Origin of the sequence: Hymenobacter mucosus (assembly GCF_900188255.1) — a bacterium.
Lineage (GTDB): Bacteria > Bacteroidota > Bacteroidia > Cytophagales > Hymenobacteraceae > Hymenobacter > Hymenobacter mucosus.
Genome location: NZ_FZNS01000011.1, coordinates 1 through 53,527, shown reverse-complemented (window position 1 = coordinate 53,527; position 53,527 = coordinate 1). Strand labels below are relative to the sequence as shown.

67 protein-coding genes (1 of these 67 cut by a window edge) are annotated in these 53,527 nt (G+C 55.6%); 25 read left to right on the top strand and 42 right to left on the bottom strand.

The window, feature by feature from the left end:
* The 16 genes from CHB83_RS19635 to CHB83_RS19570 all read right to left on the bottom strand — a co-directional run.
* Positions 1-666, bottom strand: partial view of a phage portal protein gene (locus CHB83_RS19635; protein WP_179225576.1) — the 5' end (the start) only. 741 nt of this gene lie to the left of the window's left edge; the window shows 666 of its 1,407 coding nt (coding positions 1-666); the start codon lies at positions 664-666; its stop codon lies beyond the left edge, outside the window.
* A 1-nt stretch (position 667) separates the two neighbouring features.
* Positions 668-2,134, bottom strand: coding sequence for a hypothetical protein (locus CHB83_RS19630; RefSeq protein WP_089333903.1), 1,467 nt, complete (start codon positions 2,132-2,134; stop codon positions 668-670).
* A complete protein-coding gene (locus CHB83_RS19625; protein WP_143437215.1) occupies positions 2,131-2,655 on the bottom strand; it encodes a hypothetical protein in 525 nt (174 codons plus the stop codon). The genes CHB83_RS19630 and CHB83_RS19625 overlap by 4 nt, the downstream gene beginning before the upstream one ends.
* 562 nt (positions 2,656-3,217) lie before the next feature.
* Positions 3,218-3,733, bottom strand: a complete 516-nt coding sequence (locus tag CHB83_RS23625) for a hypothetical protein (protein WP_143437214.1) — start codon at positions 3,731-3,733, stop codon at positions 3,218-3,220.
* Positions 3,730-4,011 carry a hypothetical protein gene (locus tag CHB83_RS19615; protein WP_089333900.1) on the bottom strand — a complete coding sequence of 94 codons (282 nt, stop codon included), beginning with the start codon at positions 4,009-4,011 and terminating at the stop codon, positions 3,730-3,732. The genes CHB83_RS23625 and CHB83_RS19615 overlap by 4 nt, the downstream gene beginning before the upstream one ends.
* On the bottom strand, positions 4,001-4,192 hold the full coding sequence (locus CHB83_RS19610) for a DUF7167 family protein (RefSeq protein WP_089333899.1): 192 nt from the start codon (positions 4,190-4,192) through the stop codon (positions 4,001-4,003). The genes CHB83_RS19615 and CHB83_RS19610 overlap by 11 nt, the downstream gene beginning before the upstream one ends.
* Positions 4,193-4,204: 12 nt before the next feature.
* Positions 4,205-4,531 carry a hypothetical protein gene (locus CHB83_RS19605; RefSeq protein ID WP_089333898.1) on the bottom strand — a complete coding sequence of 109 codons (327 nt, stop codon included), beginning with the start codon at positions 4,529-4,531 and terminating at the stop codon, positions 4,205-4,207.
* Between the two features lie 66 nt (positions 4,532-4,597).
* Entirely contained in the window at positions 4,598-5,347 is a 750-nt protein-coding gene (locus CHB83_RS19600; protein WP_089333897.1) for a hypothetical protein, read from the bottom strand.
* 43 nt (positions 5,348-5,390) lie between these two features.
* Entirely contained in the window at positions 5,391-5,639 is a 249-nt protein-coding gene (locus CHB83_RS19595; protein WP_089333896.1) for a hypothetical protein, read from the bottom strand.
* 134 nt (positions 5,640-5,773) lie between these two features.
* Complete coding sequence (locus CHB83_RS23915; RefSeq protein ID WP_179225575.1) at positions 5,774-5,941, bottom strand: hypothetical protein; 168 nt, start codon at positions 5,939-5,941, stop codon at positions 5,774-5,776.
* Positions 5,938-6,114: a hypothetical protein gene (locus CHB83_RS23910; RefSeq protein WP_179225574.1), complete on the bottom strand. Its 177-nt coding sequence runs from the start codon at positions 6,112-6,114 to the stop codon at positions 5,938-5,940. The genes CHB83_RS23915 and CHB83_RS23910 overlap by 4 nt, the downstream gene beginning before the upstream one ends.
* 3 nt (positions 6,115-6,117) lie before the next feature.
* Positions 6,118-6,444 (bottom strand): hypothetical protein, encoded by a 327-nt coding sequence (locus tag CHB83_RS19590; protein ID WP_089333895.1) that lies wholly within the window; start codon positions 6,442-6,444, stop codon positions 6,118-6,120.
* Positions 6,445-6,493: 49 nt separating this feature from the next.
* Complete coding sequence (locus CHB83_RS19585; RefSeq protein ID WP_089333894.1) at positions 6,494-6,736, bottom strand: RAD52 family DNA repair protein; 243 nt, start codon at positions 6,734-6,736, stop codon at positions 6,494-6,496.
* Between the two features lie 2 nt (positions 6,737-6,738).
* Complete coding sequence (locus CHB83_RS19580) at positions 6,739-7,803, bottom strand: AAA family ATPase (RefSeq protein WP_089333893.1); 1,065 nt, start codon at positions 7,801-7,803, stop codon at positions 6,739-6,741.
* Positions 7,796-8,197, bottom strand: coding sequence for a hypothetical protein (locus tag CHB83_RS19575; protein ID WP_089333892.1), 402 nt, complete (start codon positions 8,195-8,197; stop codon positions 7,796-7,798). Before CHB83_RS19575 ends, CHB83_RS19580 begins: the two co-directional genes overlap by 8 nt.
* Positions 8,194-9,168, bottom strand: coding sequence for a hypothetical protein (locus CHB83_RS19570; protein WP_089333891.1), 975 nt, complete (start codon positions 9,166-9,168; stop codon positions 8,194-8,196). The genes CHB83_RS19575 and CHB83_RS19570 overlap by 4 nt, the downstream gene beginning before the upstream one ends.
* A 238-nt stretch (positions 9,169-9,406) precedes the next feature.
* On the opposite strand from CHB83_RS19570, the gene CHB83_RS19565 reads away from it, so the two are divergent.
* Positions 9,407-9,592 (top strand): hypothetical protein, encoded by a 186-nt coding sequence (locus tag CHB83_RS19565; RefSeq protein WP_089333890.1) that lies wholly within the window; start codon positions 9,407-9,409, stop codon positions 9,590-9,592.
* A gap of 11 nt (positions 9,593-9,603) precedes the next feature.
* Here CHB83_RS19565 and CHB83_RS19560 read toward each other — a convergent pair whose 3' ends face one another.
* The 23 genes from CHB83_RS19560 to CHB83_RS19455 form a co-directional block, all read right to left on the bottom strand.
* Entirely contained in the window at positions 9,604-9,879 is a 276-nt protein-coding gene (locus CHB83_RS19560) for a hypothetical protein (RefSeq protein ID WP_143437213.1), read from the bottom strand.
* A gap of 162 nt (positions 9,880-10,041) precedes the next feature.
* Positions 10,042-10,662, bottom strand: a complete 621-nt coding sequence (locus CHB83_RS19555; RefSeq protein WP_089333888.1) for a nucleoside triphosphate pyrophosphohydrolase family protein — start codon at positions 10,660-10,662, stop codon at positions 10,042-10,044.
* Between the two features lie 3 nt (positions 10,663-10,665).
* Positions 10,666-10,914, bottom strand: a complete 249-nt coding sequence (locus CHB83_RS19550; protein ID WP_089333887.1) for a hypothetical protein — start codon at positions 10,912-10,914, stop codon at positions 10,666-10,668.
* Between the two features lie 2 nt (positions 10,915-10,916).
* Positions 10,917-11,360, bottom strand: coding sequence for a hypothetical protein (locus tag CHB83_RS19545; protein ID WP_089333886.1), 444 nt, complete (start codon positions 11,358-11,360; stop codon positions 10,917-10,919).
* Positions 11,357-11,614 carry a hypothetical protein gene (locus CHB83_RS19540; RefSeq protein ID WP_089333885.1) on the bottom strand — a complete coding sequence of 86 codons (258 nt, stop codon included), beginning with the start codon at positions 11,612-11,614 and terminating at the stop codon, positions 11,357-11,359. The genes CHB83_RS19545 and CHB83_RS19540 overlap by 4 nt, the downstream gene beginning before the upstream one ends.
* Positions 11,614-11,817 carry a hypothetical protein gene (locus tag CHB83_RS19535; RefSeq protein WP_089333884.1) on the bottom strand — a complete coding sequence of 68 codons (204 nt, stop codon included), beginning with the start codon at positions 11,815-11,817 and terminating at the stop codon, positions 11,614-11,616. Before CHB83_RS19535 ends, CHB83_RS19540 begins: the two co-directional genes overlap by 1 nt.
* A gap of 360 nt (positions 11,818-12,177) precedes the next feature.
* The gene (locus CHB83_RS19530) at positions 12,178-12,816 is read right to left on the bottom strand and encodes a DNA cytosine methyltransferase (RefSeq protein WP_089333883.1); all 639 of its coding nucleotides are present in this window, start codon (positions 12,814-12,816) and stop codon (positions 12,178-12,180) included.
* Positions 12,813-12,968, bottom strand: coding sequence for a hypothetical protein (locus tag CHB83_RS23905; RefSeq protein ID WP_179225573.1), 156 nt, complete (start codon positions 12,966-12,968; stop codon positions 12,813-12,815). The genes CHB83_RS19530 and CHB83_RS23905 overlap by 4 nt, the downstream gene beginning before the upstream one ends.
* A gap of 194 nt (positions 12,969-13,162) precedes the next feature.
* Positions 13,163-13,651, bottom strand: a complete 489-nt coding sequence (locus tag CHB83_RS19520; protein WP_089333881.1) for a hypothetical protein — start codon at positions 13,649-13,651, stop codon at positions 13,163-13,165.
* 64 nt (positions 13,652-13,715) lie between these two features.
* Entirely contained in the window at positions 13,716-14,078 is a 363-nt protein-coding gene (locus tag CHB83_RS19515) for a hypothetical protein (protein WP_089333880.1), read from the bottom strand.
* Positions 14,075-14,335 carry a hypothetical protein gene (locus CHB83_RS19510; protein ID WP_089333879.1) on the bottom strand — a complete coding sequence of 87 codons (261 nt, stop codon included), beginning with the start codon at positions 14,333-14,335 and terminating at the stop codon, positions 14,075-14,077. Before CHB83_RS19510 ends, CHB83_RS19515 begins: the two co-directional genes overlap by 4 nt.
* 12 nt (positions 14,336-14,347) lie before the next feature.
* Positions 14,348-14,740, bottom strand: a complete 393-nt coding sequence (locus CHB83_RS19505; protein ID WP_089333878.1) for a hypothetical protein — start codon at positions 14,738-14,740, stop codon at positions 14,348-14,350.
* A 4-nt stretch (positions 14,741-14,744) separates the two neighbouring features.
* Entirely contained in the window at positions 14,745-15,215 is a 471-nt protein-coding gene (locus CHB83_RS19500; RefSeq protein WP_089333877.1) for a hypothetical protein, read from the bottom strand.
* 12 nt (positions 15,216-15,227) lie between these two features.
* Positions 15,228-15,485, bottom strand: a complete 258-nt coding sequence (locus CHB83_RS19495) for a hypothetical protein (protein WP_089333876.1) — start codon at positions 15,483-15,485, stop codon at positions 15,228-15,230.
* A 72-nt stretch (positions 15,486-15,557) separates the two neighbouring features.
* Complete coding sequence (locus tag CHB83_RS19490) at positions 15,558-15,821, bottom strand: hypothetical protein (RefSeq protein ID WP_089333875.1); 264 nt, start codon at positions 15,819-15,821, stop codon at positions 15,558-15,560.
* Positions 15,821-15,985, bottom strand: a complete 165-nt coding sequence (locus tag CHB83_RS23900) for a hypothetical protein (RefSeq protein ID WP_179225572.1) — start codon at positions 15,983-15,985, stop codon at positions 15,821-15,823. Before CHB83_RS23900 ends, CHB83_RS19490 begins: the two co-directional genes overlap by 1 nt.
* Before the next feature lie 56 nt (positions 15,986-16,041).
* Complete coding sequence (locus tag CHB83_RS19485) at positions 16,042-16,254, bottom strand: hypothetical protein (protein ID WP_089333874.1); 213 nt, start codon at positions 16,252-16,254, stop codon at positions 16,042-16,044.
* A gap of 56 nt (positions 16,255-16,310) precedes the next feature.
* Positions 16,311-16,496 carry a hypothetical protein gene (locus CHB83_RS19480; protein ID WP_089333873.1) on the bottom strand — a complete coding sequence of 62 codons (186 nt, stop codon included), beginning with the start codon at positions 16,494-16,496 and terminating at the stop codon, positions 16,311-16,313.
* Complete coding sequence (locus CHB83_RS19475) at positions 16,496-16,696, bottom strand: hypothetical protein (protein WP_089333872.1); 201 nt, start codon at positions 16,694-16,696, stop codon at positions 16,496-16,498. The genes CHB83_RS19480 and CHB83_RS19475 overlap by 1 nt, the downstream gene beginning before the upstream one ends.
* A 114-nt stretch (positions 16,697-16,810) precedes the next feature.
* Positions 16,811-17,566 (bottom strand): KilA-N domain-containing protein, encoded by a 756-nt coding sequence (locus CHB83_RS19470; protein ID WP_089333871.1) that lies wholly within the window; start codon positions 17,564-17,566, stop codon positions 16,811-16,813.
* A 4-nt stretch (positions 17,567-17,570) separates the two neighbouring features.
* Positions 17,571-17,987 carry a hypothetical protein gene (locus CHB83_RS19465; protein WP_089333870.1) on the bottom strand — a complete coding sequence of 139 codons (417 nt, stop codon included), beginning with the start codon at positions 17,985-17,987 and terminating at the stop codon, positions 17,571-17,573.
* A complete protein-coding gene (locus tag CHB83_RS19460; protein WP_143437212.1) occupies positions 17,980-18,303 on the bottom strand; it encodes a hypothetical protein in 324 nt (107 codons plus the stop codon). The genes CHB83_RS19465 and CHB83_RS19460 overlap by 8 nt, the downstream gene beginning before the upstream one ends.
* Before the next feature lie 130 nt (positions 18,304-18,433).
* Positions 18,434-18,661 carry a hypothetical protein gene (locus tag CHB83_RS19455; protein ID WP_089333868.1) on the bottom strand — a complete coding sequence of 76 codons (228 nt, stop codon included), beginning with the start codon at positions 18,659-18,661 and terminating at the stop codon, positions 18,434-18,436.
* A 130-nt stretch (positions 18,662-18,791) separates the two neighbouring features.
* Between CHB83_RS19455 and CHB83_RS19450 the strand changes: the two genes are divergently transcribed.
* The 10 genes from CHB83_RS19450 to CHB83_RS19405 all read left to right on the top strand — a co-directional run bounded on the left by CHB83_RS19450 (position 18,792) and on the right by CHB83_RS19405 (position 33,329).
* The gene (locus CHB83_RS19450; RefSeq protein ID WP_089333867.1) at positions 18,792-19,451 is read left to right on the top strand and encodes a helix-turn-helix domain-containing protein; all 660 of its coding nucleotides are present in this window, start codon (positions 18,792-18,794) and stop codon (positions 19,449-19,451) included.
* Between the two features lie 672 nt (positions 19,452-20,123).
* Positions 20,124-21,083, top strand: a complete 960-nt coding sequence (locus tag CHB83_RS19445) for a hypothetical protein (protein WP_143437211.1) — start codon at positions 20,124-20,126, stop codon at positions 21,081-21,083.
* 253 nt (positions 21,084-21,336) lie between these two features.
* Positions 21,337-21,846: a hypothetical protein gene (locus tag CHB83_RS19440; protein ID WP_089333865.1), complete on the top strand. Its 510-nt coding sequence runs from the start codon at positions 21,337-21,339 to the stop codon at positions 21,844-21,846.
* A gap of 38 nt (positions 21,847-21,884) precedes the next feature.
* Positions 21,885-22,724 carry a hypothetical protein gene (locus tag CHB83_RS19435; RefSeq protein WP_089333864.1) on the top strand — a complete coding sequence of 280 codons (840 nt, stop codon included), beginning with the start codon at positions 21,885-21,887 and terminating at the stop codon, positions 22,722-22,724.
* A gap of 43 nt (positions 22,725-22,767) precedes the next feature.
* Entirely contained in the window at positions 22,768-23,784 is a 1,017-nt protein-coding gene (locus tag CHB83_RS19430) for a sensor histidine kinase (RefSeq protein ID WP_089333863.1), read from the top strand.
* 319 nt (positions 23,785-24,103) lie between these two features.
* Positions 24,104-25,087 (top strand): YitT family protein, encoded by a 984-nt coding sequence (locus CHB83_RS19425; protein ID WP_082455341.1) that lies wholly within the window; start codon positions 24,104-24,106, stop codon positions 25,085-25,087.
* A gap of 69 nt (positions 25,088-25,156) precedes the next feature.
* Entirely contained in the window at positions 25,157-28,183 is a 3,027-nt protein-coding gene (locus CHB83_RS19420; RefSeq protein WP_089333862.1) for a cyclic nucleotide-binding domain-containing protein, read from the top strand.
* Positions 28,184-28,431: 248 nt separating this feature from the next.
* Entirely contained in the window at positions 28,432-29,901 is a 1,470-nt protein-coding gene (locus CHB83_RS19415; RefSeq protein ID WP_089333861.1) for a sensor histidine kinase, read from the top strand.
* A gap of 412 nt (positions 29,902-30,313) precedes the next feature.
* Positions 30,314-30,796 (top strand): fasciclin domain-containing protein, encoded by a 483-nt coding sequence (locus CHB83_RS19410; RefSeq protein ID WP_245855389.1) that lies wholly within the window; start codon positions 30,314-30,316, stop codon positions 30,794-30,796.
* A gap of 208 nt (positions 30,797-31,004) precedes the next feature.
* Positions 31,005-33,329 carry an endonuclease gene (locus CHB83_RS19405; protein ID WP_089333859.1) on the top strand — a complete coding sequence of 775 codons (2,325 nt, stop codon included), beginning with the start codon at positions 31,005-31,007 and terminating at the stop codon, positions 33,327-33,329.
* Between the two features lie 105 nt (positions 33,330-33,434).
* On the opposite strand, the gene CHB83_RS23895 is transcribed toward CHB83_RS19405, so the two are convergent.
* A complete protein-coding gene (locus CHB83_RS23895; protein WP_045687758.1) occupies positions 33,435-33,722 on the bottom strand; it encodes a GNAT family N-acetyltransferase in 288 nt (95 codons plus the stop codon).
* Positions 33,723-33,880: 158 nt separating this feature from the next.
* Between CHB83_RS23895 and CHB83_RS23620 the strand changes: the two genes are divergently transcribed.
* The 3 genes from CHB83_RS23620 (at position 33,881) to CHB83_RS19385 (ending at position 35,771) form a co-directional block, all read left to right on the top strand.
* Positions 33,881-34,381, top strand: coding sequence for a hypothetical protein (locus CHB83_RS23620; RefSeq protein ID WP_143437210.1), 501 nt, complete (start codon positions 33,881-33,883; stop codon positions 34,379-34,381).
* 36 nt (positions 34,382-34,417) lie between these two features.
* Positions 34,418-34,687 (top strand): hypothetical protein, encoded by a 270-nt coding sequence (locus CHB83_RS19390; protein WP_045687760.1) that lies wholly within the window; start codon positions 34,418-34,420, stop codon positions 34,685-34,687.
* Positions 34,688-34,952: 265 nt separating this feature from the next.
* Positions 34,953-35,771, top strand: coding sequence for a universal stress protein (locus CHB83_RS19385; protein WP_089333857.1), 819 nt, complete (start codon positions 34,953-34,955; stop codon positions 35,769-35,771).
* A gap of 66 nt (positions 35,772-35,837) precedes the next feature.
* Here the strand turns inward: CHB83_RS19385 and CHB83_RS19380 are convergent, their stop codons facing one another.
* The gene (locus CHB83_RS19380; RefSeq protein WP_089333856.1) at positions 35,838-37,967 is read right to left on the bottom strand and encodes a TonB-dependent receptor family protein; all 2,130 of its coding nucleotides are present in this window, start codon (positions 37,965-37,967) and stop codon (positions 35,838-35,840) included.
* Positions 37,968-38,532: 565 nt separating this feature from the next.
* Here CHB83_RS19380 and CHB83_RS19375 point away from each other — a divergent pair.
* From CHB83_RS19375 to CHB83_RS19325, 11 genes are all read left to right on the top strand, one after another.
* Entirely contained in the window at positions 38,533-40,599 is a 2,067-nt protein-coding gene (locus CHB83_RS19375) for a GAF domain-containing hybrid sensor histidine kinase/response regulator (protein ID WP_089333855.1), read from the top strand.
* An 869-nt stretch (positions 40,600-41,468) separates the two neighbouring features.
* Positions 41,469-42,359, top strand: a complete 891-nt coding sequence (locus tag CHB83_RS19370; protein WP_052695064.1) for a sugar transferase — start codon at positions 41,469-41,471, stop codon at positions 42,357-42,359.
* Between the two features lie 241 nt (positions 42,360-42,600).
* A complete protein-coding gene (locus tag CHB83_RS19365; RefSeq protein ID WP_089333854.1) occupies positions 42,601-43,830 on the top strand; it encodes a PQQ-dependent sugar dehydrogenase in 1,230 nt (409 codons plus the stop codon).
* Positions 43,831-43,987: 157 nt separating this feature from the next.
* A complete protein-coding gene (locus CHB83_RS19360; RefSeq protein WP_089333853.1) occupies positions 43,988-44,536 on the top strand; it encodes a hypothetical protein in 549 nt (182 codons plus the stop codon).
* Positions 44,537-44,720: 184 nt separating this feature from the next.
* Complete coding sequence (locus CHB83_RS19355; protein ID WP_045687764.1) at positions 44,721-45,035, top strand: hypothetical protein; 315 nt, start codon at positions 44,721-44,723, stop codon at positions 45,033-45,035.
* 247 nt (positions 45,036-45,282) lie between these two features.
* On the top strand, positions 45,283-46,218 hold the full coding sequence (locus tag CHB83_RS19350) for an alpha/beta fold hydrolase (protein ID WP_089333852.1): 936 nt from the start codon (positions 45,283-45,285) through the stop codon (positions 46,216-46,218).
* A gap of 110 nt (positions 46,219-46,328) precedes the next feature.
* The gene (locus CHB83_RS19345; RefSeq protein WP_045687789.1) at positions 46,329-46,904 is read left to right on the top strand and encodes a DUF7010 family protein; all 576 of its coding nucleotides are present in this window, start codon (positions 46,329-46,331) and stop codon (positions 46,902-46,904) included.
* 35 nt (positions 46,905-46,939) lie between these two features.
* Entirely contained in the window at positions 46,940-48,055 is a 1,116-nt protein-coding gene (locus CHB83_RS19340) for a sensor histidine kinase (protein ID WP_089333851.1), read from the top strand.
* 14 nt (positions 48,056-48,069) lie between these two features.
* Complete coding sequence (locus CHB83_RS19335) at positions 48,070-48,819, top strand: LytR/AlgR family response regulator transcription factor (RefSeq protein ID WP_045687766.1); 750 nt, start codon at positions 48,070-48,072, stop codon at positions 48,817-48,819.
* A gap of 113 nt (positions 48,820-48,932) precedes the next feature.
* Entirely contained in the window at positions 48,933-49,190 is a 258-nt protein-coding gene (locus tag CHB83_RS19330) for a hypothetical protein (protein WP_089333850.1), read from the top strand.
* Between the two features lie 254 nt (positions 49,191-49,444).
* Complete coding sequence (locus tag CHB83_RS19325; RefSeq protein ID WP_179225571.1) at positions 49,445-52,222, top strand: S8 family peptidase; 2,778 nt, start codon at positions 49,445-49,447, stop codon at positions 52,220-52,222.
* Positions 52,223-52,246: 24 nt separating this feature from the next.
* Here the strand turns inward: CHB83_RS19325 and CHB83_RS19320 are convergent, their stop codons facing one another.
* The gene (locus CHB83_RS19320) at positions 52,247-53,431 is read right to left on the bottom strand and encodes a Y-family DNA polymerase (RefSeq protein ID WP_394340163.1); all 1,185 of its coding nucleotides are present in this window, start codon (positions 53,429-53,431) and stop codon (positions 52,247-52,249) included.
* Positions 53,432-53,527 lie beyond the last annotated feature (96 nt).

The window sequence follows — 53,527 nt, the reverse complement described above, 5'->3', positions numbered from 1 at the left end:
TTGCGCGGTACTGGTCCCCCTGGCTTCTCCTGGCAGGGCGCCGTTCTTTAGAAACAACAACTCCGACGGGTCCAAGTCAATATACTCATTGGGCTTGGCGGGGTCAGGGGTATAGCGGTACGACGTAACCGGTTCCATGTATCCCCCTCCCATTGGTTTGACACACGGAGGAGGCAGTATCCAGAGTTCCTGGGGTCTGCCTTTGTTGGGACCGGAATCCAGTCGGTTAGCCCAAATGGGAACGGTACCTTCCCCGTGCCAGAACGAGCTTATCTGCCACATGAACGTGCTGTAGCTCGTCATGGGGTTGGGTTGCCACAACAAGTCCAACAGAGGGGCGTCATACGGCTCCTGCTTGGGCTTGCCATCCGTTCCACGAGTCCACAGGTTCAAAGGCAGGGAGGCAGCCTTAGTAGCGAAGTAGGAATTAGCCCTGCCGAACTGTCCTACGAGTCGCTGGCGTAGCTTCTGCTGTTCAGGAGAGAGGTAGGTAGCATCATTACCCACCATCTGATACAGCGGATTGGTGCGGCCGATGGAATCGAATCCGACCAACGCCTTCTCCCCCATAACCTGTTGCAAGAAGTTCTGATCGTACTTGGTGAGTCCGCTAGAGCCCAGCCCAAACGTCTGTAGTGCGGCGTTGACAATATCGGGTAGTTTCATATCAGAGGGATTGGGCTTCGCGGGTTTTGCGGGTTGGCGTGATGTGCCGACGGATGGCTTGCCCAAGCAAGTCCACGCTTTCGTCGTGGGCGGCATTGGGGAAGGTGCTCACTTCATCCAGCCAGGGTTCACACCAACTGCCATCAATGAGCACCACGCGCAACGACTCGCAGAAAGGGGCTATGCTGTTAGCGCGGGTAACTTTATCATCGGTAGGAGGGGGCGCTTCTACCACATTGAGCTTGGTGTTTTCCCGAATGGTTTGCACGGTGCTGATGCCGTTAGCCTTGGGCTCGATGTAGAGCATACTCCCAGCGCCATAGCCGTTCCCCTGGACGAACTCAGGAATATGACGGCACAGCGGGCCCATTTCCAGACGGACCCATTCAAACTTGCGGATATAGAGCGTATTACCAACGAAAGCGGATGCTTGCAGCCCTGTTGGGTCGTTTTTCTGCTTCTTGGTTAGTGCCGTATCAGCATCAAACTCCCACACCACCGGCTGTCCTTTGGTCAACACGAGGAAGTCCGGCCAGCTGATGCGACCAAACCACGCTTTCTTGAGCTTGCCTCCGCCTTCCGGACTCGGACGTTGGGCGAACTGGCCCGCGTACCCGTAGCTCCCCAAATCCTGCTTGGCTTTGAGGATAGCTTCTTGATCTAGGCGGTTGACATCCAAGAGACCCTCCACGTAGTACTGCACCGCTTCGGGTGGGCGGATATCCGCGCTGGCTTCGGCCGGTAGGCAGATGTGCCGCAGTACGGGTTTCTTGCTTATCCACTCCCCGGCGGGGTCAAGCTCGTGCAGGCGCTGCATGACCATGATGGTCACGGTCCGCTTCTTGTTGGTCTTGCGGGTGGAGAGGGTTTTGCTAACGAAGCGGTTGGCCCGGATACGGGTAGTCTCCGACTCGGCTTCTTCGGGGTTAATCGGGTCGTCTACGATGATAAAGTCCCCGTGCATACCCGTTACCCGCCCACCCGTGGAGGTGGTGAAGCGTTGTCCCATCTTGGTATTGCGGTAGGCTGTTTTCCCCCCTTCATCACTCTTTATCTCAATCAAGCCCGGAAACACCCGCTGAAACTTGTCGGAGGTGATGCAGTCGCGGGTTTTGACCGCGTGGGCGGTACTCAGGTCTGCCGCGTAGGACGAGCTAATGGTGCGGATAGCGGCGTTCTTCACCCACAGCCACGCGGGAAACAACTGGGTAACGGTGGTGCTCTTGCTGCTGCCAGGAGGGACGTTAATCAGTACGTCGGGCTGGGATTCCTTGCGCTCCCACGTTTCGTACACCTGCTGTAACTGGTCGCAGATGTACTCGATATGCCAGTTGGGGACTAGCTCAGTCGCTTCAATGGTCTCCCAAAACTCCAGGAAGAAGTCGTAGAAGCGCTCACGACACAAGTCGGCAAGCAACTCCTCTTCCGTGGGGATGTCGTGCAGAATATCTTCAGCAACCAGCATCATTCGCTGTCGCCCTCCTTCGGCTGCAACTTGCGACGGATAGCCAGCAAGGCTAGCTTGTCTTCTCGACTAAGTTTAGTGAGGTCGGTGGCTGGTGGCACCAACGGAGCCCCGTCCTTACCAGTAACCTCCTTGCGGTCTTTGTACTTATCGGGCCGGTGGGCTTTGAGCAGAGTAATGAGTACGGTATCACTGCCTACATGCTCGTAGTAGGGCTCACCAGTAATGGGATGCAGAATCGGTTCGCCGGTCTTCGTAAACTTGTACTGTACATCGGCAAAATTGGCGCGGGTCCAAGCGCGCTCTTCCAACTTGTCGGTTGCCTCTTCTAAGGCGTTGTCCCATTCCTCAGCAAAAGAGGGGTCATTGGCGCGGCACTCATAGCAATACTGCCGGTTCACCTCCGCGGCGCGCGCCGCCTTGCTGACATTGGCGCAGTCAGCAAGTACGGCCAGAAAGGCTCTACGCCAAACAGCGAGGGGCTTGTGCGCGTGCGTTGAAGTGTCGGGTTTTGTCGGGTCCACAGACGAAACTACCCGCCCCGGCAGGCAGGCAGGGGCCAAGACCCGCGAAAGTTGTCGAACGGATCGGGCGGGCAAGAGGCAAGACCTGCTAAAGGGGTATTTTGCCTCGCTTTTTGTGTACGTAAGCTAGCTGCTGCTGTCGATAGCATATAAGGCACCGACGATACCCCTTCGGATATTTACTGGTCTTAGCCTGAACGATATTATCATAAGTCAAAGCGTGTCCTTGGGGACAGTGCGTTTTGCGTTGCTGGTAGCCAGTCCCTTGCCGTGCAAGATCAGCCAAGTGGAAATGCTTTGTATTTAAAATAGATAAGTGGTCAGGGTGAATACAACGTGGGTTGCCGCACGTGGTTTGATACTTATCCCCCTTGGCTGAGACGAACGTGAAATAGGAAGTCTTGCGAGCGGAAAACAACATGTAATTGTACCGGAAAACAGGCACTCCGTTCTGCATCCACCCCTTCCATACCCAACACCCCGCTTCTTGGATAATATTTCTGAGGAAGGCGGTTAAAAACGCTCGGTCTATTAACCCATACGATACCCTGTTCTTCATAACCTACATAGCAACCAGTGCGAAGTACCCAGGAACTACTTGTTCTCCCAAGCGAAAGGAGAGGCGGGAGCGCATCTGGTGAGGTTGTCCGATTGCCATTGGGCGGGAGAAGTGTCCTGGGGCTAGGTGGTGGGAGGTGGCAAACTCATACCGACTGCCCGGTGTTTTCGGGAGCCGACGCCCCGCGGTGGCCCGCACATCCAAGTACCATACGCCGCTGAGGTTGCGGGCGGCGGGGACAAGCTCCACAGGACTAGCTAATCCAAAGCGGGTACGCTGATTCTGCAAGGTCTCCCCAGGTCCACGCAGGGCGTCGTTCACCTGCTTGACCAGCTCCGCCGATAAGGTCACGCGGTTGGGGAGGCGGACAGATAATAAGGGTTCTGTCAGGTGGGTGCGTTTCGGTGGGGTGGTCGTTGCAGGTGGGCCAACCTGTACTACCCGAGCCGGTGTAGCAGCGGGCCGACCCGTCACCGGCGGGGTGCCGTGGAAGGCCTGTATTCCGTGGGGTGGTTTCATACGTCAATATCCATCAAGTGAATGTTGCTGTGGTACCGGTGGGGTTCTAGCACGACCAGTCGGTAAGAGACCTTCACGGCATCTAACTTCTTGCGAAGGGTGGCTAATCCCGCTGGGGTGTTCTCCACATTATAGAGGGTGATGCGGGCATTTTCGGGGTCGTGGCTACCGAGCTTGTAGCCACCGGGCTTACTGTGGTCTTCGTATTCCTCATGTAGATCGAGGCAGACTTGCAACAGCTTATCATAGTTGCTCGTGCGGGGTGGTTTACTGGTCATGGAGGGTAAAATTGTATCCTGAATCCATGTTAGACCCTAGCCATTGGTTGTATTCATCTTCTAGGTATTCAAACTGTTCTGTTTGAGTCCAGTCAGCAAATTCATCTGGTACTTCTACTTCAACATCTTCATCAACTGAAGCTGTGTTGAGGGCTACATGGCAATGCAGTGTTATCAGCATATCTCGTTTCTGTTAGTTCTGTTCCAATACCCCTATTCCCAAAGCAGCTGTTCGTAGGTGCTGTACTTGCTCATCGGTGAGGCCCCATAGTACCATGCGTAGACCGGGGTAGCCCGCGTGGGTGGCTATCTGAAACCGGGGGCGAAGGGTGGGTAACTCCTGACCAGTGGTTTTACCCTTGTTTTTCACCCCTTCCTGCCCTCCTACGGGTGTAAGTGGTGGGATTGGGCTACCTGGCGGTAGCGAGGGCGCTACGGGGCTGTTTCCGCGCTTGAGTGGTTGCAGGGTGCCGGGGTCTACTCCCTGGGCTCGCAGTTGGGCGGCAATGCGGGCGTTCATGGCTTGCGCTTGGTGCGGTGCGAATCGCTGTAAAGAAACCAGAGCGCGAAGGCCAGAATTATGAGACTAACCATTCTCCTTCCCTCCTTCCTGCGTCCCTGGCGAGGGTGGCTGAAATCCAAACTGCTTCACAATGGCTTTTGCCACTTCATTTTGGTTTCTAAAGCCATTAGGGCGCGGTTCCCAGGTGTTGTCATCTAAGATGTAATCCAACTCCAGCGCATCTATGGCTTTTAATGCCTGTGCAATGCGAGTCTCATACTTGCCTAATGGGGCATCCTTCTTCCATAGCGCACGTTGCAGCCTGCTGTTCCACGCCCGCATCCCCGCTACCTCTGCCTGTGCGGCGTGGAGCTGTTCAACCACAGTGCGGGCTAACTCAGGTGAGCAATATGGGGCAGTTAAACACTGCTCGCTGCATTTCTCTACTTGGGCACATGGGCCGCCCACACAGTCAGCGCATACATCCTCAAAGGGTCCAGTTGGGAAGCCAAGCACGGGGCCAAGAATGTCACACAACTCATGTTCGTGCTTGGCCCCTGCATTTAGCAACCTCGTTATCTCTACTTGAGAAGCCTGTAACTGTTCTAGGAGGTAGGCTATATCGGTGGGGGCATTGAGGATAAGCGCATGGTCATACTCGCCATACTCTTCCCCTCGTTCCACACACCAGCCATTGCCGTACACTTGGCAGATAGGCTCACCATCGGGGGAATCTACCATGTAGGCTCCTTCGCCTCCGGTCTTACCATCCCATTTCCACGGCCCTGGGGTGGCGGCCTGTAGTCTCTCGCGTATCTCGTCTAGTCGGTTCATATCGGGTAGGGTTGTAGTGGCGCTAGGCCGTGTGGAATGGGGACTATGATTGCCTTAGCGCTTCTGCCTCTTGCTGGGTGAAATAGCAACCCTCCTCATCAGTCACATAGTCGTCATCTTCAAACACTGGAAGGCCCGAATACTCATACCAGCCAATCACTTCTTGATCGTTAATGGAGGTGATGCTATACCCTGGGTGATCCTTTCGGAACTGCTCAATTGCTTCTGCTTTGTTGTTGAACTTACCCACTGCGATTAGGGTGTCTTGCCCTGTGATTTCAAACTCTTCCATGTGATTGCGAGATGTTGGGGGTTGAGTAGTAGGACATGGATTGCTGTGTACAAAAGCTTTTGTGAGGTCTCTCATAGCGCTGGGGTATCTCGTAATAGGGGGTTAGCTCCGTTGTGGACTGTGAGAGGTGGGAGCTAAATGTGGAGCAGGTCGCGCAATGCATGATAAAGCAGCGCAATGCAGGACACAGGCCAGAGGATGCCCCAAAACAGGGCGGCTCCAACGCTACTATCTACCATGCGGGCTAGGATGTACAGGGGCACAATGGGCAGCAAGTAGAGGATGATGAATAGGGTGGTCATATCGCTTCGTTATGCGTTTCAATCCAGCTGATGAACTTGTCTTCGCCCACATTCTCAATCAGGGCCGAAATACAGGCGAACACCTGTGCATTGGCTTCTAGCTCGCGTTTGGTGTGCCGGCTAGGGCTGCGAAACTCGCCTTGCCCTAGCTTCTTTCTCAATCGTTTCTTCATCACTTAGGCAGCGTCAATCTTTTCAATCCGCCCAACCTCCCACAGCAGCAAGGGCGCACCGGCACCTTTGCCACGGACCACAGGCTGCAACTGCGCATGGCCTGTGGCGCTTAGTTGCACCTGGTAGGTAATGCTTGGCTTTTCCTGGGTTCGCACGAAGTCGCCAATCCACACCCCATCAGTATGCAGTTCACGGGCAGATTGACAGAGGGCTTGTTCCAGTCGCAGGGCGTCGTACTTCTTCTTTGCCTCTAGCACAGGGATGGCTAAATGATGCAGGCGTGTAGAGAGTTCAGCGGTCGTCTTGTCTTTCAGTTCGTCTAGTGTCATGGTTACGCAGCGTTATCGTTCACAATCTTCCTGGGTGGCAGGGGGTGGGCTAGCCGAACAGGTTGCCGAACTGCTCCATCACGCGCTTTAGCTCGGCCTCCGTAGTTTCCTTGCGGTCTTTATTCTCGCAGGACTCAATCACAACTTTGGTCTTGCCTGTGATAAAGGCCATTGCTTTGATCTTGGCTTCATCTTCACTGGCGGCGGGTATCTCCATGCGAATAGTGCCAGTTTTGATCGGCTGCACTTTGGAGGGAAATTCGATGTGCGAGGTAATGATGTAGGTAGGCATGGCTAGAAGGGAGCTGGTTCGTTGTTGACTGTGACAGAGGGCCGGTCAAACTCCGACGGCGGGAAGTGTTGAACAGAGGGTGGCGTACCCGGGGCATTGAATTGACAGGCCTCTAAGGGGTGCTGCATGTCGCCTATTTGTGGGAAGTAGCGGGCCTTCTTCACATCATAGAGCAGGTCGAGCTGCCCTGGCTTACCGACGCGGCCCCGCTTCTTGATTTTGTGAATCCATAGCTCGACATCGGATTCAGGGAAGTTGGGGCGGAACACGGCTAGCACGTTATCAAACTTGTTGGCCCACATCTTCCCGCCGCTGATGCTGTAGGCGTTAGGCACCTGCAGCTTGCCGTTCTTGTCTTTCACGTCGCCGCCCGGGTGGGCGGTGATGATCACGGCCATGTTGTGCTTGATGGCAAACCGCTTGAGCAGACTGAACTGAGTAGACAAGTAGAGGTCTTCGCGGCTCTGAAATTCGTGGGTTAGCTGATTCCACGGGTCAATCAGCAAGCCATCAAAGGGCGTTTCCGCGTGTAGCTCGGCAAAACGGTCCAGTAGCTGAGCGGGCGTTGCCCCCTCCGGAGTGGTTACGACGCGAAAGTGGTCATAGAGCCAGCGGATAGCCTGCTGCAGTTGGTCCAGGCTCATGCGGTTGTTGGAGAACTTGACGTTGGAGGTCATGCCCACCAAGATTTCCGCCATTTCCACGTAGAAGTCGTCTTCGTTTTCAGGTATGCACACCACGAACTTCCAATCACTAAACACGGCCTTGAGCAGCATTACCGACATTATCCAGCGGCTTTTGCCTTGGTTGGCGTAGCCTGTAATGGCGGTTATCTCTTTCCGGAGCCACGTCCAGAACTCATCTAGGCAAGGCCAGTGCGTGGTTTCACCGTTGCCCGTGCCATGCAGGTAGAAGTCCGTAGCGGCGGCTAGGATGTCCTCCAGGGTTTGGATGGGCAGCGGTACCGTCGTCGGCGCCGTCGGCGTGGGCCGCACAGTGCGCCCGGGTAGCGGGGCCGGGTCCAGCGCCGCCAACGGGTTGGGGTTGTAGCGGTGGCGGTTAGACATCGGTCGGAACGGTAGTGGTGAAACGGCCCTGTAGCAGCTTGAACAGGTCTTGCTCTTGGTAGAAGCGGGCGGTAGCGGATTGGGCTTCGCGCTGGAAGAAATCACGTTCTAGGCCCATTTGGGTGTACTTGAACTGGGCGTCGGCCATTTCCAAGTTCATTTCCTCTTCGCGCTGGTCAAGTAGTTCAAGCAGGGTCGCGTTGGAGGTCAGGAAGAATTCCAGGGCGCGCAGGAAGGCCAGGTTGCGGTCGTAGCGGGCGCGGGCAGTCGGCGTGTCGGCGGGTTGAGCTTGCAGCGACTCGCGCATCGAGGCGACGAACTCAGCTACCTTCCGGCCGGCAAACTCCTGCTGCCAGCGGGCATCTTCCAGTTCTTTGGGGTCGGGTAAGTTCATGGCTTGTTCTGGTAGGGCTTTTGGGGGTAGGCCAGCGACACGACGACGGCAGCGGGGAAGTGACTCAGGTAGGAGGCGGCTTTCATCCGGTCCATGTTCTGATCCCCGGGTACGCCGTCGATGTAGATGATTTGCCCGGGCTTCTCCTGGCCTGGCTTGGGCAGCTGGTCTTTCGGCGTTGGCTGCGAGGGCAGTGTTTGGCCGGAGGTAGGTTTAAGCAGGGGGCCGGCTTTCAGGCGGTACTCGAAAAAGTTGCGCACCCAACTGTTCCACTGGGCAATCGTGCGGCTGATGTTGTTATCTTCCGCCGCAATCAGGGCTTGTCGACGGTAGTACTCGAAATCGATGTCGAGAAAGCCGAGCCGTTCGCAGATAGCTTGGAAGGCTCTAGGCTTGGTAAGCGGGCCTTCGCTCCAGTGCTGTTCGTCGGCGGGGTCGGTCAGCGCCACCGCAACTTGCTTGGCTGGGTCGGGGCTTTTAGAAGGTTGGGCGGCTAGTTGGGCTTTCAGTTGAAGAATTTCCTTTTGGAGATTTTCAATGACGACGCCCTTTTCTTCGCCTTCGTCCTTTAACCTTTTAACCTCTTTTATAATGTGCTCAGCAGATGTATCAGCAGATGCGCAGCTAGCGTATCGGTAGATGTCAACCAGATGCTCAGCAGATGCGCAAAATTTGACATGTACTATAGGTGCTTTTAAGCCATTCGCGCCCGGGGTGTACTCGACAAAGCCCCAGGTTTCCAATTCCCGCAAGGCGGTTAGATAGGTGTTGCGAGAGCCAATATTACTGGCTTGCATCCCGTCGGTGTAAGGCAAGTTAAACCGCTGGGTGCCACCGCGGCGCTTACACATCTGCACCAGTGCATAATACAAGGCATGATGGATAGGGCGTACTAGTGGCTCACTGTAAGCAAACGCCTGCCAGTGTTCTATAATATCATAGATGGGAAAGAGTGGGCGTTTCTGTTCCATTGTTGCCGGTAAATGAGAATGCCCCGGCCAACCTCCATCATGGTTGGCGCGGGGCACCTCGGATAGAGCGTCGGCAAACGCTTTGAGGGGGTGCGGGCTGTGATGGCAGCCGGTAATCAAAAGACCCTTGCCGGGGTACTATCTGATTTGCTTACTATAAAGGTATTACCTTTGCAGTAAACTACAAACCTTTACAGTGAATAATTTACTTTCGCGGGTCAGTCACGTATTCGACCCTATGCCACTCATCGACACCGACCGATTGCAGCTCATTTCCACCTATGCTCGTTCCTATGTAAAGCGGAGCGGAGCAGTGGGCGTAGGCGTGGGCTATATCTATCAGTTGATAGACGCGGGTAAGCTGGAGCACATCACGATTGATGGAGTTACTTTCATCGTCCTCCCCCTCCCCGAGAAGACCTAGTAAGGGAGGGGCTAGAGAAGGGGTAGACGGTGATGCGAGTTCCAGGCTTTTGGCTTGTTGCCTACCCAGATGGTGAAGCAGAACAGCAACTCCCTACCTGCAAACCGGGCCTCAAGCGGCTCTTTCACAAAGCGATTGTTGGGTACATCCTCTCGCCATCCTTTCGCTAGGAACTTGGCGGCTAAGCGTTGACGCATTCGCCGTTGCCAGTCCATAAGCGCCACTTGCTCTCGTTGCTGCATGTACCACTCAGGACGCGTATCAAAAGATAAGGCTAGCTGATTCATTGCTTTCGGTTCAATCGGTTCTTCACTTGCTCCCAGTTGCGCCGCGCTACCGCTGGCTAGTGGCGACGGAAGCAGCAGCGTACCCTGGCATCAGACCGGGGATAGAGCAGCTTCACGTACACCCGCACCGGACGGGCGGTGCGGGTGTGACGAAGGAGGGGTTTAGTAGGCCTTGCCATGACGGACGGGCCGGGTGGCGTTATAGCGCATCTTCAGGTCAATGTGGGTGGCTAGGTCAATGCCTTCACGGGTGGCTAGTTGCTCCATGCCATGAAAGGCCATTGCTGCCATTGCTATGCTTTCGTCAAGCTCTTCCTCTTCTACCGCCTCGTACATACTTATAAGAGCGCTGGTAATCTGCAGCAAGGCTCCCCCGAAGTTGGCTGGTAACTCGTCCGCGAAATCAGGCATAACTCGTACGCGTGTGAGCAAGCCAACTATCTGTTCTACAGGACCATTGTAGCCCTGTAATAAGTCGCACAGACGTATATAAGCATCAGCTATCTCATCACCAACTGTATCCTTTACAAAAGCTTCAAATACATCAGCCCTGAACTCCCGAACTCCGACTCCTAAGCTGTTGAGGTTGTCTGTGCTGGTTCTATAATCTACTATGCAGCTTGGCTTGTTACGGCCCTTGCGGTGGCCTTCTAGTGCCTCACTCAGCTCTGATATAACCAGCATCATCATTTGGCCGCCATCTGGCATTACATCCCAAAAGCCTTTCGCTTTAGCCGCTTCGTGGGCACGGGGCATAAGAGTTACTAGGTCGATGGTCTGCATGGCTTACTTAGCGGCTAGGAGTTCTTTTACATTCTTCGGGGCACTACCAGGGGCACTACCAGGCTGCGAGAGACGTAGGTACTTCTGGCGTAGCTCGTGCTTAAAGGGTAGGGCTTTCAGGAACTCGTCCAAGCGGCCGTTCTGGTTCGGTAGATTCGCTTTCTTGCCTGCGTTGTTGATGACTAAGGCAGGGTTCGTGTTACCGGAGCTGAGGCGCTTCTGACGGCGGGCGGTATCGTTTAGAGTAGGCATGGTTAGTCTTCTGAATAAGTGCCAGCCAGTTGGGCCAGCTGAATAAGGAGTTGAGACAAGCGCTGCGTTTTGATGGGATTACCGTCAATAGCCAGGGCCAGAATACTAATGGTGGCTCCCTCACTCAGGCCGATGATGTTGTTGAGCCAGTCCACCTCTTCGGCGCCATTGCGCTTGTAGTAGCGCTCGTATAGCTCCCCAATGCGGTGGCCGAGCGCGTTCACTAGCTTGTCTTCTTTGGAAGGCCATACCCCCTCGTCTAGGAGCCGCTGGGTATTGCTTTCGAGGTGAGTTATGAGCAGCTGATTGAGCAGTAACCGGCGGCCTTGGGTCTCACTCAGAGTATCCACCCGTTGTGGTTTGATCTGCGGGGCGGGAGTTGTGGTGCAGGCAAACCGTGGGGCCACCGTCGTAAGCGGTTTGCTGCTAGTAGAGAGCATGTTCATGTGTCTTTCAGTTTCTTGGCTTTGAAATCCCACTGCGGGGCCGCCTCGCACAAAGCGGTGTAGAAGCTGGCCTTGGTTTGGGTAGCAGCACAGTAGTGGGTGCCGCGCTTGTACTGGTCCGTAGAGAGGGTGTAGGCGGCGCTGTCAATCAGGACTACCCACAGGTCGGCATCCTTATGAATCCAGATGCCGGCCGTGGACAGAGCGGTTTGAAAGCCGAGTGTATGGAGTTCGGCTGGCGTAGGCAGGTACATTAGCCGTGCGCTGCTCGCAGCTTTTTGCGCAGTTTGCTGAGTTCACCAACGGTGGCGACACCCGCCGCCCACCAGTCGTAATCGTGGGTGTTTTTGACATCTTCTTTCACGCGGGCTAGGATGCGGTCAAGCAAGGGCCGCTCAGGGGTCGGAAACCGCCGGGTGCTATGACGGATGGAGCTGGAATAGCGGGGCTGTTTCATGGCTCCTTAGTGCTGTATCCAACGAAAGGCCGAGTAGTGGGGCTCCGGCGGGGTGGCCGGGCGGTCAAATAGGACGTAGCCTAGAAGAAACCAGACCAGGACACTATAGAGGGTCCATTTAAAGACGCACCAGCGGTCATAGCCTGGGCCGCCAGGGGCAATGCGAAATGCCAGCTTTTTCATTTGATAGCCTGTTGAATCGTGGGAACTAACTGGGCAAGCGTGGTAGCGATAGAGATGCGGGGTACTTTCATGGCTAGTCCTGCTTGGGTATGAATTGTGAGGGCTCCGATTTAGCCCGGTGGCCCGTGCTGCCGAATGGGTTGCGTGTCCCACCCGGCAGGCCATAGTAGTTGCGGCTCATGCGGCGAAGAGTTGTTGTTGTCTGCCCAACCGGGCTAATCGTTCCGGGTCGCCCCACTGGGCAGCCATTGCAGCAGCTATACCAGGGAAGAATTTGGAGCGTGTTTTCCAATCGGTAGCTGTTTCCACAAAGTGCCGGGCCTTCACCTTGCCGCTTATCTTCCTATGCTGTGTAAGCACTGGAGGCGGGGGTAACAAATTCTCAGTTGACTCAAGCAAGGGCAACCCCTTTAGCCACAGCCCTATCCGCTTGCGAACCGGCTCCCCGAACTGAAAGGGGTTGATGTATTGATCTGGTGGCCGAAACGCTCTGCCTAAGTGGCCTTTAGGGTTCTCCATTGCCACGTATTGAATCGGAGCATTGTAAAGTTCCATAGCAAATTCTACTGCCAGATTCCTCTTCTCGGCGCGTCCTGGAGCGTGCCAGTGTCGGGTGCCCGCATGGCTTAAGTACTGGCAGGGTGGGTGGCACACCATCAAGTCCCATCCATCGTGCAGCACATCAAGCGCGTTTCCTTGATAATGAGGACCAGGTGACTCAGTGGGCAGTAGGTCGCAGCTCATAGCCTCATGGCCGGCGGCGGTAAACGCATCCCGGACAATGCCGGAATACTCACAGGCTACCAATACTCTCATGGCTGGCGGTGCTTACAGGTGGGACAGGCGGTGCAAACAGTCGGGGGTGTGGGCTGCAGCAGTGGGGGTTGGCCCGTCACGGCCCGGATGCGGTCCCACGCCTGCACATGCTCGGGCTTGGGTGCTATGAATTCACTGCGGGGCTTACACATGGTCGGTGGTGGTTACAGGTGCAGTGCGTAATATTTCCAGCGAGCCAACAGGGTCTTGCGCTATGATGTGCAGCAATTCACAGAGGGCGTGATACTCAGCAGGGGTCGCGTTAGGCAGATACACCCTTCTGTTGCGGACTTTGAACTCAGTCTTAATCTTCAGCGTGACGTCCGTTATGCTGTTGAAACCTGCTTCAGCCATTGTTCTCCCCTCCTTTCTGCTGTGGTGCAGTGGGTTCCAAGGCCAGGCCAACGAACTGCACTTCCATCATGCGGGCAGCGGCAACCTTAGATTCTTCTGAATCTTCCTGTGCCTGCTTGTAGTCCCGCATGGCTTCGCCCTTGCGGCTGTCAACTACTTCCTGTACAGCCTGTAACCGCTTCACCAATACCTGATTGGTTTGCAGGCTGCTTTCGTGGTTGCCAAGTAGTGCTTCTAGTTGCCGAATGCGGGCAATGGCAGCGGGTACGAACGTGCGGGCGGCGGCAATGAAGGCGCTATCAGCAATATCCTTATCTGGTCGCCCATGCCTATCAAATCGGCAAACAGGAGCACCAATCTCTACGGAAATTATGGGCGCCCACGGCCCATTGCCATGCTGCCAACGACCTATGCCCCACGGGCCAGGCGTAGCAGCATCTACTAGCGCCTGCATGTCGTTTAATTCCTGTTCTTGTAGCATCTTTGTAACTAGTAAGTACTCGTTTGTAAATAGCCGCAGGATTCCGCCCTGCGGCTGTTTTCGTTTAAAAGGGTTGCGTGGGCGGGGCGGCTCCTAGCGCGAGGTGGCGCTGCTTACCCGCCGCTACTATGTCTCGCAGGCTGGGTACTGCGTAGTCGGGATGCGGCTTGGGCGGATTGGCGGGGCACTGACGCTGGGTAGTGGTGCGTGCGGCGGCGGCACAAGAGCAGGCAATACACTGGCTACTCATTCCATCATGCGCCGTGAAGTAGGTATAGAAGTACTGCGTCGTGCGGGGCAGTACGTGGCGGCACCCACCACAGAACTTCTTGCCCTCGTTGAGGTAGCCTGCATACTCTTCGGGGCTAATTCCTAGACGAGTGGCGGCTGTCCGTACCCACCGCAAGCCGGCATGGTAGGTGCTCATGCTGATAGCTCCACGTGAAACACCTCCCCTACTACTGCATAGGTAAGAGCCTCTTCGTCGGTGAGCACTGGCAAGGCCCGCGTACGGAACCCATCACATTCGGCATTCCAGGCCGTGCGGTACGCATTCCAGGATTCCGTAGCTAGCGTTCGGAGCTTGGCGGCTATTGCAGCGTTACCGGTACCAATAACTAGGCTGTATGCTGCCTCATAGGCTTCATACTGAGCGTAGTGGGCTTGAGAAGTTGTGATAAGCATAGTGGTGGGAGGTTAAGCAGCGAGAGAAGAAGTATCAGTAAGGGGCTTCATGGCTTCGGCCCGGCGGCGACCTTCCAAGGCGATGCGCGTTTCTCCCCACAGGGCGAGTAAGGCGTCAGGCGTGAAGGTTTCTTGGGCCTTAACCCAGCCCCGGCGGGTTTCGCCAGCGGTGAGCAGGCCGTCGCGGTGAGCCGATTGCACCAGACCTTCCAGGAGGTCCCGGCCTGCTTTGAGGTAGTCCCCTGGCTCGGGATGGAAGTACTCTACCCTATCGCGCAGAATGGCAGCAAGCAGGGAGGCGACCATCTTGCGGGTAGCGGGGCCTGGGATGATTTGGAAGTCTAGCCAGTCCCGTTCCTGCTGTTTTAGCTCGGGGTGGCGGCGCAACTCGTCTAGGGCATCCATCGGGCTAGGCCTTTACAAACAGGGCCTTGGAAGCGGTAGCCGTGGCGAGGTCGATGCTGTGAATGGAGGCTAGTACATCTACCACGGCCATAAGGCCAGCGTATTGAGCTTTGTCAGAGCGGCCCTTAGCAGCCGCTTCAAAAGCTAATTCAATGCGTGCTAACTCTGTGAGCTGATAACCTGTAACCTCAATTTGCTCAGCGGCCACGCCTTTATAGAAGCCTCGTGTTACTCGCTGCCGCCCGTCGCAAGTGCTGAATACTTTCCCCCACTCAGGCAGCACGTTATCCTCACCCCATGCTGCGCTTATGTACCCAGAGTCAGCATCTTCATCCAAGAGCACATCTAGGCCTGATTTACTGGCTATGATGTTGCCTACAGCACAGGCGCAGCAGTTGCCTTTTAATAGCGTTCCATTCAAATAGGCCTTTACTAGAATGCTTACCGTCTCGTTGAATTTCTCTGTGTGGTTCATAGTCGTAATCAGTTAGGCAGTTTGACGGAAGGGAATCACGCGGCACTCCTGCGCAGGAGCCGGCGGTGTTTCATCGAATAGGCGGTGGTAGAGTTCTTCCGCTAAGTGGGTGAAGCGGTCCGTCAGGCGGCGGTACAGGACCGGGCGGCGCTCCGTGGGCAGCAGGTCAAAGCAGGCGGCTTCGAGCACGGCGTCGGCTACTGGTAATTCAGCCGGATTAATCGGCCCTACTGGTCGGGCGGGGGTGGTGTAGAAATCGAGGGGTTGCATTATCTTGCAGTAGTTAAGAGAGTGAAGTATCGCCTCGGTTGTGTCCAGCAGCCGGGGCGGTTTCGTTATGGCTTAGTGGCGTTTTGCGGCAGCGATATGACGGCGCATTGCCCCACGTATCTTTGAAAGCCGAGTGTAGTCGCGCTCTAATTCCTGTTTTGCAGCGGCGTTGCCCCAATTGTGAGCGTAGTGGCAGTGGTAGTCTACAATGCGACTATCTGCTCGATGAATGGCCGCGTTAGTCGTTTCGCGCAACAGACTGTAGAGTCGCCGTTCCTGCTCTAGTAGGTCGCCTAGGCTTTTGGCTTTGGCGACCCGGCCGAAAAGCGTGAACATTATGCAAGCGCTTCCACAATGCTGTCAATAGCAGCACCTAGGAAGGTTAGTGCTTCACTTAGGGAGTCTAGGCGCTCTTGATCTCTCAAGCGTTCTAAGTCCCGACGGTCTGCTTCGAGTTGGTCAAGCAGCACCTCTAGTTCATGGCGTCGATAAACTGGCATAGCTCGTTCGGCTAATGGGTGAGTGAATCGGTGGCAGTGTTTGTGTGTAGGAGGGGTTAGGCTAAGCGCTTAGCTTCTTTGCGGGCTCGTTTGGCGGCGGCTTTAGCGCGGCGGGCTTGATCGAACTCATTAGTATCCATGTAGTCCAGCGGGCCAGGTTTTAAATCAGGCTCCACTCGTTGCGTTGATGTGCCAGGGATATTATGTGTAGCCCCTGCCAGCGCTAGGCTCATCATGGCAGTAGACATCAGGAATTTCTTAGCGTTCATAGCTCGTTCGGCTAATGGGTGAGTGAATCGGTGGCAGTGTTTGTGTGTAGGAGGGGTTAGAAATACCCGTGCTGTTTGTAGTGCTCGTTGATCGGGTCGTCTTCGCTGTCGTCATCCCAGAGCCGCTCATCTTCTTCTTCCCGGTCTCGGCACCAGCAGCAGACGCCAGCGTCTTGCTCGTACTCATCATCTAGGCCACCACCACACCAGCGGCAGTGTCCATCTTCGGGCTCCCAAGACATTAGGCGAAGACGCTTTGCAGATAAGCCCGCTCATGACGATTCGCGTACACCGCTTGTATGCGGCCGTATGCATCTCCGTCTTCCCGCACATCCGCCCATGTTGCGCGACCAGCGCGGCGGGCATTGCAGGTTTCCAAGTAGGTACCCTTAGCGATTTCTAGGGCGGCATGCAGGCGGGGAAGAGTGAGGAAGTTGTTCATGGGTCTTTTAGTCTCTAGGGAAGCGTGTTCCGATTGTCACAACGTTTGTTGATTCAAATATACAACACTTGTTAGAAGTTGCAAATCATTTCTCAACAAATGTTGATTCTCAAATCAAGAAGAAAGGCCTCGCCGGGTGTCAACAACTAACCTGGCTATCTCTTTCCCTACCTGATTACAGGTTTCTATGCAAGCATTATTGCCGTAGGACCGCTCCTTTTGGATTCTTTCGGCTGAGATGGCCTCTGACAAGCTTACGGCAGCTAACTGCGTATGCGTCATATAATCACGCACATTTGCTTTATCTGGAGCTCCTACCTTTTGTCGAATAACATCCGTGCTGCCATCAAACAAGGGGAAATACAGGGCGCGAGTACAATCGCGAAAACCCAATCCTTGCACCCCGTGTTGCGCGAGTTTATCGGTGAAGGCCCGGCGGCTGGCTACCCCTTCATTACGGGCGGCTATTACTTCAGCAGGCCGGCCTAGTTTTTCAAGGCGCCGCGTACGTAACGCTAGATTCTTCGCTGGAGCTTCTTGAGCTTTACGAATTAAGGCGGCTATCTGCTTGTCACACCAACGGGCAAACTTAGCCGATACCCAGCGAGCAAATACGACAGCCATTTCAGGATGCAGGTAAGTGCCCTGCTCTTTGCCCTTGCCCATTACTATCTTTTTAAGGTCTGTAATTTTCACAGAGCATTCTTCTGCTACCTCATGGGCGTACTCTAAGTATTCTTTGCTCCGCAGAAAGTTCTCTAAGCCAGACTTGCTTAGGGCTTGAGCTGAAGCAGTCGCGTTCAACCACCCATCCGCGGTGAACACAATACCAGTGCCGTTGTAGTCGAGGGTTTTTAGTTTGTTGTTCATAAGGCTATACTGTTACAGGATATTCAAGATCAGATTTGTACTTGGTCAGGTAGTCGTGCTTGTCGTTCAACTTGCGCAACTGTTCATAGGTGGCATCATCCCACGAATTGAAATTGTGCCCAAAATTGAGCCGACGCATTAGCGAACGAATCTTTTCGTGCGGCCCCAGCCCAACGCAGTATGTGCACGCCCACGGTGTACCATTGGGGCTACAGTACAGGCTAAGTGGGAAGCGTTTATCAAAGCTGATAAGCCGAAACGACACAACGCCCCAGCGCTTGGTGCGCACTGTCACCATAAAGTGCATGGCATTGGCCCCAAAAATGGTGACGCGCTTGCCTAGGTCTATATGGTCACGAAACCACTTTGGGCGTTTGTAAGAAAATACCCAGTCTCCCAGCTTGTTCCAGAGTTTACGCATTGTGTTTGTCTTTAAACTGTAAGTAGTAAGCAGGCTCTAGTACCTGCATGATGTTCATCTTTATTTCCCATACCTGCGGGCACAGCTCTCGAAACAGAGTCTTATTGTGCTCCCATAGTGGGTGGCAACGGTCCCCACATAACACCACGATATTCAGCGGATTGGCGGCATGTTGAGGAAACTGTTTTTGCGTCAGCACGTGACTCGGAGTAAGGTTGCGAGTGGTGCCACAGGCCGCGCAACAGGTGCTTACCTCCTTCACTTGCCGGTACGCCACCCGTCGGTCTTTCAAGGCTACCGTTCGTTTGGCTGACATGACAGCCAAGGGCTTGCGCTCCTTAATTGCTACGGGCCTCTCTGCTACTCTCCTGGCCTTATTGCAAGACGCACATAGTTGCAGGTCGCGGTTCTCCAACTTGGTGCACCCACACGCGCACGGCATGACATTAGGCGGCTACAGCGCGGGCGGCCTTTGCCTCGCGGGCAACGCGGCGCAATTCCCCGAGAATATCCATATCCACAATGTTGCCGTGGCGCACGTCCCAAATGCGACGTTTGTTGAGGTCAGGCCGGTAGTGCGTAACAATACCAGCGTAGTTGGGTGGCAGGTCATTTAACCACTCGCCGCGCTGAGCTTCAAACTCTTCCCGTTTCGGGTGTTTCTTGGCTGGCATAATAATGTTTGGCTTGTTGTTGATTAATCAACTTTTGTTGTATCATTGTGAAACAAAAGCCGGTCAATACTTCGATACTGACTTAACAAATGTAATAAACAAAAGTTGAATAATCAACACATGTTTTACTATGGAAACAACCCCAGGTAAACGGATTCAGATATTCCGCGAATACAAGGGCTACCGAAAGGCAGCTCCTTTTGCGGAGGCGGCCGGGCTCAAGGCCGCTACCCTCTCTTCTATTGAGACGGATAGGACCGCACCAAGCTTCGATACACTAGCGGCGCTCACGACGGCCTTCCCCGACCTCAACCCCGATTGGTTGCTAACCGGCACTGGCACCATGCTTCGGGATGGACGCGTACTTACTCCAGTGGTCAGCGAAGAGCGCAGCCCGGCTCGTAAAGACATGGCTGCCGTGGCAGAGTCGCAGGAAGTCATTTACCTCAAGCAGCAACTCGCCACGGAACGGCAACAGCGCGAATGGATGCAATCCATCATTGACCAATTGATTGGTGGTGGTTCTGGCAAAGAGTTGCCGGGAAAGCTGTATAGCAATGACTACGCAGCGGTTGAAATGGTAGCCCCTGGCTTTAAGTTTGGCAAGCAAGCCAACGCAGTTGTTTCCCCTAGCATTACCGTGCTGGGAAACATTTCTCCCCTATCTGTAGGAAATAAAATCTTCTACACCACGGAAGACGGAGAACTGAAAGGCCTGGAGGTGCGCGACATTCAATCGGTCATTGCTACGCCAGCTCCGCAGGTGGATAAGACGGCCAACGCCGCCTAAACGGTTCCCAAGAAGGTTCCCAATCCACTACCTAGCTGGCAAGCTGCTTATTATCTGCTACTTACGGTCACTGTCTGATTCCTGGCGCGACCACTCAAAAGCCCTTTAGTGATACATTAGAGGGCTTTTTATTTTCTAGGCGGTAAATCGAGGAGATTTTTGCATTTGCTTTTAGTCCTACTTCCCTCCCTGTTACTAAGACTAATTAGCAAGTTGGTATGCGGTAAGATGTTTGCTCCGCTCCTAAGTGTGCCGGGTGCTACGTCTGCACTCACATAAAGCACGCTGATTTTGCTGCGATACAACTAGTATACAACCCTGCGCACAAGATTATGATTATAGCGCGGTGGCTTTACCTCCTTAAGCATCTATATAGTCTTCTACTTCCTTTCGCTTAAATGTGCAGCTCTGACCAGTTAGAGGTAAGCTGCAACACCTTCTCCCAAAGGCAATACCCTATTTTGATAAAGATATTGTAGGCTTCTCCAGCACGAAAACAGCCTCTGGCGACCACCAACTAGTGGGGTGCTTGAATTTGTGCAGAACAAGTATGGTAAAGATTTTGATAGGGATGCTGAAATATGCGGCAAGCTGAACAATAGAATTATTTCTACACATTTTTTTTAATACTAATGGTAACATCTATACGTTTAGCGTGTTACCTGCTGATTCGTGCTGTTTAATTTTGATAAATCAAGGATGCTACTTATTCCTTCACTACGGAGTGCTTATAGAAAGCTGTTCTATGTGTATGCTGTACATGCCCTGTTTCTCCTCATGCTGCTAGGCAGTATTTGGTTGCTGAATGGAGAGTTATCTATTACTAAACAGCCCTCACCACTGCAAGTGGCTTATCAGCCCGCTGCTAGTGCTGTACATGAGGCATATAGCCCGCAGTTAAGGTACATCACATCAGTAGACCAGTTGCTAGTTTGCGCGGATAGTATGCAACGCCGACACCCTGCTGTACCTTACCCTAGCTTACTTAGTTGGCTATTACGCCAGCGGTTTTATCATGGGTTTTCTTACTTCGGGGATGCTCACAACCGGCTCGCAGGTTTGATTGCCAACTACTTACATACAGATTGGCATGCTATTGTCATCCCAAACGATATTCTTCAATACCCTAATGCCGGTTGTAGTCAACAGTCTATCGTGTTTATGGCGGCCCTTCGGCAGCGAGCATATAGAGTGCGTAAAGTAGGATTTTATGAGCCGAAACAAGGTGGACACTACGCCTTAGAAGTGTATTATAATGACGCATGGCATTACTTTGATACGGACTTCGAGCCAGATTTCTTGCTTTTAAACCAAGTTGGGAGACCTTCCATCAGTGCATTAGTAGCTGATACATCTCTACTGCAGCACGCGTATGCGCACCGAATGGAAGCTAGTAGAATCCGTTCCCTGTTTAAGACCTACCAGATAGGAGAAGTAAATGCTACCCCTGCTCCGCGAGCCTATCTATTCCAAGCAGTTACAAAAGCCATTACCTACAGTGGGTGGCTAGTAGTAGCAGTAGCTTGGTGGATCTATGGCTTGACACGGCATTCGAAAAAGCGCATGTTCACTTACCTACACAGACAGGTGCCAGTTGCTCGTGCTATACGGCCCTTGCACAAGGTTGCATAGCCTATTAGGCAACTAGTGTATTACTGCAAAATGCTGAAAAGCCTTTACCAGCTGGTAAGGGCTTTTTCACTTTCTAGCACTGCGAGAAACCTATTGTTGCAAATTCGTTAGATAATTTTTCTAATAATTCATTTTACTATACTGATAATTTTGAGTAATATTAACGAGTGCGCTAGAAAGGGTGTGAAGAGAGATGCCGTTACGTGCGTAAGGCTATGGGCCTGATAATCAATATTCACTTGCGTTCCTGATTATGGAAACACGCCTCCCAGTATTTGCAGCGGGTATTCTAACAGGCTTTGCGGCTAGCTGGCTGCTTATGCGTCAACGCTTTTCTGCACATGGCCATAACCCAAAGCTACCCAAGGATCAACAAGGCAGAATCTACAGAACCCCGCAAGAGAAAAAAGAGCCCATCGAGTGGGTTCGATCTTTCAGGGAGTTCCGTGATAAGCAGGTGGAGGCTAACGATAAAACTGCAAAATGGTACCCACGTGGTTTTTTCATCGATAAAGCCATTACTGATGCCATTTGCCAGAATGGAGAGGTAGTAGGCTTCCGAGTCTATTTCGGGCTCGACAAGAAAGCGGGTATCCCCAAAGAAGAAGAAGTAAACCTGGTAGTTGTTGGGGTAGACAGCAGGAACTTCGATCAGGTATACCGCGCCAAACGCTTCCAGTTGGCAGACTATGCAATTGGTAGTACGGACAGCAGGTGCCCGAACAATTGTGACTCCAATCCGCGCAGCCCCTATTCTTCTTAAGGCGTCTCACCAATCATTTGCCATTACGGCCCTTGCTCATGGACTCCTGCGCCGGACTGCACATGCTCAACCGCGCTTTGGAAGCAGCGCCTATCCTTCCTTTTGCTTGCGCCTGGGTGCGGAGAGAACATATTCCGTCTGTCTTCCGGCCAGTGTATTACTACGTGGGCGCCAAAGTGTTCTTGTATGCGTTGGCTATTGTGAGCCGGACGGTGTTTCGCAATGACATCTATCTTTTCCATTTGGCCACGGTGCTATTGGTGGTGCTGCTGGCCTATACATACGGCCAGTTGTTGCCGAAGCGTTGGCAAAGGCCTGTTCAGGTGGCAGTAGCACTCTTTCTGGGGGTCGCTGTGCTGGATGCTAGTGCCCTGAACGGCTTGTTTACGGACGTGAACACCTACTCCCAGACGTTTGGGTGCGCGCTACTGATTTTGCTGGCTATCCTGCACATTGTCACGCTAACCCAAAATGCTACCGACCGGGCCCTGGAAAGCCAGCCTTCGTTTTTTCTCAGCGTGGGTGTTATTGTGTATTGCTCGTGCTCGGTGGTGAGCTACGTGGCGGTCAATATCATCTACCATGCAGGCTACGATATGGCAACTGGCAAGCGCTTGGACACGCTTTTCAGCAGCCCCGACACCTTTTTGATGGCCGTGCAAATGGCTTTATTTGCGTGGTTGTTCTGTTTTTTTCAACTCAACGCCTCTCCTCTGCGTGCCTTGCCCACCTGGCTACACTACAGCAGCTGGGCACCTCGCTCCTACCGTCTGCTTGGGCGGCGGTTGTCGCAGCTGAAAGTAAAACACGGCCGCCTGATACCACGCGTAAGCAACGGGCATTGCTCTATGGCACTGGAAGCGCCCGTCCATTCATAGCCAATGCTGCTCGCTCCTTCGCCCAAGAAACCCAGCAGCCCCCATGCCCGCCGATTTACTACCGCTGCTCTTTGTGGGTCCTATCCTGTTGGTGCTGGCTCTGGGCATTGTAGCAATTCTGGTGCGGGAACACCACCGACGCATGCAGCAGGAGCGCGAGAAGCAGCTACTCCTAGCCCAGCAGAATGAACTCTTGGAGCAGCAGGTGGCGCAGCGCACGGCAGAAGTAGTAGCGCAGCGCAACAGCCTGGAACAGGCTTTACAGGAGTTGCGCACTACCCAAACGCAGCTGGTGCAACGGGAGAAAATGGCTAGCCTAGGCGAACTCACGGCAGGCATTGCGCACGAGATTCAGAACCCTCTGAACTTTGTGAACAACTTTGCAGAGGTATCCACTGAGCTACTGCACGAGTTGGAAACCGAACAGCAACTCCCAGCAAACCGCTCGGCGGTAGAGCTGGAACTCGTGGACGACTTGAAACAGAACCTACTGCGCATTACGCAGCACGGGCAGCGCGCCGCCGCCATTGTGCGGGGTATGTTAGAGCACAGCCGCACCAGCACCGGCGAGCGGGTGCCCGCCAATTTAAACGCCTTGGCTGAAGAGTATTTGCAACTGGCCTACCAGAGTGCGCGCGCTAAAAACAAAGCTTTCACGGCTACCCTCATCACGCAGTTTGACGTAGGATTGGGCCTCATAGAACTCGTGCCGCAGGAAGTAGGCCGGGTGCTGCTCAACTTATTTACTAATGCGTTCTACGCCGTGCAGCAACGCCAACTGGCAGAGCCGAACCTAGGGTACGAGCCCCAAGTAGCCGTTTGTACTATGGTGGAAGGAACCTGGGCCGTGTTAAAAGTGCGCGATAATGGCACGGGGATACCAGCGGGCATCGAGCAGAAAATATTCCAGCCATTCTTCACTACCAAGCCCGCCGGCGAAGGCACTGGCCTGGGCCTATCGTTGAGCTACGATATCATCACGAAAGGACACAGAGGTCTGCTTGCTATCAATACGCAAGAAGCGGGCTACACGGAGTTTATCCTGCGTTTGCCGCGCTAGTTCGCTCCAGCATGGGAGAAGATGCTCTGCAAAAAGAACAAGAAGTTTGTGGGATACGCCACAATTTATTCTATTTATTATTATATAAAATCTAGTTAATTCCTTATTTTTACTGGGAGCGAACAGAAAGTACAGGAACAGTGCCCCGCACTTTCTGCGTAATGCTGCACTTCTTGTTGCGGTTTTGCTTACAGCGCCCTCGATACGGCGTGAGGACTTGGTTGCTGGCAGATAGTATCCCTGCCGGCCGTGCGTGTGGATGATGAACGTAGGATTGCTGGCCTAGGCAGTCACCCGTATTCTTACCGGTAGTTGGCTTATGATAGAGCAACTCATTCCTGAGCGTTTCCGCACCCGACGGGTAGCACGGCAGGCGGCTAACCCGGCCGTAGGCGTGCCCTTACCTCACCCCGGCGACTACGGACTGTTCTACCGGCTATCCTTCCAGTGGTTCAGGCACGTGCTTGTGCATGGAGCCATGCTGCTAGTAGGCGTCTTTTGCGCCGCGCTGGGGCTCAAGGCCTTTTTACTACCCAATGGCTTTATTGATGGTGGCGTAACGGGCATTTCCCTACTTGTAAGTCAGGTAACGGGTGTTTCGCTTTCGGTGCTGATTGTACTTATTAATATCCCCTTCATCATTCTAGGGTACTTCCAGATTGGCAGGGCATTCGCGCTCAAGACCCTACTCACTATTCTTACCTTGGCGGGGGTGCTACTCGTGGTTTCGTTTCCCTCCCTTACCCAGGACAAGCTACTCATTGCAGTATTTGGCGGTTTTTTCCTGGGGGCTGGGGTAGGCTTAGCTATGCGCGGTGGCGGCGTGCTCGACGGCACCGAAATCTTGGCGGTCTATATCAGCAAGAAGCTACCCGGCTCTATTGGCGACATCATTCTGATTATCAACATCGTCATCTTTGGGGTAGCGGCCTGGCTTTTGTCGGTAGAGACGGCCCTGTACTCCATTCTGGCGTATTTATCGGCGGCCAAAACCGTCGACTTTGTTATTGCGGGCATTGAGGAATACACGGGGCTCACTATTATTTCAACGCACAGCGAAGCCATTCGCCAGCTCATCACCGATAAGATGCGCCGCGGCGCTACGGTGTACGAGTGCACCCGAGGGTTTGGCTCGCATGGGCACCAGCACCTACGGATAGAGGCCATTTTCACGGTAGTAACGCGGCTAGAGGTTATTCACCTCACCGACGAGATTCGCAAAATTGACCCCCACGCCTTCATTGTGATGCAGTGCGTGAGCGACACGCGCGGCGGCTTGGTGAAAAAGCGCCCCCTGCACTAGACCCTCCCAGGGCAACGGCCCTGTCCACTACGGTGGGTGCATTCCTGGCTTTATTCAACGGTACCTATCATGGAAACTTGGCAGCACTTTCTGGGCGTCCGCTCGCGTGAGGTGAAAACGGTGTGGTTGTTTTTCCTGCACAACTTTCTGCTCGGCATCGGTACCATCCTTGTGTACGTGGTAGCCAACGTTATTCTGCTGGAACATAACCCGGCGCGTAGTCTTCCTCTGGGCTATGGAATGGGGGCCTTAGCCATGCTGGGGGTAGGCCAGCTTTATACCTATGCCGAGCACCGGTGGCCCCTGCGCACCTTGGCTACCCGCACGTTGGGCGTAGTTGTGTGCTTTACGGGGCTGTTGGGCACTTTGCTACTACTCGGCCATTCCGTAACGGCGGCGGTAGTACTCATGGCGGGCTACCGAGTCATTTATCTGTTCACAAACCTGGAGTTCTGGGGCTTATCGGCGGTAGTGTTCAACGTACGCCAGGGCCGACGGCTGTTCAGCGTTATCAGTTCGGGTGATATGCCCGCTAAGGCCTTGGGAGCGGTGCTGGCTATCTTTGTGCACGCTCAACTAGACCTGCTATTTCTACTCCTCGTTGCTTTTGGGGCGTACGTGGCGGCGCTGGGTACCCAGCGCCTCGTGTTTCAATCGCACGTGGTGGAAGTGCGGCCGGCGCCCGTACGCCCTGCGGCCCCGGAGTCAGCCCCTGTATTTCGTGGGGTACTCGGCAGCATGCCCTTGGTGGCGTGCATGGGGTTGAGCGGGCTAGCAATTACGGCGGTGGCAACGGGCGTAGAATTCTCCTTTCTGGTGCACGTAAAGCAGAAATTGCAGGATCAGAACACCGTTCTGCAATACGTGGGGGGAGTGCTAGCTCTTACTTACTTGGCCGCTCTGCTAGGCAAGCTCCTACTCACGCGCCAGGGGCTCGACCGGCTGGGCCTACCGCGCACCCTCCTGCTACTACCCCTCACGGCCCTGGCCGGCGTGGCCTTGTTTGGGGCGCTACCCCTGCTAGATGTGGGGCCGGCGGGGCGCCTAGTCTATTTTTGTGCTTTATACCTGGGGCTGGAAGTGCTGCGCCGAGCGGTGTTTGAGCCGGTATTTTTGGTGCTGTTTCAGCCCCTGGCCCCGGTCGCGCGCCTGCGAGGTCATACCCTAGTGAAAGGAGTGTACGAACCCGTGGGCATGGGCCTCACGGGCTTGCTGCTAGCGGTCCTTTACCACTTCCCTACCCTGCACCAGGGAGTACTTTTCGGTTGGATGGGCATGCTACTCCTGGGGGTTGTGCTGTTGCTGGGCCGCGTGCACCGCTACTACCTTGCCGAGCTGAAAACCGTGCTCAGCCACCGGTTTGCGGGCCCCGCCCCCATTCTTACTACCGCCGAGGCCCTGGAGGTTCGGGAAGAAGTAGATGAATCAGCGGCTGGAATGGGCCTGCCTGACGCCGAGGCCGTTCTTGTGGACCAGCCACTCGACTCTAACACGGCCCTGCAACACCCAGATCTGGCAGTGCGCCAAGCCGCCATTCGGGCCTGCTTAACAGCCAATGCCGCTCACGCGGCGGCCCACGCCAGCTTGCAGGAGCTGGCAGCCTCCGCCGAGCTAGAGCAGCGCCTAGCAGCGTTGGGGCTGCTAGCCTACCTAGCCCCTGCCGGACAAGTGGCCCTGCTGCGCGCTTGCGTGCACAGCTTGGAGCCTCGCTTGCTAAAAGCCGCCAGCCGCGCCGCTGCCGAGACGCCCACCCGCGAAGTCGTCAACCTATTTATTGCTCTGCTGGATGAGAAGGCCGTGCGCAAGCTGGCCGCCGATACACTAGTAGACATGGGAGGCGCCGTGCTGCCCGTTTTGGAAACCGCCCTGCAGCACTACACCGACTACCCCTTGCTGCGGCGACTAGCCGTGGTATGCGCCCGCTTGGGCATTCCGGCCAGCCGCCGCGTATTGGTGGGCTTGGCTCAGCACGCCAACCTTACCCGGCGGGCAGCTGCTCTGCATGCCCTCAGTCGCTTTGAGGCTGTAGCTACCGAAGCGCCCCTCTTTCAGCACCTCATGCAAAAGGAAATGCGCCTGGCCCAGCAGCTACTCCATGGCATGCTTGGGGCCAACGTAGAGTTGCGCTCTTGCCTGAAATACGAGCTAACCAAGGTGCAGCAGCGCCTGTTTGGGTTGCTACTACAGCTCTACGACCGGCAGCCCATCCTCGATGCCCAGCGCAGCATTGCCCGCGCTGGCCAAGAACGCCAGGCCAACGCCCTCGAAATTCTCGACAACCTCATTCCCCGCCCCTTGTACCAGGGATTACAGGCGCTGGTAGATGTAGGCCGGCTTTCCAAGAAGGTGCAAACCTTTGACCAGCTGCTAGGCCCCTTGCCACCCGAATCCATTGTGGCTACCATTCTGGCGCGCGGCGACGAGGTCTTTGCCCCCTGGACCATCAGCGTAGCCCTGCGCCAGTGGCAGCCCTCGCCCGCCACCGTAGCCCTTTTGCACGCGTATTTGCAGGCCCCCAACCAGCTAGTGCGGGAAAGCGCCGAGGATGTGTTGGCCCTACTACCGGCCCGCTACCCAGCCGTGTATGCACACTGGCTTAGCTTGCACCCGCTGCCGGCGGCCGGCGGCGGCCCCGAGCCGCCCGCTCCTCGCGTGCCAGCCGTAGAGCGTATCCTGCTGCTCAAGCATACCTCCCTCTTTGCCCAAACGCCCGAGAACGTACTAAGTAGCATTACCCCCATCATGCAGGAAGTGACTTTCATGCAAGGGCAGCAGGTGTTTGCCAAGGGAGACCTGGGTACGTCCCTTTTTATTATATATGAAGGGGAAGTGCGCATCTTCAACGGGGAGCACCAGCTGGCTGTATTTCGCGAGGGCGACTTCTTTGGTGAGCTGGCCTTGCTAGATGCCGAGCCCCGCTCGGCAACGGCCATAGCCCAAGGCCCCGTGGTGGCATTTCGGCTAGATCAGGAGGATTTCTATGATGTAATGGAAGAGTGTGATGAGGTGCTGCACAACATTCTGCGCGTGCTTTGTCAGCGCCTGCGCCAGCAAAACGAAAAAATGAAGTCCCTTACTCACCCGCACCCGGCCTAGGCCAGCATTTTCTACACGAGTACTAAGACAAGCCTATTCTTCCATACTAGCTTCCGCACGAACTGAGGAACCTACGGCTTTTAAGCGTTTTTAGAACACCATAATTATAACTATACTAGTATAAAATATGAATTATTATTAACATATTAGCCTTTCCCCATACCTCCAGCCATGGTTTGGGGATGCTCCCTGCGTAGGTACTCACCGCCGGATAAGGCGTGTGGGTACTACGTACATCTGCCCTGCTTATGCCCCGCCTGACTCCGCTCCACCCATCGCGCCCTTGGCCTCTGCTGGCCCGGCTGCGCCGTGGAGTAGCTACCTGGTGGTGGTGGGCTATCAACTTGGGGGCGCAACCGGGGCTTACCGTGTGGCAGCTTAAGCGCATTCATCTGCTGAATGGCATCTGCTGGATTACGCTTGGCATTTACGGCGGCTACGTGCTAGTGTACATACAATCACCCGACTGGCTTACATTTCGCATTTGCCTGGCGGGGTTTGTGCTGCACCTGCCGCCCTTGCTGCTGGCGTACTACCACCGCTACGATGCGGCCGCCTACTACAACGTCTTGAGCGTAACAGTAATTTGCGCGCTAACGGCCGTGGTTAGGCGCTACAACGGTGTAGAGTACTTCCTGATTACCAACAGCATTGTGGGCATGCTGTTCTTCCGTACGTTCTGGAAGCTGGCCTTTCTGTTTTTGGTGAACGTAGCCGCCTACTTTGCCGTGCGCTATGCCATGACGGTGGTGACGTTTTCGCTTTACGCGCCGGGTAGCATCTACTTCTACAACATCAACGTGGCGCTGTGCTTCCTGACGCTGTTTCTGGTGGTCTACTATTTCCGCAGCGAAAACTTGCAGCAGGAAACCTTGCTCACGCGTCAAAACGACTCTCTGGCTCAATCCCTGCACCACTTGCGCACTACCCAGGCCCAGCTGGTACAACAAGAGAAAATGGCGAGCCTGGGGGCGCTTACCGCCGGCATTGCCCATGAAATTCAGAACCCGCTTAATTTCGTGGCCAACTTTTCGGAAGTAGGTCAGGAGATGGTGCAGGAGCTACGCGAGGCTCTGACCACGGAAACCCTTTCTCCTGGCGGGCAGGTAGTAGTACAACAGCTTCTCGACGACCTCGCCCAGAGCCAAGCCAAAGTACGCCAGCACGCCGACCGCGCCGGGGGCATTGTGCGGTCCATGCTGCACCACTCCCGCACCAGCACCGGCGGCCGCCAGCCCACCGACCTCAATGCCCTGGCCGACGAGTACCTGCGCCTGGCTTACCACGGGCTGCGCGCTACGCACAAAAACTTCAATGCCATCTTGGCTACCGACTTCGACCCGAATGTGAGCTTGGTGGAGGTAGTACCCGAGGATATGGGCCGGGTGCTGCTCAACCTGTTCACCAACTCCCTCTACGCGGTGCGGCAGAAGGCTGAGCTGGCACCGGCGGGCACCTACCACCCGGCCATTGCCGTGAGCACGCGCCGCACCGACGGAGAAGTGCAGCTCCGCGTGCACGACAACGGCACGGGCATTCCGGCTGCCATGCGGGAGCGAATCTTCCACCCATTCTTCACAACCAAACCACCGGGTGAGGGTACGGGCCTGGGCCTTTCCCTAAGCTACGATATTGTAACCAAGGGCCACGGAGGCACCCTCACCGTGGAAAGTACTGAGGGCGAATACAGTGAGTTTGTGGTGCGGCTACCGGGGTAGCGTGTAGCCGCTTGGCAGAGTGCGTCAGCGCCCATCGGGGGGTAAGAAACCGCGCAGGATGTGCTGCCGTACTTTCGCTGTCTTGGGGTTGGTAAATCCTAATGACGAGCTTGTGCGTACATAGCTCGCCGACCCACAAACGGGTTGGCTCCACCCCATCTCTCTCCACATCATGAAAAAGTACTTGCTCTCCACTCTTGCCCTCTCGTTCTTATTATCGGCCGGCTCTGCTTCCTCTGCTCTGGCGCAGGGCACAATGAAGTCGAAATCAGACGACGAAAAAACCAAAACCACCGAAAACGGCGTGACCACCAAAACCAAGGTGGCCAAAGACGGCAAGGTGAAAGTGAAAGGCGAATCAAAGGATGGCGCCAAGCTGAAAGCTACCACCAAGCCCCGCAAAGGTTCCGACATGAAAGACATGTCGATGTCGGGCGTGATGGTAGGTGGCGCAATGATGACGCCCGATAAAGATATCGTCGACAACGCCGTAAACTCTTCGGACCACACCACGCTGGTAGCCGCTGTGAAAGCCGCTGGCCTGGTAGAAACCATGAAAAGTGCGGGTCCCTTCACGGTATTTGCGCCTACCAACGCGGCCTTCAACAAGCTGCCCGCCGGCACTGTAGACATGCTGGTAATGCCCGAGAACAAGCAGAAGCTGACCACCGTGCTTACCTACCACGTAGTACCCGGCCGCCTCATGGCTGCTGACCTCAAAGACGGCCAGACCCTGACCACCGTGGAAGGCGAAACCCTGATGGTACACCGCAAGGGCAACTCAGTGATGCTACACGACGCGAAAGGCGGCATGGCAAACGTATCCATTGCCGACGTAGTATCGAGCAACGGCGTAACCCACGTTATCGACACGGTGCTGATGCCAGCCAAATAAGCTTCCTGCTGCCACGCGGCAGCTTTTGTTAAGACTTGATTATCAAAAAGGTCAGTTCCTGCGGGGGCTGACCTTTTTGGTGTTTGGTGCCGTAAGCATAGGCTGGAGTGCAGCTCAGGGCTGGTACGGCGGAATGTGCGTTGCCTAGTAAGCCCGAAACATTTCCCAACTTTACATTTCAACTTTTTCTGCCTTCCAACCTATTTGCATGAAAAACTTCTTCTCTTGGATGTTAGCTGCGGCGCTGGGGCTACATAACGTAGCTACTACCGCACAAACAATGCCCGCTGCCCCACCAACTAGCTTGCAGGGCCAGCAGCTGAAAGATTGGCTGCGCGAGAACTGGTATGATAACAAGCGCGTGGAACTGAGCTATAGCGAGGCCCGCGGCCGGATGTACAACTTTGTTGACAACCAGAACGGCCGCGTGGTGTGCGTATATTCTGGCTACACCGAGAATACACCCCTGGACTCCACCAACACCAGCCCCAGCGTGGTGAACGACATCAACTGTGAGCATACCATTCCCCAGTCGTGGTTTAATGAGGTAGTGCGCATGCGTTCCGACATTCACCACCTGTTTCCGACCTACGAAACGTGGAACTCAAACCGGGGCTCCGACCCCTTCGCCGATATTCCAGATGCCCAAACGCAGCTCTGGATGCGCAATACCCAGAGCCAAACCACCATTCCTACCGCCAACATCAACGAATACAGCGAGGACACCAACACCCAGTTTGAGCCCCGCGAAGACCACAAGGGCAACCTGGCCCGGGCGGCGTTTTACTTTTACACCATGCACCAGAATCAGACGTTTGATCCTGGGAAGGGCACCATCACGGCGCTGGCTGATTTGAACACGCTGTACCAGTGGCACCTGGCCGACCCGGTGGATGCGCGGGAACGGGAACGAAACCGCCGCGCTGCCAAAAGCCAGGGCAACTTCAACCCCTACATTGCCTACCCCGAACTAGTAGGCCGTGCCTGGGGCTTTCAAACGCTACCCGCCTTCTCCTTTGCAACCGCTACGGCTAGTGTAGCGGAAGGAAATACGGGCACCACAACGTACATGGCCACTATCTCACTATCGGAAGCTGCTACCGCGCCCCTGACTGTAGAAGTAGCTTTAGATGCCGCTAGCTCTACGGCTACCGCCGCTACGGACTTCACCTTCACTTCGCCCCAAACGCTCACGTTTGCGGCGGGCCAAACCTCCCAGACCATCACGCTAACCGTAACGGTCGACGCTACCCCGGAGGCCGACGAAACGGTGGTTTTGCGCCTACAGAACGTAAGCGCGGGCGGGGCCCTTGGCGCCACACCCGCGCACACGCTGACCATTACCAACGATGATGGCCCGGCTCCTACCATTCAGTTTGCGGCCGCTACGGGCACTATTGCCGAGGGAAACACGGGCACCAGCACCTATACTGTCAACGTAACGCTTAGCGGCCTAGCCCCTAGCACGGCGGTTACCATTCCAGTAACGGTAAGCACGACGGGCACCACCGCTACTACTGCTACCGATTACACCCTTACGACTACCTCGCTCACGTTTGCAGCGGGCCAAGCCTCCCAGACCTTCCCTGTGACCCTAACGGTAGTAGGCGACACGCAGATTGAACCCAACGAAACCGTGCGCCTAGTGCTGGGCACTCCCACTACTGGTGGCGCGGTGCTAGGTACGCTGGCCTCCCACGTGCTAACAATTACCAACGACGACCTGGCACCCGCCGGCCCGCCCTGCACTACGGTATTCTTCTCGGAGTACATCGAAGGCTCCACGGGCAACACCAAGGTGCTGGAACTGTACAACCCGTCGCCGGCGCCCATCAGCCTCGATGGATTGGAAATTCGCCTTTACCCCAACGGCGCAACTACGCCTACTTCTACCCAAGCCCTCACCGGCACCATTGCCCCCGGCGACGTGTACGTGGTAGCCAACACGGGCGTGACCTCTACAGTCGTTCAGGCTCAAACCGACCTGCAATCGTCGGTGAATTTCTTTAACGGCGACGACGCCATTATCCTGTTTGACGGTACCGACACGCTGGATGTGATTGGCGTGGTAGGGCAGCAGCCCAACAGCGGCTGGACCGTAACGGGAGGTACCACCGTCAACAACACACTGGTGCGCAAAGCTACCGTAAGCGGCGGCCAGAAGCGCTGGAGCCTAGCTGCCGCCGATTGGCAAGCCCTGGGCGCCGATGTGTACACCAATGTGGGCCGGCACACAAGTGGCTGCGTAGCCACTAGCACTACCCAAACGCCCCCCCTGAACATGGGTATCGAAGTGTACCCTAACCCAGCCAGCGGCAACGTGCAAATACGCCTGCCCGAACTGCGCGGCCGCCACACCGCCATCATCAGCCTCTACAATGCGCTCGGCCAAGAAGTCTTTACCACTACCCGCACGCTGGGCGCCAACGACCCGGCGACGGTAGCCGTGCAGAACGTAGCCACTGGGCTGTACTCGGTGCGCGTAACCGTAGATGGCACTCGCTACACTAGCCGGGTAGCAGTGCAGCACTAAGCACTTGCAATTTCTTGCTAGTACACACAAAGCGCCCCGGTTCTGTGCAGAGCCGGGGCGCTTTGTGCGCGGGTAGGTGGTACCCCGCGAGGCAGCTTGTTGGGCTTAGGCGCCGGGAGCGAGGAGGTCTTGATACTCGGGGTGCCGCTGCACGTAGCCCTCCATAAACTCGCAGCTGGTGCGCACCTGCAAGCCTTTTTCGCGGGCATACGTCAGGCCTGCTTCGGCTAGCTTCTCGGCTATACCTTGCCCACGCAGCTCTTCATCCACAAAAGTGTGGGTAAAATCAATAAGCTCATCGGTAGGTTGGCTATAAGCCAACTCGCCACCAAAGCCTTTTTCCTGAATGGTAAATTCCTGATCCTGGGGGTGATGTTGAACGGTAGCCGCCATAGCGCAAAATGGTTTGAAGGAGAAATAAGCCGTATCACGACCGTAGTTTAGAAAGCTGGGGTAGCTTTTTCGAGGGCGTTTACGTATGAAAGCGGGAGGCCGGCCAGAAGCTGGCTTTTTTCTCCCTATCCCACCATCCACCTTCATCTTTCCTAGCCATGACTGAACATAATCCTGCTTCGGACCCCCGCAATACATCTGACGACCAAAACGCGCCCAACACGCAAAACCGTGATGCGTACGCCCCGCAGGCTAACCCCGGCACTGGCACGCCCCGGTACGGCGACTTCGGCCACGCGGCCGGTACGCAGCAAGTAACTAACCAAACCGGCTCCACCGACCAGTCAGGCGCTAGCGTAACCAACGGCGGCAGCGTTGCTCCCTCTGTGAGCTTCCCTGAGCAGCGCGGTAGCATGCCCCAAAACCTGGATCCTGCTGCTGTGCGCGAAGCATCCAGCGCCGAATACGATGACCAGCGCGAAGGCTGGGCCAAAGACGACCCCCGCTACGGCAGCGGCCACCGCGACCCCAACCCCGGCGACACGGAGAAAGCCCAGGAAGACGAGCGCAACTCGAACGTGGGCAACAACGATAACCCCGATGAGTTCAGCGCCCTACGCCCTGATGATGGCCGTGGCATTCCCGGCTCGGGCAAATAATTTTCGCCCCACACCTCCCCCTGACGACCACTACTTATGGCTAACGAACAGCAAGATCCCGCCGCTGCCCTCGACCCCAAATCGGGTGCTAACTTAACTGAGGAGCAACGCAAGCACCGCGAGGAGCTCTATGGCTACCAGCGCGACGAAGAAGGTACCCTAGATACTTCTGCCCGCTTGGAAGACGAAACCGTAGGCATTCCTACCGACAGCTCTACCACGGGCCCGGACCCAGACTCTAGTAGCCAAACGGACGAGCTTCTGAGCCCTGGCTTCAACAACCCCATTGATGACAATAACCGCTAAGCGGTTTTAGCTCTGCAAAAAGGCGCCCTGCAAACCAGGGCGCCTTTTTTGTGCGCTAGCTCTCCGCTAGGCGAAAGTGTGCATGTGCTGAAGGCTACGAATGCTAGTGTACTCACACCTGCTACGAGCCTGCGTACCCGATTGCTACCACTGAGCAAGGGCTGTGTGTTGCTTGAGAATGCAGCTTTTGGACGCAGATGCGTAGCGCAACGCGGAAATTCGCGTATACTGGCAGCAGACTTCGCTTACACCACCCCTTGTGCTTATGTCTACTTCCTTACTTATCCTGACTGACTTCACCCCCGCAGCTGATCAGGCCCTCCACTACGCAGCCGCCTTGGCAGCCCCCTTAGGTGCATCTTTAATTCTGCTGCACATCCGCCGGGAGTCACTCCTAGACCGCGACGCTTTCACTGGTCATATCCAACACCTGAGTGAAGGAGAGGTAGCCGCCGCGCTGGAAGAGCGCACCCGCGGCCTAGCCGTACCCGTGCAGGTAGAATCGACGGTAGATGGCGTATCAGCAGCCGTGGCCGATGCGGCCCAGCGCCACCAGCCGGCCTTGCTTGTGCTGGGCAAGCCCGACACCGAAACAACCCCCGATGAGTTGGTTAGCAGCACGTCGCTTACCATTCTGCGGGCTACCCGAACGCCCCTGCTTATCATTCCCATCAACTCGACGGCGACGGTGCCGCCCCGCCGCATCACCATTGCGGCCGACAACAATGGCTTTTCGCTGAAGCCGCAAACAGAACCCATCCGCGACTTGCTTCACACTCTGAAGCCCACCGTGACGCTTGTGCACGTGGTAGAGCCCGAGGAAAACGATGAATGCCCCCAGGCCCACCAAGCCGTGCTGGATAGCGGCCTGCTTAGGGAATTACCTTCAGTGCATACTCACGGCGTCCGGTGCCGCCAAATTCCTCAGGGTATTCTCCAGGGCGTCAGCGAAACCCAGGCCGATATGCTGCTGCTAATTGCGCGCCGACGCAGCTTTCTGGGGCAGCTATTCAACCGTAGCGTGACGTCGCAGGTAGTATTGCACGGGCATGTTCCCGTAGTACTGCTCCCAGCATTGGATTAGTCTTCTGACGTAGTGCAACTAGGCGTAAGGGTAGCAGGGCATCCTACTACCCTTACGCCTAGTTTTCTACCAGGCCCAGCGTACTTGGGCTCCGCTATACCAGTTGCGCCCAGGCGCCGGCTGAAAATACCGCCCACCAAAGGCGTTTAAGTCGTTGCCGAGGCTGTATTGCCGGTCAAGAACATTTTCTACCCCACCGAAAAGATCAACCACCAGGCCACTACCGAACGTGCGGCGCCAGCCCGCCCGGCTTCCAAAGGTCCAGTAGCCGGCGGCGTATTCGGTATTGGCATCATTGAGTGGTAGGCGTGCCTGATGGTTCACCGTGGGATTTAAGTAGAAGCCAAGGTGCTCACTGAAATCCAGTCCCGCTGTGAGAGTATGCGGAGCCGTGCCCGTCAGCCGGTTGCCGCTGTAGTCCTGGCCCCCACTCTGGTAGTCAGCAAACCGATAATGATTGTAGCTGTAGCTAGCCCACGCCCGCAGGCCAGCGCCCACTACTGGGATGTTGGTAGTGCTTACCGGGGTTACTGCCTCGGGCCGCCAGAGCCACCCGCTCAGGGCTGCCTCTAAGCCGCGCTGCCGCGTGCCGCCAGCATTACGGAATAGGCTAGTTCCTTGGTCGGTAGTATAGGTAGTAATGGTTTGCCGAAGACGGAAATTATACGCGGCAATATCAAAGCGAAGACGCTCTTGCCACAAGGTTCCGCGTGCGCCCACCTCGTAGTTAGTGCCCCGCTCAGCTTGCAGGTCGCGGTTTAGGCTTCCATCCGAAGGCCGGATTTCTTCGGTAGTGGGCGGCGAGAAGCCTGTGCTTACGCTTCCGTACACCGACACCTGCGGCGTCAGTTCTTTCAGCAGCGCTACCCGTGGCGACACTTCTGGCCGAAAATCACGCGCCAGTTCGTAGTCCTGAGGGCGCCTGTTGGCGTCGGAGAGGCGAGCAATGCGGTAGCGTAGCCGGTTGTAGCTAGCTCCCGCTGTCAGCAGAAAGCCAGCTGGCAACTCATAATCAGCTTGCGCAAACAGAAAGCCCGTGGTAGCACGAATTTCGTCGTCGTAGCGCAATGCTCCCGGGTTGCCGCCCACATTCTGATAGCTGCGGCCACTGGTAAATCCCGTTTGAGCCTCGGCCCCTGCCTGCAAGCGCAAGGTGCGACTGGCCAAGCTGGTGCGGTAGCGCAGAGCGGTACGTCCGCCGCCTTCCAAACGGGTGTTACGCTCGAAGTCCACCAAATACGGAGTCCGAATCACGCTACCCGTACCATATAAGGTAGTGTGCGTGCTTAGGCGCGGGGTAAAGCGCACCTCGTGCGTGCCGCCCAACAGCAGGGTACGAGAGGCGTAGTACGCCCGCTGTGCTACAGTACCGGGGCTGGTGGCCGTACCTGGGCGCGCCTGCCGCGGGTTGGCTTCGTACTGGGCTCGTGTGAGGCCCCCAGGCAGTTGGTAATTTATATCGGAGTACAAGCCGTGCAACGCCACCGTTTGGTTAGCGGTAGGCTGAAACTCTCCGTCCAGGGCCAGCACATCCCGGCGCAGGGCACTCTGCTGGCGGTAGCCGTCGAGCGTTTGACGGGCGTACTGAGCCCGGAGGTAGCCGGTGGCCGTTGCCACATCGGCTACTACTGAGGTGCGGCGCAATCCGTAGCTTCCCGCGGTGAAGGCCACGCTGGCACTGGCCTGCCCCGGAACAGGACGGTAGTTCTGTAACAGCACTGCCCCACCAGTACCGGCCCCGTATACACTGGCCGCTGGTCCCTTCAGCACTTCTAGCCGACCTAGCTGCGCAGGATCAAGCAAGTTGAGGGCCGTGCTACCGCTTGCATCCGTGAAAGGAATGCCTTGGTAGTACACTTTTACGTTGCGCACACCAAAAGGCGAGCGTAGCGTGCTACCGCGCACACTGAGGCGGTAGCTAGCCGTGGCGCGCTCCTCTAGCCGCACCCCAGGCAGTGTGTTGACTGCTTGCGTAAGAGCATTCTGCGGAAACCGCGCAAAGATACTCGCGTCGATAACGCCCACGGCCGCCGCCGTCCGACGTAGCGGCAGTTGCTGGCCGTAGCCCGTTACGGTGGCCTCGGGTAGAGCCACGGCGCGGGTGGTATCGGGGCTGGGGTTGGTGAGGTTTTGGCCCAGAGCGGACCAAGGGAACAGCCCTAACAAGGGCAGTAGGGTTGGGTACTTGTATGACATCAGAAGTAACGTTGCCCCGGTAGAGACGTGGCTTTGGCCTTTGTCGTTGCCGGCGGCGCATTTTTACTCAAGATTCCTTTCTTCAGCAACTGTAGTGTCCGCGCTGTACTTCAGCTTCAAGGCCCCAGTTTGTAGTCAACTACCAAGTAGGTTACTAAAAAATATATTATTCTTTATACTCCTAATGCTGAATACATTAGCTATTGCACGCATCCTATACGCCATAATTATATAAAGTAACCAATATTAATTAAAACATTATAGTTGCTATCTTATACCCGTTATTACTTTAAGAATAGTTTTAGCCAAGCGTACCACAAATAGAATTTGCGCACGGTTGTTGAGGCCGCGGGCATCCGTACTACGCTGTACCTCCTAAACTCAACAGGGCAGAACAACCAAGTACCTCATTAACTATTAGTTATATATATAACAATACTTGACTATTAAAAGATTATAGCGTAGTATTCCTGTTCCGCACCTTCCGCAGTCCCACCCGCAGACACTATTAGGCGCCCAGGTACATACTGTGCACTTACGCGACCACCGAATAACTGCGTCTTCCATGGAAACCAGCACCCTCACCCGCACTCCGGCCACGTTTTCATCCTTCCGGTTGCCCTCGTACAAGTCCCACGAACGGGAGCAGGAACGCTTAGCCGAACTCCTGGCGTATGGCATTCTGGACTCCGATACCGAGCCAGCCTTTGACGATATAGTACGCCAAGCAGCCGAGCTGTGCGGGGTTCCATCAGCCTGCCTTAGCTTCATCGACGAAAACCGGCAGTGGGTCAAAGCTAAAACGGGCGTGCTCCTACCGGAGCTGCACCGGGCGGCTTCCTTCTGTGGGCAAACTATTCAGATGGATGGCCTTTTCATGGTGGAAGATGCCACGGTTCACCCTCTGTTTCGGCACAACCCGCTGGTAGAGCAGCGGCCCAAAGTGCGCTTCTACGCGGGCTACCCTATCGTGACGCCCAATGGGCATGCCATTGGCGCCCTGTGCGTATTTGATAGCAGGCCACGCCACCTAACGGGGCCTCAGCAGATCTTCCTGCAGCTTCTGGCCCAGCAGGCTATGCAAGCCCTTGAGGTCCGGCGGGCGCAGCAAGCCTGCACCGCAGCGGAAGAAGCAGCTAAAAACCAGCAGGCCTTCCTTGCCAACATGAGTCATGAGATTCGGACGCCTATGAATGGGATTCTGGGCTTGTCGCGCCTTATGCGTAAGGGCTATTTACCTGACCCTCAGCAAGAGCAGCTGGATATTATTATCTCCACGGCCGAGAATTTGCTGTCAGTCATCAACGACATCCTCGACTTTACGAAGATTGAGTTGGGGAAAATCGACTTTGAAGTATTACCCTTCGACGTGACTACTACCGTACGGGACACGGCTCGGTCGCTGGAAGTACTGGCGCGGGAAAAAGGCCTCTCCCTGCGTACACGTTTTCCCGATTCGGCTATTCCGCCCGTGCTCGGCGACCCTTTCCGGCTGCGGCAAGTACTCCTGAACCTGGTGACTAATGCTATTAAATTTACCAATACGGGGCAGGTAGAAGTTGCCGTGGAGGCGTACCAAGAGCCAGATGAGCCCCTGGTACAGCTTACCTTCAGCGTGACGGACACGGGCATTGGCATTAGCTTCGAGCAGTCGGAGAAGATTTTCCGGGCCTTCCGCCAGGCTACCAGCAGTACCTCTCGGGTTTATGGAGGTACGGGGCTGGGTTTGTCTATCTGCAAAAGCCTGCTTGAGTTACAGGGCGGCCGCATTTGGTTGGAAAGCCGGCCCGGCGAAGGGAGCTGCTTTCACTTCACGCTGACCTACCCCGTTACTGATGAGGCCTCCTTGCTATCGGCTGTGCCAATGCTGGACCCAGGCTTGCTGCCGGGCCTGCACGTGCTGCTAGCTGAAGACAACTCCGTAAACAAGCTGCTGGCAACCTCTATGCTTCACTCCTGGGATGTAGTGGTAGACGTAGCCCACGACGGCGAGGAAGCCCTGGAGTTAGCCAGCACCAAGCCCTACGACCTGATTTTGATGGACATCCAGATGCCGCGCCTCACGGGCATTGAGGCGGTGGCCTACCTACGTAATACGCCCAACCCCAACCGCCACGCGCCCATCATAGCCCTCACAGCCAACGCAATGCGGGAAGAAGTGGAGAGCTACCCCCAGCAGGGCTTCACTGCCTATCTTACCAAGCCCTACCACGAGGCCGATTTGTATCGGCTGGTGGCTACGCATTCTGGCCGTACGGTGCCTTCCGCTACTCCCGCTCCTACCCCAACCACGGCCCCGGCTTACAACTTTTCACAGCTCGGTCGCTTAGCGCATGACGCAGAGTTTATTCGGAAGATGCAGCAGTTGTTTGTGGATACTGTACCGGCCCAGTTGCAGCAGCTTCGGGAAGCACTAAGCCAAGCCAATTCCAAGGCGGCGGCCCTGCTGACGCACAGTCTGAAATCAACGTATGGTAGCTTACAGATGGAGGAAGCAACTCAGTGCCTTAAGCAGCTAGAAAAGAGCTTACGCTCACCCACTGATGCTAACCTGCACAGCTCTTTGTTGAATATGTTGAGCGCCATCACCGAGCGTACAGCAGGAGCTTTCACCCGCCAGCTCCAAGGCTAGGTTCACGCCCTCACTAGAGCGTTTTGGCCTCAAATTCATCTATTCCCGAAATAGGAAGAAAATAATTTTATATGGTAATACAGCGCATTTATCTACTGAACCTGCTCTCATAGCGTTCAGGCAAGTTATTGCATATCACTATATTACTGGCATTTGATTATTTTGTTAACTAAAGTATATATATATTTTATCATATTATCTTTCGTCTACCGTGGCTTTCAAAACACTGAATTAAAGGATATTTTTACACCGAATTGTAACATCAGTTCCACACAGTCGTATTACCCGCTGACAACAGAGACAAGCGCCATGGTATCGTAACTCCCGTAACATGAGTTGCCGCACGTTAAACCCAGAAGCCGACCTAGTTCTCGCTCCGCTTACCTATCCCGCAGGCATCCTCCCATCTAACTGCCTGATTACGTAAATTTTACTTGCTACTCATCTATCCCACTAGTATGTAGTAGCACGCCACTTTGGGTCTGCTAGTTGATGCTACGCGGTCCAATTCGTATGGTGGCGGCCGTCCTACCTCTCCCATATCCCACCGCTCTCGGATAGCTGTACTAGCTGTCTGAGGTCTTTGTGTGAGTTTGCGCGGAAAAAAGACTTTTTTCTAAACAAAATAACACAAATAAATATTTGATAACACCTATTTCACCCTAACTGCGTATGTCGGCACTGCTTTTGTTGCCAACTTCCCACCACGTAGCCTAAGCTACTCTGCTGATTCTTACTGAGCCTATGCTCTTGCCGTTGCAACCTGTTCTGTTTTCTCGCTCTGCTTTCACTACCCCACCATTCCTGACCTCCTTCTTTCCAAAATTCCCGGTTTCCGATGGTCAACACCTACTAACATCCGCCTTGTCATGAATGCTTCAGCCCCTACTATTTACACTCCCGGGAACACCCCTCAGCCTTTGCTGCCCAACTGGCGGCCACTGATGCGCCGTCGGGCCAAAAAAGTGAAGCGGACCACTAAACCGAGCATTCAGCGGTTTAAGATGCCCGTAAGCAAGCGCATTTTTGATATCGTGGTTTCTGGCCTCATCTTGCTAGCCTTGCTGCCTTTGTTTTTGGTAGTGGCCTTACTTATTAAGCTAGAGTCCAAGGGGCCCGTGTTGTACTACTCCTACCGCATAGGTACCGGCTACCGTAAGTTCCGATTCTGGAAGTTTCGCTCCATGCGTCAGGATGCCGACCAGATGCTGTCTTCTATCAAAGACCTTAACCAATACCAGGCGGCAGCTACTTCCTCGGAGGCCCTACATGCTGCCGATGTATGCCCTTGCTGCGGGGCCGCTGCCGGCACCTGCCCCGACCGTTTGATTGACAAGAGCGGCAACCTGATTTGCGAAAAGCAATATCAGCTCAGCAAAAAGGCCCAGGAAGGCGCTACATTCATCAAAATTGCCAACGACCCCCGCATTACGCGCATTGGCATGTTTATCCGCAACACCAGTATCGACGAGCTACCCCAGCTTTTCAATGTGCTGATGGGAGATATGTCGCTTGTGGGCAACCGCCCGCTGCCCGTATACGAGGCTGAAAAACTAACGACCGACGAGTTTGTGACGCGTTTCTTGGCACCGGCCGGCATTACGGGTTTGTGGCAGGTAAGCAAGCGCGGCAAAGGCGATATGTCGGCCGAAGAGCGCAAAGCACTGGACGTGGAATATGCTACTAACTACTCCTTTAAGAAGGACATCAACATTTTGTTGAGAACCTTCCCTGCATTGCTGCAAACGGAGAACGTGTAACGTATTTCCTACCCTAGTAGCAAAAACCTCTGTTGCCGGTTGTGGATGGCTGCCCGTTGGGGAGCCGCCGCAACCGGCAACAGAGGTTTTATACCCGTAGCTCGACCACGCCTAGCAGCTACAGGTACCAGAATAATTTGCCTCGACCTTATAGGGCACAAGCAGGCGGGACGAAGCGGATAGTAACGCAACCTCAATGGATGGATTAGAGTTGAACCAAGCACAACTATTCACCTGTGCAATGTTTCCCAAACTACTTCTACCCTTTGCTGCTGCTTTAGTGGCTGGGCTCACTGCCACGGCCCAAAACGTGCCACCTGCGGCTACCCCTTTCCACATGACGGGCAACATCTACCTGCCCAACAAACTGCCCGCTACGCCCGAGCGAATAGCTAGCCTTAAAGCACCAGTTGGCTTTACCATCAGCAAATACGCCGAGGGACTCGACATGCCCCGCATGCTGGCAGTGTCCAGCAATGGGGACGTGTATGTCTCTAACCGGGTGAAGGGTACTGTGACCTTGGTGCGCGATGCCAACAAGGACGGCAAGGCTGAAGTAATGCAGCAAGTAGCTCAGAAGCCCCACCTGCATGGCCTAGCCCTAAAGGATGGCAAGCTTTACATGGCGGCTATCCGGGAGCTATACGTAGCCGACGTGCGGCCCGACGGCACCCTGGGCGAGCTGAAGATGCTGTACAACGACCTTCCCGACGCTGGCCAGCATGCTAACCGCACCCTGGGTTTCGGGCCCGACGGCAAGCTTTATCTATCAGTCGGTAGCACGTGCAACGCCTGCGATGAAGACAACCCCGAGAATGCAACCCTTTTGCAAGTGAATACCGATGGCTCGGGCCGCCGCGTGTATGCCCAGGGCTTGCGCAACACCATTGGGTTCGACTGGCACCCTACCACGAAGCAGCTCTACGGCCTCGACCACGGTATTGATTGGCTGGGGGACGAAGATCAGCAGGAAGAATTCAACCAGATTAAAGAAGGAGGGCACTACGGCTGGCCTTCCATCATTGCCGATGGCAAGCCTTACCCCGCTAACAAGCCCAAGTCGGGCGACTCTTACGAGCAGTTTGACGCCAAAGCGGTGCGGCCCCTACTCCTATATAAAGCCCACTCTGCGCCTCTGGGCATGGTTTTCAACCGGGGCCAACAGTTTCCGCAGCAGTACCGCAACGACGCCTTCGTAACCATGCACGGCTCTTGGAACCGGGCTCAGCCCTCGGGCTATAAGATTGTACGTGTACACTTCGACGAGCAAGGCAAGGCTCAGCAGTTTGAGGACTTTGTGACCGGCTGGCTGGTAGAAAACGACAAATCGGAATTTGGGCGGCCTTGCAGTATTGTGCAAGCCTCCGACGGCTCGTTGCTGGTATCTGACGACGACAACGGTGTCATCTACCGCGTGGCCTACGCCGCCAAGGCAAGTGAGGCTACCAAGAAAACCAAGAAGCGCAGCTAGCCCTCAGTAGCTGTCTTACAAGCGTCAGGCGCTGGTAGGGTATCGTGGCAGAAGCTGTAGCACGATACCCTACCAGCGCTTGGAGTTTGAGGTAGCTGCCCTACGGCGGAACTGGGTGTAGGCTTCTTATTGTAGCTTACAGCACAACTTCTGCCCCATGCCTACCCTTACCCCCGACCTTCGCAAAGCCCTTCTTGCCCTCCCCCAGAAAGAAAAAGATCAGCTTCTTAGCCGTTTAGTAGCCCAAGACGCGGTGTTGATGGAGCAACTTAGCTTCCGCCTTTTGGAAGGCGAAGATGCATTAGAAGACCGGCGCTTACGCTTACGTACCCAGGTAGATGACCCGGTGCGCGGCTACCACCAAACCCCCAACGACCTGCTGGTGGTAGTACGCCAGTTGCAGGCCCGCTTGGCCTACCATACCCGCATCACGGGCGACGCCTTTGGTGAAGTAGAGCTAACGCTACGGCTGCTGCTTAATGTACTGCGCCACCAGCCCGAGGCGGTGAGCCGCTTGCACGGCCCCACCCAGCCCCTGTTGCAGCACTTGGCCCGCCGCACCCACGAAGCTCTTAAGCAAGCCGCCAAGCTCCATGAAGACTACGCTGTGGAACTGGCCCCCGCGGCCAATGAGCTACTACAATTGCTGTATGCCTCAGCCGCCGCGCCGCTAGCGCGGGAGCTGGGGGTGCCGCTGCAGTGGTGAGGCAGGCTTGGGCAAAGGAGCTTATTTAGTAATGCTAGTATAGCGCTTGGCGCACGCAAACCAACGCAGGCACGGAGAGTAGATGGGCTGGCATGCATCCTTTCCCGCCCGAAAGCAGTATTCTACCAGAGCAGCAGCGCATGCTTCGCAGCTGCCCTCCTCCACCATCTTTCCGCTGCCCGCTATGTCTACTACGCCTTCCCCCGAGCACGTTCGCGTGCCAGAACACTTATCTGCCGACTCCCTGCGCCAAGCACTGGAGGAACTGGACGCAAAGATTCAGACCTTACATAACCGCGCCAACGCTACCACTGCGGCTTCTCATAACACCTACCTTCAGCACGCGGCCGCCTTGGAAGTGAAGCGGTCCAAGCTGGCCGCCCGCCTCAGCGAATCGAGCGATTCTAAAACCGACTCCTCCGATTCGGACCGCAGCACCTGGGGCGAGATTTGGCACGGCATTGAGAACCTACGCAACGATTTACGCAACATCATCTAGCTTCTTCGCACATACTCAGTAGTACTTGCCCGTGCACCGGGTTGCCATTGAGTTGTTGTTCCTGATTGCATGAGCCCGGCCACTGGCCGGGCTTTTTCGTTGCCGGCCGCCACGGTGGGGCTACCAGTCGGGAGGAGGTTACGACAGTTCGGCCGGCGAATTTACCGTTCCCTGAAAAGTGGTTTTGCTTAGGGTAGTGGGATGCTAGGTTTGATTCATCATTCACCCCAACCTCTACCCTACTCCGATGAACGTAACCTCCACTCTCCGCGCATTCTGTACTGCTCTGCTGCTCACCGGCGCTACCGTTTCTGCTTCCGCCGCAGTGGCTACTCAGCCAGCAGTTGCCGCCAGCACCCCCACTGCCCACCCACTCTTCACGGTGCAGGTAGTAGGCAAAGGCCGCCCCATGCTGCTGATTCCCGGCCTGACCTGTCCTGGTGCCGTGTGGGACGAAACGGTAGCCCGGTACCAAAAGCAGTACCAATGCCACGTAGTGTCGCTGGCGGGGTTTGGTGGATCGGCTGCACCGGCCACTACCCAGCAGTTTTTGCAGCAAGTGCGCGACCAACTGCTTAGCTACATCAAAACGCAGCAGCTCACGAAGCCCGTAGTAGTAGGCCACAGCCTGGGCGGCTTCTTGGGCTTATGGATGAGCACTACCCAACCCGGGGCGGTTGGCCCCCTGGTAATCGTGGACTCGTTGCCTTTCCTGGCGGCCGTGCAAAACCCTACTTTAACCGCCGAGCAGGCAAAACCCATGGCGGAGGGCATGCGCCAGCAAGTAGGCCACGGAAAGATGCCCGTTGCGGTTGCCCGCCAAATGTCGGCTTCTCTGATGACGGATACCGCTCGCATCAGCCAAGCTACCCGCTGGTCGCAGGCATCAGACCCGGCTACCGTTGGGCAGGCCATGTACGACCTCTACACCACCGATCTGCGCCAAGACATCAGCCGTATTCAGCAGCCGGTGCTGGTGCTAGGGGCTTGGGCAGCTTACAAAGCGTACGGCTCGACTAAGGAAAGCACCAAGGCCATTTTTGCGCAGCAGTACGCCAAACTACCCCAGCACCGCATCGAAATGTCGGAGGCTGGTCGCCACTTCCTGATGTGGGATGACACGCAGTGGTTTTTTGCTAACACGGATGCTTTTCTGCAGCAATATGCCGTGGCGAAGAAGTAAGACATGTAGTTCTTCCGGGCCATCTTCCCCGGAGGAACTACCGCTTACCGCACTGCGCCCCATCGTATCATTCCTTTCCCTTGCCAGAAGAAAGCCAGCTACCGCTAGTCATGCCTCTACCCCAGGACTTCGCCACCCTCCGCCTCGAGCTATCCGTGAAGGCCAAAAACGGACTTGATTTTATTGTATCCGCCAGCTTGGTCTGGACCGCCATTGCGCTGGTTTGGACGCTTCCGAACTCACCGGCCCGCAACGGGTTCATCACGTTCTTCGTGGGCGCCGCAACGCTGCCCCTGGCTTGGGTGCTGTCCAAAGTTTTTCGCACTACCTGGGTGCTTCCCCACAACCCGCTGCAGCCCCTGGGCCTGTGGCTGAACTTTGCCCAGCTTTTCTATTTCCCCTTTTTGATCTTTATCTATAGCAAGCACCCACAGTACTTTATCATGACCTACGGCATTATCACCGGGGCCCACTTTTTCCCGTATGCGTGGTTCTACAATGCACCTCCCTTTGCCATTATGGCGGGCGTTATCTCGGTAGGCTGCTTAGTGCTGGGCCTGCGCACCACAGGATCTACCCTGTATCTGATTCCGGTATTTATAGTTTGTGCACTACTAGTGCTGGGCGCGTTGCTCCTTTTATATTACCACCGCCAAAAGAAGGCCTATTCGGCTGCCGTGGACTAGTATTGCCTCCGCTTATTTCCTTAGTCTGCTCTCGTATGGCTCTTTACGCCTCCGTGCCCGCCCCAAGCCGCCTGTACTGGCGGGTGCAACTAGTAGGCTGGCTACTGTATGCCGGCTTTATGCTGGCTGTCACGTCCGGGTCGGGCCGGCCTCCTGCTGAGCACTTGCTGCTTGTTGCTACCGTTGTGGTGCCCATGATGGGCATGAGCCACTGGCTGCGCTACCTCATTCGGGCCAATGAGTGGGAGCAGCTACCTCCACTGCCCTTACTGGGCCGGTTGTTGATTACCAACCTGACATTGTCGGTGGGCAGCCAAGTTATTATCTGGGCCCTATTGGTTTGGGTAATAAAACCCTCCGGCGACGGCAAGCCCCACGGCTGGGCCGAGTTTATTGGTTACACCCTGAACGTAAATTTTGTACTGTGGCTGTGGGAGGGCTTCTACTTCGGCTGGCACTACCTGCGCAGCTACAAGCAGGCCGAAGTAGACAAGTGGAAGCTGGCCGCGGCGGTGCAGGAAGCGGAGATGCGTACCCTTAAGGCCCAAATCAATCCGCACTTTATGTTCAATGGGCTCAACAACATCAGGGCGCTGGTGATGGAAGACCCAAGCCGCGCCCGAGACATGATAACTCACCTCTCCGACTTGCTTCGCTACTCCATTCAGCTAAACAGCGCTGAGCGGGTTCCCCTGAGTCGGGAGTTAGAAATTGTGGAGCACTACCTCCAGCTAGAAGCACTTCAACTGGAAGAACGCCTTTCTTATTCGCTCGATGTAGACCCAGCGGCCCTGCCAGTACTTATTCCGCCCATGACCCTGCAACTGCTAGTGGAAAATGCCATTAAGCACGGCATTGCACCGCGCCCAGCCGGTGGTTACATTCAGCTCACGGCCCAGCCAAACGCGGCCGGCGAACAGCTGCACATTGTGGTGCGCAACACCGGCCACTACCAGCCTAAGCCTGGCCACGAAGGGGTAGGCCTGCGCAATGCCCGCGAGCGGCTGACGCTTCTGCACGGCGCTGCCGCTACGCTGCACATCGACAATGATCCGCAGGACCCTGATACTGTGCAAGCCACTTTGCATCTGCCCGTAGCCGCCCATATTCCCGCCCCTGCCCTACCCGCTGCTCTTTCCGCTTACCGTTAGTTATTATTAGGTTGATGAACGTCTTACTCGTTGACGACTCGCGCTTAGCCCGCACCGAACTGCGCCACCTGCTCCAAGCACACCCAGACGTACATATTGCAGGCGAAGCGCGCCACGCCGAAGAAGCCCGCAGCCGCATACCGGAGCTACGCCCCGATCTGCTGTTTCTAGATATTCACATGCCGGGGCAGAGTGGGTTCGAGCTGCTGGCCTCCCTGGAAGTAGCGCCGCACGTCATTTTTACTACGGCCTACGATGAATATGCCCTGCGTGCTTTCGAAGTAAACGCTCTTGACTACTTACTCAAACCAGTGCAGGAAAACCGCTTGGCCGCAGCTCTGGAAAAAGCCCGCGCTCAGTTGGCTCCTTCTCTACTACCCGAGCCAGCAACCGTTACGCCCGTAGCGGATGAGGCCCCTCCCACGTTACTATCCGAGCAGGATCAGGTGTTTGTGAAGGAAGGCGAAAAGTGCTGGTTTGTGCGCCTAGCCGACATTAAGCTATTCGAAATAAACGGCAGCTACACTCAGGTGTACTTCAACCAATACCGGCCGTTGGTTCCGCGCACGTTGCAGCACTTGGAGCAGCGCCTCGACCCGCGCGTATTCTTCCGAGCCAACCGCCAACAGATTATCAACCTGAAATGGATTGCCGGTATTGAACCCTGGTTTAGCAATACGCTCAAGATTCAGCTGCGCGATGGGCCTGAGGTGGAAGTCTCGCGCCAGCAGTCAGTCCGATTCCGGGAGTTGATGAGTTTGTAGAATAAGAAGTTTATAGCAGTTTCTGAATCCTTTTCGGGTTCACCTTAGTACACAGGCAAGTAGCTCCGCTTTAGAAGCTCAGCGCAGTTCTACCCACCTTTTGCAGTACTACTATGAAACTCTTGCTACCACTTTCAGCTTTCGCGCTTCTGCTGGCAGGCGCCTCCTGCTCCGGCGAAGATCAACTTATGGAGCGCCCCCGCCGCTACTCAACCGGTGCCACGGAATCTACCAAGCGACACAACGATAAATCCAGTTTTAAGAAAAATCGTAGCCCCATTGGTTTGGGCCTGGACATGAATGCCAGGGACCCCCATAAGTTCCGCATGGTAAATGCCCCTAAAAGATATAAGTACAGCAAGCCAAAATAGGCTTATTTCTTTAGTTAGCCATATAACAAGGGCTCCATGCTGTGCATGGAGCCCTTGTTATTTTTTACTCCAGGCTCCTTAGCCTTGTTCACGAATAATCGGCTACTGACCCAGACATACTACCCTTTTGCCGAAATTTTAGCTTTTACCAAACTCAGAATAGTTAAATTTACGTAGCTGGATATCTTCCGTGATATTTTCCTTTTATGATGCTACCGCTACCCCGCTTTTTACTCTTGTGCTTACTGGCAGTCATGCTGCACACTACTTCTACCAAAGCTCAGCTTGCGCCTTTGGCTACTCTGGGCACTACGGTAGAACCTGGGCGGCTAATTTTTCGGCTGAAGTGGGGGTATGCATCCGTTGCGAGTGCCAATGACGTAGCAGTGCCAACATTGCAGGCTGCCCTGCACCGCATAGGTGCCACGGCGGTAGTGCAAAAGTTCCCGCGGGCCTCAGCGCCTAATCCCAAGCGTACCGATATGGTGGATTTGCGCCTGCTCTACCAAGTAGAGTATGACAAAGCCCTTACACCCGCCAAAGCCTGCCACCTACTGCTGCAGACCGGCGTGGTGGAGTATGCTGAACCCCGCTATGCTCGGCAACCCCTCCACCAGCCCAACGACCCCCTGGCCGATTCTACCGCGGCGTATCGTCAGTACCATCTGAAGAACATCCGGGCGTACCGAGCCTGGGATATTACGAAGGGCGATACGAGCATGGTAATTGGCATTGTGGACGGTGGTACGCGCCTCACGCACGAAGACCTTACCACTCAGATTCAGCGCAACCGCCTCGACCCCATCGACGGTGTGGACAATGACAAAGACGGCTACGTAGACAACTACCACGGCTGGGACTTTGCCGATAATGATAACGACCCTACCCGGGAGGTTAATAGCGTACACGGTATCTTGGTAGCGGGCTGTGCCGCTGGCGCCGCCGATAATGGTCGGGGTATTGCGGGGGTAGGGTTTAGCTGTCGGTTTCTACCTCTGAAAATTTATCCCAGTACACCTGCGGGCAGCTTTGGGGGCTACGAGGCCATTGTATACGCTGCCGACCACGGCTGCCAGGTTATCAATCTTTCGTGGGGGGGCGTAGGGGGCCGCTCCCGCTTCGAGCAGGAAGTAATCAACTACGCGGCCGTCAACCACGACGTGGTAGTTGTAGCCGCCGCCGGCAACACCAACGCCGAGCTAGACTTCTACCCAGCCAGCTACGACCACGTGCTCTCGGTAGCAGCCTTAGAGCCCAACGACCTGAAGGGTTCCAGCAACACTTATAGCCGACGCATCGACCTTTCAGCACCAGGCCAGCAGGTTCTAACTACCCTTGGTAACAATGACTCGGACTACTACCCGGTAGGGGGCTCCTCCTTTTCTTCTCCCTTGGTGGCCGGCGCAGCGGCCTTGGTACGGGTGCGCTTTCCTCAGTTTACAGCCGAGCAAGTAGCCGCTCAACTCCGCCAAACTACCGATAACATCTATCAGCTTGCTGGCAACGAGCCGTACGCGGGCAAACTCGGTTCGGGCCGCCTAAACGTGTACCGGGCAGTAGCTCTCACCGATCGGCACTCGGCTCGGGTAGTAAGCAGCGTGTTTCAGCCCGCACGCGCGGCCTGGCAGCCACGCGATACTATACGCCTTGTGGCACACGTCAAGAACTTGTTGCAGCCAGTAGCTGGCCTCACCGTCACGCTTACGTCGTTGTCGTCCTACCTTACGGTGCAGCAAGGCAGCTTCGTGGCCGGGGCTCTTGCTACCCTGCAACGCACCAGCAACATAGCTACACCCTTTCGGCTAACAGTGGCTAGCGGAACCCCTCTGAACACCCGCGCCGTAGTGCGTTACCATTTAGAGGATGCTGCTACGGGGTATCAGGAAGACCAGTACGAAACCCTGTTGCTCAACCCAGGCTACGTAGTCCTAGATGCCAACGACTTGCACCTGACTCTTACTAGCCGCGGCAACATAGCTTATGATGGATTAGGCTCCGATATTGGGGAAGGAGTAAGCTATAAGGATAGTCCTTTTCTGCTTTTTGAAGGCGGCTTGCTTCTCGCTTCCACTGCTACTCGCGTTTCTGATAACGTCCGGAACACGCGCGGTGGGAACAACACCGACTTTCGTGCGCTGGTGCAGGCTAGTTTTCGGACGCAGCCCATGCGCGCGAGCCAGGAGGTATATGGCACTATCCAAGATTCTCTGCCAACAGAGAGCAACGGACGCACCTTGGGAATGCGGGTGCGACAACAGGCTTACGCCTGGGCCGGTGCACCCCACCGCGACTACGTAATTCTAGAGTATCATCTCACGAACCTCAGCGCTGATACACTGAAGCCGGTATATGCAGGCTTGTTTATGGACTGGGACCTGCCATCCAACGCGGGCCGGAATGCGGCTGCTTGGGACTCCGTTAATCGGGTAGGCTACGTGTACGACCCCGTTGAGCCGCTCTTGTACACTGGCGTTAAGCACCTAGTAGGAGGCCGAGCTAGCGTTTATTCCCTTAGCAACCACGCGCAACCAACTGCCCCCATTTATTTAGGCGACGGCTTCAGCCGCCGCGAGAAATTTCTTGCGCTAAGCAGTGGCACGCACAATAGCACAGCTGGTGGTGCTAGCGGCGCCGATGTGTCGCAGGTGGTGGGAGCAGCCTTGCCACGCTTGGCCCCCGGCGACTCAACCGTGGTAGCTTTTGCGGTGTTGGCTTCTGCTACACTACCGCAGTTGCAAGCGTCGGCACAGGCGGCCCAAAGTCAGTATCAGCGGGTATTGCCGGTGCGCCCGGCGGCCCTCCGCGCTATGGCACTTCCCTACCCCAACCCCACCACTGGTTCTGTGCGGTTAGCGCTGCCGGCGAAGGCTACTGTGCGCGTACTCTCCTCCGTAGGTCAAACCATTCTCACAAAGCACGTTACCAGTCCTACCCTTGACGTAGATTTGGGTGGGCGTGCACCGGGTCTATATTTGGTACAAGTACTTACGGAAGCAGGCAGCGTTACTCACCGAGTTGTTTTACAGCCGTAATCTTCCCAAGCGGGGGACCTGATCCTAGCTGGCTCGCACTTGCCAAAGATCATCCCAATTGGTGGTGTAGGCGGGTGTGCGGAAGGCACTGCGCCCAGCCCATACTGCCGCTGCGGGACTAGTAGCGGCATAACGTACCGTTTCCCGGCCAAACTTTCGGTTGAGACTGTCTAAGGTTGCCATGAGCTGTTGCTGCCGAGCAAGACGGGCCGGATCGGCAGCCCCAAACAGGTCTAGCTGCGGCTGGCCTTGCGGTTCCAGACCGCTCAGCAAGATGCCCGCACGTACGTACGCGGCACCGGGGCGGTAAAGCTGCGTCAGCCCCCGCCGGGCGGCCCGCAGCAAGTCGCTGGTATCTTGCGTAGCGAAAGCTAGGTGCTCTACGGTGGTACGCGTTGCGGGACCCGCGTGCGCCGCAAAGCGGTCTGTTCCTAATAAAACGGTTAGGAGGTGCGCACTAAGTTCGTGGCGACGTAGCTTCTCGGCCGCGCGGGCTGTAAACGTGGCTATAGCCTCGGCCACCACAACTTGCGTCCGCTGTGCCTGTCCAAAGGAGCGAGTATACGTGACACTGTGGCGGGTGGGGCCCATGGTGTCGTCATCGGTAGGGTGCCAGGTCAAACACGCTTCTCCCCGCAACTCCCGCCACAAACGCACTCCTACTACACCACCTAGCTGGCGCCGCACCCACGACTCGGGTAAAGCCGCCAGCTGAGCAGCAGTAGTAACGCCCTCTTCTAACAGCCTAGGCGCCAATCGGCGCCCAATACCCCAGACGTCGGCTATAGGCGTAGCTTCTAGTGCGGCGGTCCTACTTGCCTGAGAATCCAGCACTACTATGCCCGTTGTCTGATGCCGTGCCAATCGGTTTGCCAGTTTGGCCAAGGTTTTTGTAGGAGCCACGCCCACGCATACGGGTATGCCGACTTGGTCTCGTACTGCTGCCCGCACTTCATGGGCTAGTTGGTCGGCACTGAAGCCTAGGTAGCGCAGCCCCTGTAGGTTTAGAAATGACTCGTCGATTGAGTATACTTCTACTTCGGGCGCAAACTGGTTCAACACGAGCATAACCCGCCGGCTCAAATCACCATACAGAGCGTAGTTTGACGACAGCGCAGTAACGCTGTGCTGAATTAACAGTGGCTTTACCTTAAAGTACGGCTCACCCATGCGCAACCCCAGCGCCTTGGCTTCGTCAGAGCGTGAAATAAGGTTATGGTCAGCCGGGGAATCGCTCCCCCGGCTGCCAATTCAGAACCGTGCGTGAGACTTTCACCTCACACGGCTCCTCGTTGTGCACCGCTA

Excerpts from the sequence above, each read along its gene's own strand:
- CHB83_RS19630 (WP_089333903.1), bottom strand. The coding sequence starts at position 2,134 with ATGATGCTGGTTGCTGAAGATATTCTGCACGACATCCCCACGGAAGAG.
- CHB83_RS23625 (WP_143437214.1), bottom strand. The coding sequence starts at position 3,733 with ATGAAACCACCCCACGGAATACAGGCCTTCCACGGCACCCCGCCGGTG.
- CHB83_RS19615 (WP_089333900.1), bottom strand. The coding sequence starts at position 4,011 with ATGACCAGTAAACCACCCCGCACGAGCAACTATGATAAGCTGTTGCAA.
- CHB83_RS19610 (WP_089333899.1), bottom strand. The coding sequence starts at position 4,192 with ATGCTGATAACACTGCATTGCCATGTAGCCCTCAACACAGCTTCAGTT.
- CHB83_RS19605 (WP_089333898.1), bottom strand. The coding sequence starts at position 4,531 with ATGAACGCCCGCATTGCCGCCCAACTGCGAGCCCAGGGAGTAGACCCC.
- CHB83_RS19600 (WP_089333897.1), bottom strand. The coding sequence starts at position 5,347 with ATGAACCGACTAGACGAGATACGCGAGAGACTACAGGCCGCCACCCCA.
- CHB83_RS19595 (WP_089333896.1), bottom strand. The coding sequence starts at position 5,639 with ATGGAAGAGTTTGAAATCACAGGGCAAGACACCCTAATCGCAGTGGGT.
- CHB83_RS23915 (WP_179225575.1), bottom strand. The coding sequence starts at position 5,941 with ATGACCACCCTATTCATCATCCTCTACTTGCTGCCCATTGTGCCCCTG.
- CHB83_RS23910 (WP_179225574.1), bottom strand. The coding sequence starts at position 6,114 with ATGAAGAAACGATTGAGAAAGAAGCTAGGGCAAGGCGAGTTTCGCAGC.
- CHB83_RS19590 (WP_089333895.1), bottom strand. The coding sequence starts at position 6,444 with ATGACACTAGACGAACTGAAAGACAAGACGACCGCTGAACTCTCTACA.
- CHB83_RS19585 (WP_089333894.1), bottom strand. The coding sequence starts at position 6,736 with ATGCCTACCTACATCATTACCTCGCACATCGAATTTCCCTCCAAAGTG.
- CHB83_RS19580 (WP_089333893.1), bottom strand. The coding sequence starts at position 7,803 with ATGTCTAACCGCCACCGCTACAACCCCAACCCGTTGGCGGCGCTGGAC.
- CHB83_RS19575 (WP_089333892.1), bottom strand. The coding sequence starts at position 8,197 with ATGAACTTACCCGACCCCAAAGAACTGGAAGATGCCCGCTGGCAGCAG.
- CHB83_RS19570 (WP_089333891.1), bottom strand. The coding sequence starts at position 9,168 with ATGGAACAGAAACGCCCACTCTTTCCCATCTATGATATTATAGAACAC.
- CHB83_RS19565 (WP_089333890.1), top strand. The coding sequence starts at position 9,407 with ATGCCACTCATCGACACCGACCGATTGCAGCTCATTTCCACCTATGCT.
- CHB83_RS19560 (WP_143437213.1), bottom strand. The coding sequence starts at position 9,879 with ATGAATCAGCTAGCCTTATCTTTTGATACGCGTCCTGAGTGGTACATG.
- CHB83_RS19555 (WP_089333888.1), bottom strand. The coding sequence starts at position 10,662 with ATGCAGACCATCGACCTAGTAACTCTTATGCCCCGTGCCCACGAAGCG.
- CHB83_RS19550 (WP_089333887.1), bottom strand. The coding sequence starts at position 10,914 with ATGCCTACTCTAAACGATACCGCCCGCCGTCAGAAGCGCCTCAGCTCC.
- CHB83_RS19545 (WP_089333886.1), bottom strand. The coding sequence starts at position 11,360 with ATGAACATGCTCTCTACTAGCAGCAAACCGCTTACGACGGTGGCCCCA.
- CHB83_RS19540 (WP_089333885.1), bottom strand. The coding sequence starts at position 11,614 with ATGTACCTGCCTACGCCAGCCGAACTCCATACACTCGGCTTTCAAACC.
- CHB83_RS19535 (WP_089333884.1), bottom strand. The coding sequence starts at position 11,817 with ATGAAACAGCCCCGCTATTCCAGCTCCATCCGTCATAGCACCCGGCGG.
- CHB83_RS19530 (WP_089333883.1), bottom strand. The coding sequence starts at position 12,816 with ATGAGAGTATTGGTAGCCTGTGAGTATTCCGGCATTGTCCGGGATGCG.
- CHB83_RS23905 (WP_179225573.1), bottom strand. The coding sequence starts at position 12,968 with ATGTGTAAGCCCCGCAGTGAATTCATAGCACCCAAGCCCGAGCATGTG.
- CHB83_RS19520 (WP_089333881.1), bottom strand. The coding sequence starts at position 13,651 with ATGCTACAAGAACAGGAATTAAACGACATGCAGGCGCTAGTAGATGCT.
- CHB83_RS19515 (WP_089333880.1), bottom strand. The coding sequence starts at position 14,078 with ATGAGCACCTACCATGCCGGCTTGCGGTGGGTACGGACAGCCGCCACT.
- CHB83_RS19510 (WP_089333879.1), bottom strand. The coding sequence starts at position 14,335 with ATGCTTATCACAACTTCTCAAGCCCACTACGCTCAGTATGAAGCCTAT.
- CHB83_RS19505 (WP_089333878.1), bottom strand. The coding sequence starts at position 14,740 with ATGGATGCCCTAGACGAGTTGCGCCGCCACCCCGAGCTAAAACAGCAG.
- CHB83_RS19500 (WP_089333877.1), bottom strand. The coding sequence starts at position 15,215 with ATGAACCACACAGAGAAATTCAACGAGACGGTAAGCATTCTAGTAAAG.
- CHB83_RS19495 (WP_089333876.1), bottom strand. The coding sequence starts at position 15,485 with ATGCAACCCCTCGATTTCTACACCACCCCCGCCCGACCAGTAGGGCCG.
- CHB83_RS19490 (WP_089333875.1), bottom strand. The coding sequence starts at position 15,821 with ATGTTCACGCTTTTCGGCCGGGTCGCCAAAGCCAAAAGCCTAGGCGAC.
- CHB83_RS23900 (WP_179225572.1), bottom strand. The coding sequence starts at position 15,985 with ATGCCAGTTTATCGACGCCATGAACTAGAGGTGCTGCTTGACCAACTC.
- CHB83_RS19485 (WP_089333874.1), bottom strand. The coding sequence starts at position 16,254 with ATGAACGCTAAGAAATTCCTGATGTCTACTGCCATGATGAGCCTAGCG.
- CHB83_RS19480 (WP_089333873.1), bottom strand. The coding sequence starts at position 16,496 with ATGTCTTGGGAGCCCGAAGATGGACACTGCCGCTGGTGTGGTGGTGGC.
- CHB83_RS19475 (WP_089333872.1), bottom strand. The coding sequence starts at position 16,696 with ATGAACAACTTCCTCACTCTTCCCCGCCTGCATGCCGCCCTAGAAATC.
- CHB83_RS19470 (WP_089333871.1), bottom strand. The coding sequence starts at position 17,566 with ATGAACAACAAACTAAAAACCCTCGACTACAACGGCACTGGTATTGTG.
- CHB83_RS19465 (WP_089333870.1), bottom strand. The coding sequence starts at position 17,987 with ATGCGTAAACTCTGGAACAAGCTGGGAGACTGGGTATTTTCTTACAAA.
- CHB83_RS19460 (WP_143437212.1), bottom strand. The coding sequence starts at position 18,303 with ATGTCAGCCAAACGAACGGTAGCCTTGAAAGACCGACGGGTGGCGTAC.
- CHB83_RS19455 (WP_089333868.1), bottom strand. The coding sequence starts at position 18,661 with ATGCCAGCCAAGAAACACCCGAAACGGGAAGAGTTTGAAGCTCAGCGC.
- CHB83_RS19450 (WP_089333867.1), top strand. The coding sequence starts at position 18,792 with ATGGAAACAACCCCAGGTAAACGGATTCAGATATTCCGCGAATACAAG.
- CHB83_RS19440 (WP_089333865.1), top strand. The coding sequence starts at position 21,337 with ATGGAAACACGCCTCCCAGTATTTGCAGCGGGTATTCTAACAGGCTTT.
- CHB83_RS19435 (WP_089333864.1), top strand. The coding sequence starts at position 21,885 with ATGGACTCCTGCGCCGGACTGCACATGCTCAACCGCGCTTTGGAAGCA.
- CHB83_RS19430 (WP_089333863.1), top strand. The coding sequence starts at position 22,768 with ATGCCCGCCGATTTACTACCGCTGCTCTTTGTGGGTCCTATCCTGTTG.
- CHB83_RS19425 (WP_082455341.1), top strand. The coding sequence starts at position 24,104 with ATGATAGAGCAACTCATTCCTGAGCGTTTCCGCACCCGACGGGTAGCA.
- CHB83_RS19420 (WP_089333862.1), top strand. The coding sequence starts at position 25,157 with ATGGAAACTTGGCAGCACTTTCTGGGCGTCCGCTCGCGTGAGGTGAAA.
- CHB83_RS19415 (WP_089333861.1), top strand. The coding sequence starts at position 28,432 with ATGCCCCGCCTGACTCCGCTCCACCCATCGCGCCCTTGGCCTCTGCTG.
- CHB83_RS19410 (WP_245855389.1), top strand. The coding sequence starts at position 30,314 with ATGAAAGACATGTCGATGTCGGGCGTGATGGTAGGTGGCGCAATGATG.
- CHB83_RS19405 (WP_089333859.1), top strand. The coding sequence starts at position 31,005 with ATGAAAAACTTCTTCTCTTGGATGTTAGCTGCGGCGCTGGGGCTACAT.
- CHB83_RS23895 (WP_045687758.1), bottom strand. The coding sequence starts at position 33,722 with ATGGCGGCTACCGTTCAACATCACCCCCAGGATCAGGAATTTACCATT.
- CHB83_RS23620 (WP_143437210.1), top strand. The coding sequence starts at position 33,881 with ATGACTGAACATAATCCTGCTTCGGACCCCCGCAATACATCTGACGAC.
- CHB83_RS19390 (WP_045687760.1), top strand. The coding sequence starts at position 34,418 with ATGGCTAACGAACAGCAAGATCCCGCCGCTGCCCTCGACCCCAAATCG.
- CHB83_RS19385 (WP_089333857.1), top strand. The coding sequence starts at position 34,953 with ATGTCTACTTCCTTACTTATCCTGACTGACTTCACCCCCGCAGCTGAT.
- CHB83_RS19380 (WP_089333856.1), bottom strand. The coding sequence starts at position 37,967 with ATGTCATACAAGTACCCAACCCTACTGCCCTTGTTAGGGCTGTTCCCT.
- CHB83_RS19375 (WP_089333855.1), top strand. The coding sequence starts at position 38,533 with ATGGAAACCAGCACCCTCACCCGCACTCCGGCCACGTTTTCATCCTTC.
- CHB83_RS19370 (WP_052695064.1), top strand. The coding sequence starts at position 41,469 with ATGAATGCTTCAGCCCCTACTATTTACACTCCCGGGAACACCCCTCAG.
- CHB83_RS19365 (WP_089333854.1), top strand. The coding sequence starts at position 42,601 with ATGTTTCCCAAACTACTTCTACCCTTTGCTGCTGCTTTAGTGGCTGGG.
- CHB83_RS19360 (WP_089333853.1), top strand. The coding sequence starts at position 43,988 with ATGCCTACCCTTACCCCCGACCTTCGCAAAGCCCTTCTTGCCCTCCCC.
- CHB83_RS19355 (WP_045687764.1), top strand. The coding sequence starts at position 44,721 with ATGTCTACTACGCCTTCCCCCGAGCACGTTCGCGTGCCAGAACACTTA.
- CHB83_RS19350 (WP_089333852.1), top strand. The coding sequence starts at position 45,283 with ATGAACGTAACCTCCACTCTCCGCGCATTCTGTACTGCTCTGCTGCTC.
- CHB83_RS19345 (WP_045687789.1), top strand. The coding sequence starts at position 46,329 with ATGCCTCTACCCCAGGACTTCGCCACCCTCCGCCTCGAGCTATCCGTG.
- CHB83_RS19340 (WP_089333851.1), top strand. The coding sequence starts at position 46,940 with ATGGCTCTTTACGCCTCCGTGCCCGCCCCAAGCCGCCTGTACTGGCGG.
- CHB83_RS19335 (WP_045687766.1), top strand. The coding sequence starts at position 48,070 with ATGAACGTCTTACTCGTTGACGACTCGCGCTTAGCCCGCACCGAACTG.
- CHB83_RS19330 (WP_089333850.1), top strand. The coding sequence starts at position 48,933 with ATGAAACTCTTGCTACCACTTTCAGCTTTCGCGCTTCTGCTGGCAGGC.
- CHB83_RS19325 (WP_179225571.1), top strand. The coding sequence starts at position 49,445 with ATGCTGCACACTACTTCTACCAAAGCTCAGCTTGCGCCTTTGGCTACT.